General features: G+C 55.1%; 56 protein-coding genes (2 of these 56 only partly in view). 20 read left to right on the top strand and 36 right to left on the bottom strand.

Annotated features, from left to right (window positions below; all coding sequences use genetic code 11):
* On the bottom strand, positions 1-410 hold the 5' portion of the coding sequence (gene rnhA / locus DFR30_RS06010; RefSeq protein ID WP_132971799.1) for a ribonuclease HI. 70 nt of this gene lie to the left of the window's left edge; the window shows 410 of its 480 coding nt (coding positions 1-410); its start codon is at positions 408-410; its stop codon lies beyond the left edge, outside the window.
* A complete protein-coding gene (locus DFR30_RS06005; RefSeq protein ID WP_132971798.1) occupies positions 403-1,194 on the bottom strand; it encodes a class I SAM-dependent methyltransferase in 792 nt (263 codons plus the stop codon). Before DFR30_RS06005 ends, rnhA begins: the two co-directional genes overlap by 8 nt.
* Positions 1,195-1,333: 139 nt before the next feature.
* On the opposite strand from DFR30_RS06005, the gene DFR30_RS06000 reads away from it, so the two are divergent.
* Positions 1,334-2,941 (top strand): lytic transglycosylase, encoded by a 1,608-nt coding sequence (locus tag DFR30_RS06000; RefSeq protein ID WP_132971797.1) that lies wholly within the window; start codon positions 1,334-1,336, stop codon positions 2,939-2,941.
* Between the two features lie 30 nt (positions 2,942-2,971).
* On the opposite strand, the gene DFR30_RS05995 is transcribed toward DFR30_RS06000, so the two are convergent.
* The 10 genes from DFR30_RS05995 to DFR30_RS05950 form a co-directional block, all read right to left on the bottom strand.
* On the bottom strand, positions 2,972-3,268 hold the full coding sequence (locus tag DFR30_RS05995) for a DUF3024 domain-containing protein (RefSeq protein ID WP_132971796.1): 297 nt from the start codon (positions 3,266-3,268) through the stop codon (positions 2,972-2,974).
* The gene (locus DFR30_RS05990) at positions 3,265-3,795 is read right to left on the bottom strand and encodes a 2-thiouracil desulfurase family protein (protein ID WP_132971795.1); all 531 of its coding nucleotides are present in this window, start codon (positions 3,793-3,795) and stop codon (positions 3,265-3,267) included. The genes DFR30_RS05995 and DFR30_RS05990 overlap by 4 nt, the downstream gene beginning before the upstream one ends.
* A 12-nt stretch (positions 3,796-3,807) precedes the next feature.
* Positions 3,808-4,893, bottom strand: coding sequence for a ferrochelatase (gene hemH, locus DFR30_RS05985; RefSeq protein WP_132971794.1), 1,086 nt, complete (start codon positions 4,891-4,893; stop codon positions 3,808-3,810).
* Positions 4,894-4,949: 56 nt separating this feature from the next.
* Complete coding sequence (locus tag DFR30_RS05980; RefSeq protein WP_132971793.1) at positions 4,950-7,100, bottom strand: tRNA(Met) cytidine acetyltransferase TmcA; 2,151 nt, start codon at positions 7,098-7,100, stop codon at positions 4,950-4,952.
* A 50-nt stretch (positions 7,101-7,150) separates the two neighbouring features.
* Positions 7,151-8,602: a dihydrolipoyl dehydrogenase gene (gene lpdA, locus DFR30_RS05975; protein WP_132971792.1), complete on the bottom strand. Its 1,452-nt coding sequence runs from the start codon at positions 8,600-8,602 to the stop codon at positions 7,151-7,153.
* Between the two features lie 5 nt (positions 8,603-8,607).
* Positions 8,608-9,846 (bottom strand): 2-oxoglutarate dehydrogenase complex dihydrolipoyllysine-residue succinyltransferase, encoded by a 1,239-nt coding sequence (gene odhB / locus DFR30_RS05970; protein WP_132971791.1) that lies wholly within the window; start codon positions 9,844-9,846, stop codon positions 8,608-8,610.
* 11 nt (positions 9,847-9,857) lie between these two features.
* A complete protein-coding gene (locus DFR30_RS05965) occupies positions 9,858-12,728 on the bottom strand; it encodes a 2-oxoglutarate dehydrogenase E1 component (RefSeq protein WP_132971790.1) in 2,871 nt (956 codons plus the stop codon).
* A gap of 183 nt (positions 12,729-12,911) precedes the next feature.
* A complete protein-coding gene (gene metA, locus DFR30_RS05960) occupies positions 12,912-13,982 on the bottom strand; it encodes a homoserine O-succinyltransferase MetA (RefSeq protein ID WP_132971789.1) in 1,071 nt (356 codons plus the stop codon).
* A 6-nt stretch (positions 13,983-13,988) separates the two neighbouring features.
* Positions 13,989-14,837, bottom strand: a complete 849-nt coding sequence (locus tag DFR30_RS05955; protein WP_132971788.1) for an ATPase — start codon at positions 14,835-14,837, stop codon at positions 13,989-13,991.
* Positions 14,838-15,001: 164 nt separating this feature from the next.
* Positions 15,002-16,270 (bottom strand): hypothetical protein, encoded by a 1,269-nt coding sequence (locus DFR30_RS05950; RefSeq protein WP_132971787.1) that lies wholly within the window; start codon positions 16,268-16,270, stop codon positions 15,002-15,004.
* 82 nt (positions 16,271-16,352) lie between these two features.
* On the opposite strand from DFR30_RS05950, the gene DFR30_RS05945 reads away from it, so the two are divergent.
* Both DFR30_RS05945 and DFR30_RS05940 read left to right on the top strand, forming a co-directional pair.
* Positions 16,353-16,979 carry a TetR/AcrR family transcriptional regulator gene (locus DFR30_RS05945; protein WP_132971786.1) on the top strand — a complete coding sequence of 209 codons (627 nt, stop codon included), beginning with the start codon at positions 16,353-16,355 and terminating at the stop codon, positions 16,977-16,979.
* A 97-nt stretch (positions 16,980-17,076) separates the two neighbouring features.
* Positions 17,077-17,562: an FKBP-type peptidyl-prolyl cis-trans isomerase gene (locus tag DFR30_RS05940; protein ID WP_132971785.1), complete on the top strand. Its 486-nt coding sequence runs from the start codon at positions 17,077-17,079 to the stop codon at positions 17,560-17,562.
* A gap of 95 nt (positions 17,563-17,657) precedes the next feature.
* Here DFR30_RS05940 and DFR30_RS05935 read toward each other — a convergent pair whose 3' ends face one another.
* From DFR30_RS05935 to DFR30_RS05925, 3 genes are all read right to left on the bottom strand, one after another.
* Complete coding sequence (locus DFR30_RS05935) at positions 17,658-18,545, bottom strand: cation diffusion facilitator family transporter (RefSeq protein WP_132971784.1); 888 nt, start codon at positions 18,543-18,545, stop codon at positions 17,658-17,660.
* Positions 18,546-18,728: 183 nt separating this feature from the next.
* Positions 18,729-19,007, bottom strand: coding sequence for a GIY-YIG nuclease family protein (locus DFR30_RS05930; RefSeq protein ID WP_207891822.1), 279 nt, complete (start codon positions 19,005-19,007; stop codon positions 18,729-18,731).
* On the bottom strand, positions 19,004-19,537 hold the full coding sequence (locus DFR30_RS05925; RefSeq protein WP_165869109.1) for a SprT family zinc-dependent metalloprotease: 534 nt from the start codon (positions 19,535-19,537) through the stop codon (positions 19,004-19,006). Before DFR30_RS05925 ends, DFR30_RS05930 begins: the two co-directional genes overlap by 4 nt.
* 59 nt (positions 19,538-19,596) lie before the next feature.
* Between DFR30_RS05925 and greB the strand changes: the two genes are divergently transcribed.
* Positions 19,597-20,133 (top strand): transcription elongation factor GreB, encoded by a 537-nt coding sequence (gene greB, locus DFR30_RS05920; protein ID WP_132971782.1) that lies wholly within the window; start codon positions 19,597-19,599, stop codon positions 20,131-20,133.
* Between the two features lie 50 nt (positions 20,134-20,183).
* Here the strand turns inward: greB and DFR30_RS05915 are convergent, their stop codons facing one another.
* Both DFR30_RS05915 and efpL read right to left on the bottom strand, forming a co-directional pair.
* Positions 20,184-22,349 (bottom strand): YgiQ family radical SAM protein, encoded by a 2,166-nt coding sequence (locus DFR30_RS05915; protein WP_132971781.1) that lies wholly within the window; start codon positions 22,347-22,349, stop codon positions 20,184-20,186.
* Positions 22,350-22,358: 9 nt separating this feature from the next.
* A complete protein-coding gene (efpL, locus tag DFR30_RS05910) occupies positions 22,359-22,922 on the bottom strand; it encodes an elongation factor P-like protein EfpL (RefSeq protein WP_132971780.1) in 564 nt (187 codons plus the stop codon).
* Positions 22,923-23,093: 171 nt separating this feature from the next.
* Between efpL and rapA the strand changes: the two genes are divergently transcribed.
* The 3 genes from rapA to arfB all read left to right on the top strand — a co-directional run bounded on the left by rapA (position 23,094) and on the right by arfB (position 26,904).
* Complete coding sequence (rapA, locus tag DFR30_RS05905) at positions 23,094-25,985, top strand: RNA polymerase-associated protein RapA (RefSeq protein WP_132971779.1); 2,892 nt, start codon at positions 23,094-23,096, stop codon at positions 25,983-25,985.
* A 234-nt stretch (positions 25,986-26,219) separates the two neighbouring features.
* Entirely contained in the window at positions 26,220-26,423 is a 204-nt protein-coding gene (locus DFR30_RS05900; RefSeq protein ID WP_132971778.1) for a cold-shock protein, read from the top strand.
* A gap of 70 nt (positions 26,424-26,493) precedes the next feature.
* Positions 26,494-26,904 (top strand): alternative ribosome rescue aminoacyl-tRNA hydrolase ArfB, encoded by a 411-nt coding sequence (gene arfB / locus DFR30_RS05895; protein ID WP_132971777.1) that lies wholly within the window; start codon positions 26,494-26,496, stop codon positions 26,902-26,904.
* Here the strand turns inward: arfB and DFR30_RS05890 are convergent.
* Genes DFR30_RS05890 through DFR30_RS05880 form a run of 3 tightly spaced genes read right to left on the bottom strand, consistent with a single transcriptional unit; the run spans position 26,901 to position 29,284 of the window.
* Positions 26,901-27,314 carry a hypothetical protein gene (locus DFR30_RS05890; protein WP_132971776.1) on the bottom strand — a complete coding sequence of 138 codons (414 nt, stop codon included), beginning with the start codon at positions 27,312-27,314 and terminating at the stop codon, positions 26,901-26,903. The genes arfB and DFR30_RS05890 overlap by 4 nt on opposite strands.
* A 53-nt stretch (positions 27,315-27,367) precedes the next feature.
* Positions 27,368-28,843 carry a helicase HerA-like domain-containing protein gene (locus DFR30_RS05885; RefSeq protein WP_132971775.1) on the bottom strand — a complete coding sequence of 492 codons (1,476 nt, stop codon included), beginning with the start codon at positions 28,841-28,843 and terminating at the stop codon, positions 27,368-27,370.
* A gap of 27 nt (positions 28,844-28,870) precedes the next feature.
* Entirely contained in the window at positions 28,871-29,284 is a 414-nt protein-coding gene (locus tag DFR30_RS05880; protein WP_132971774.1) for a YidB family protein, read from the bottom strand.
* Positions 29,285-29,427: 143 nt separating this feature from the next.
* On the opposite strand from DFR30_RS05880, the gene DFR30_RS05875 reads away from it, so the two are divergent.
* Positions 29,428-29,835, top strand: coding sequence for a DUF4332 domain-containing protein (locus DFR30_RS05875; RefSeq protein WP_132971773.1), 408 nt, complete (start codon positions 29,428-29,430; stop codon positions 29,833-29,835).
* A gap of 73 nt (positions 29,836-29,908) precedes the next feature.
* Here the strand turns inward: DFR30_RS05875 and DFR30_RS05870 are convergent, their stop codons facing one another.
* The 5 genes from DFR30_RS05870 to DFR30_RS05850 form a co-directional block, all read right to left on the bottom strand.
* The gene (locus tag DFR30_RS05870; RefSeq protein WP_243640689.1) at positions 29,909-30,478 is read right to left on the bottom strand and encodes a DUF1415 domain-containing protein; all 570 of its coding nucleotides are present in this window, start codon (positions 30,476-30,478) and stop codon (positions 29,909-29,911) included.
* Between the two features lie 11 nt (positions 30,479-30,489).
* Entirely contained in the window at positions 30,490-32,103 is a 1,614-nt protein-coding gene (locus DFR30_RS05865; protein ID WP_132971771.1) for an ABC-F family ATPase, read from the bottom strand.
* Between the two features lie 116 nt (positions 32,104-32,219).
* On the bottom strand, positions 32,220-33,035 hold the full coding sequence (locus tag DFR30_RS05860) for a class I SAM-dependent methyltransferase (protein ID WP_132971770.1): 816 nt from the start codon (positions 33,033-33,035) through the stop codon (positions 32,220-32,222).
* A 71-nt stretch (positions 33,036-33,106) separates the two neighbouring features.
* Positions 33,107-34,945, bottom strand: a complete 1,839-nt coding sequence (recQ, locus tag DFR30_RS05855; protein ID WP_243640688.1) for a DNA helicase RecQ — start codon at positions 34,943-34,945, stop codon at positions 33,107-33,109.
* Between the two features lie 75 nt (positions 34,946-35,020).
* Positions 35,021-35,665, bottom strand: coding sequence for a peroxiredoxin (locus DFR30_RS05850; protein WP_132971769.1), 645 nt, complete (start codon positions 35,663-35,665; stop codon positions 35,021-35,023).
* Between the two features lie 200 nt (positions 35,666-35,865).
* Between DFR30_RS05850 and DFR30_RS05845 the strand changes: the two genes are divergently transcribed.
* Positions 35,866-36,630 carry an MgtC/SapB family protein gene (locus tag DFR30_RS05845; RefSeq protein ID WP_207891821.1) on the top strand — a complete coding sequence of 255 codons (765 nt, stop codon included), beginning with the start codon at positions 35,866-35,868 and terminating at the stop codon, positions 36,628-36,630.
* 8 nt (positions 36,631-36,638) lie between these two features.
* On the top strand, positions 36,639-37,025 hold the full coding sequence (locus DFR30_RS05840) for a glutaredoxin family protein (RefSeq protein ID WP_132971768.1): 387 nt from the start codon (positions 36,639-36,641) through the stop codon (positions 37,023-37,025).
* Here the strand turns inward: DFR30_RS05840 and DFR30_RS05835 are convergent, their stop codons facing one another.
* Both DFR30_RS05835 and ppnN read right to left on the bottom strand, forming a co-directional pair.
* On the bottom strand, positions 37,026-37,538 hold the full coding sequence (locus tag DFR30_RS05835) for a disulfide bond formation protein B (protein ID WP_132971767.1): 513 nt from the start codon (positions 37,536-37,538) through the stop codon (positions 37,026-37,028). It lies immediately after the preceding gene.
* Positions 37,539-37,547: 9 nt separating this feature from the next.
* Entirely contained in the window at positions 37,548-38,918 is a 1,371-nt protein-coding gene (gene ppnN / locus DFR30_RS05830; protein WP_132971766.1) for a nucleotide 5'-monophosphate nucleosidase PpnN, read from the bottom strand.
* 495 nt (positions 38,919-39,413) lie between these two features.
* Between ppnN and lon the strand changes: the two genes are divergently transcribed.
* Together lon and DFR30_RS05820 are read left to right on the top strand one after the other, a co-directional pair.
* On the top strand, positions 39,414-41,807 hold the full coding sequence (gene lon, locus DFR30_RS05825) for an endopeptidase La (protein ID WP_132971765.1): 2,394 nt from the start codon (positions 39,414-39,416) through the stop codon (positions 41,805-41,807).
* Positions 41,804-42,355 carry a pseudouridine synthase gene (locus DFR30_RS05820; RefSeq protein WP_207891820.1) on the top strand — a complete coding sequence of 184 codons (552 nt, stop codon included), beginning with the start codon at positions 41,804-41,806 and terminating at the stop codon, positions 42,353-42,355. The genes lon and DFR30_RS05820 overlap by 4 nt, the downstream gene beginning before the upstream one ends.
* A gap of 17 nt (positions 42,356-42,372) precedes the next feature.
* Here the strand turns inward: DFR30_RS05820 and DFR30_RS05815 are convergent, their stop codons facing one another.
* From DFR30_RS05815 to DFR30_RS05790, 6 genes are all read right to left on the bottom strand, one after another.
* Positions 42,373-43,275, bottom strand: a complete 903-nt coding sequence (locus DFR30_RS05815; protein ID WP_279386915.1) for an LbtU family siderophore porin — start codon at positions 43,273-43,275, stop codon at positions 42,373-42,375.
* 289 nt (positions 43,276-43,564) lie between these two features.
* The gene (locus tag DFR30_RS05810) at positions 43,565-45,442 is read right to left on the bottom strand and encodes a methyl-accepting chemotaxis protein (protein ID WP_132971762.1); all 1,878 of its coding nucleotides are present in this window, start codon (positions 45,440-45,442) and stop codon (positions 43,565-43,567) included.
* Between the two features lie 78 nt (positions 45,443-45,520).
* Positions 45,521-45,943 carry a rhodanese-like domain-containing protein gene (locus DFR30_RS05805; protein WP_132971761.1) on the bottom strand — a complete coding sequence of 141 codons (423 nt, stop codon included), beginning with the start codon at positions 45,941-45,943 and terminating at the stop codon, positions 45,521-45,523.
* A gap of 142 nt (positions 45,944-46,085) precedes the next feature.
* Positions 46,086-46,700: a TetR/AcrR family transcriptional regulator gene (locus DFR30_RS05800; protein WP_165869107.1), complete on the bottom strand. Its 615-nt coding sequence runs from the start codon at positions 46,698-46,700 to the stop codon at positions 46,086-46,088.
* 60 nt (positions 46,701-46,760) lie between these two features.
* Positions 46,761-46,991, bottom strand: coding sequence for a sulfurtransferase TusA family protein (locus DFR30_RS05795; protein ID WP_132971759.1), 231 nt, complete (start codon positions 46,989-46,991; stop codon positions 46,761-46,763).
* A 201-nt stretch (positions 46,992-47,192) separates the two neighbouring features.
* On the bottom strand, positions 47,193-48,050 hold the full coding sequence (locus DFR30_RS05790; RefSeq protein WP_132971758.1) for a class I SAM-dependent methyltransferase: 858 nt from the start codon (positions 48,048-48,050) through the stop codon (positions 47,193-47,195).
* 67 nt (positions 48,051-48,117) lie between these two features.
* On the opposite strand from DFR30_RS05790, the gene DFR30_RS05785 reads away from it, so the two are divergent.
* The 6 genes from DFR30_RS05785 to DFR30_RS05760 all read left to right on the top strand — a co-directional run bounded on the left by DFR30_RS05785 (position 48,118) and on the right by DFR30_RS05760 (position 53,711).
* A complete protein-coding gene (locus DFR30_RS05785) occupies positions 48,118-48,924 on the top strand; it encodes an inositol monophosphatase family protein (RefSeq protein WP_132971757.1) in 807 nt (268 codons plus the stop codon).
* Positions 48,925-49,012: 88 nt separating this feature from the next.
* A complete protein-coding gene (locus DFR30_RS05780; protein ID WP_132971756.1) occupies positions 49,013-49,633 on the top strand; it encodes a peptidase associated/transthyretin-like domain-containing protein in 621 nt (206 codons plus the stop codon).
* Positions 49,634-49,769: 136 nt separating this feature from the next.
* Positions 49,770-50,246 carry a DUF3015 family protein gene (locus DFR30_RS05775; protein WP_132971755.1) on the top strand — a complete coding sequence of 159 codons (477 nt, stop codon included), beginning with the start codon at positions 49,770-49,772 and terminating at the stop codon, positions 50,244-50,246.
* Positions 50,247-50,350: 104 nt separating this feature from the next.
* A complete protein-coding gene (locus DFR30_RS05770; protein WP_132971754.1) occupies positions 50,351-52,276 on the top strand; it encodes an Lnb N-terminal periplasmic domain-containing protein in 1,926 nt (641 codons plus the stop codon).
* Positions 52,264-53,118, top strand: a complete 855-nt coding sequence (locus DFR30_RS05765; protein ID WP_165869106.1) for an alpha/beta hydrolase — start codon at positions 52,264-52,266, stop codon at positions 53,116-53,118. Before DFR30_RS05770 ends, DFR30_RS05765 begins: the two co-directional genes overlap by 13 nt.
* Entirely contained in the window at positions 53,115-53,711 is a 597-nt protein-coding gene (locus tag DFR30_RS05760; protein ID WP_132971752.1) for a DUF938 domain-containing protein, read from the top strand. Before DFR30_RS05765 ends, DFR30_RS05760 begins: the two co-directional genes overlap by 4 nt.
* Before the next feature lie 53 nt (positions 53,712-53,764).
* Here DFR30_RS05760 and DFR30_RS14270 read toward each other — a convergent pair whose 3' ends face one another.
* The 3 genes from DFR30_RS14270 to DFR30_RS05750 form a co-directional block, all read right to left on the bottom strand.
* On the bottom strand, positions 53,765-53,920 hold the full coding sequence (locus DFR30_RS14270; RefSeq protein WP_165869105.1) for a hypothetical protein: 156 nt from the start codon (positions 53,918-53,920) through the stop codon (positions 53,765-53,767).
* A gap of 134 nt (positions 53,921-54,054) precedes the next feature.
* Complete coding sequence (locus tag DFR30_RS05755) at positions 54,055-54,537, bottom strand: Rrf2 family transcriptional regulator (protein WP_132971751.1); 483 nt, start codon at positions 54,535-54,537, stop codon at positions 54,055-54,057.
* 81 nt (positions 54,538-54,618) lie between these two features.
* The gene (locus DFR30_RS05750; protein WP_132971750.1) at positions 54,619-55,137 is read right to left on the bottom strand and encodes a DUF1249 domain-containing protein; all 519 of its coding nucleotides are present in this window, start codon (positions 55,135-55,137) and stop codon (positions 54,619-54,621) included.
* Between the two features lie 157 nt (positions 55,138-55,294).
* Between DFR30_RS05750 and DFR30_RS05745 the strand changes: the two genes are divergently transcribed.
* A complete protein-coding gene (locus DFR30_RS05745; protein WP_132971749.1) occupies positions 55,295-56,929 on the top strand; it encodes an alpha-D-glucose phosphate-specific phosphoglucomutase in 1,635 nt (544 codons plus the stop codon).
* 14 nt (positions 56,930-56,943) lie between these two features.
* On the top strand, positions 56,944-57,671 hold the 5' portion of the coding sequence (locus DFR30_RS05740; protein WP_132971748.1) for an FAD-linked oxidase C-terminal domain-containing protein. The gene runs 724 nt beyond the window's last position; only the first 728 of its 1,452 coding nucleotides appear in the window; its start codon is at positions 56,944-56,946; the stop codon falls past the right edge of the window.

The following is a 57,671-nucleotide window of genomic DNA, read 5'->3' as shown; positions in this document are numbered from 1 at the left end:
CTATGACCTTTCACCCAATGCCAGGATACATCGTGTTGCTGTGTTGCTTCATCCAGGCGTTTCCACAAATCTACGTTCTTGACCGGCTTGCGCGCGGCCGTTTTCCAGCCGCGCTTTTTCCAGTTGGGCATCCATTCCGTTATACCGCTACGTACATAGACAGAGTCGGTTGTAAGATTGACCGTGCAAGGTCGTGTAAGGCTTTCCAGTGCCTGAATGGCTGCCATCAGCTCCATGCGATTATTGGTCGTCTCAGGCTCGCCGCCGAACAGTTCTCTTTCGTGTCCATTGTAACGTAACAATGCCCCCCATCCTCCCGGCCCCGGATTTCCCTTGCAGGCACCATCGGTAAAAATCTCCACGTCACCCCGGGCACCTTGCCGGGCTGTTGCAACCTCCTTCTCAGCCATGTCCTGGCAAACCTCCATCTCGTGATTCAATCACCCCGCCGGCAAGAATGGCGCGGCGCGGTCGCCAGCGTGGCTTGATCGGTGTCAGGGTCGCAACCCGTTTCTTCGCCACCAGCAGGTAGGACGCTGCCAACAGTGGCCAGCGCTCCCGGTGCAGACGTTCAAGAACGCCCCAACGATCCCTGCCAAGCCCATAACTCCAGGGTGGGTGTGGAAAGAGATAACGCGTGTGAACCGTGTCGAAGCCCAGTAATGACAACCAGTCTTTCAGCCGGGCAAGACCGATAAAGCGTAATGCCCACGGGCCAGCACGCTGCTTGCGGCCCAGCATACGGCGCAGACCCCACCAACCATAAGGATTGAACCCCAGAACGATGAGATGGCCTTCAGCAACCAGGCAACGATCGATTTCACGTAACACCTGGTGGGGATCCTCTGCGATCTCGAGCGCGTGTGGCAGTACAAAAGCATCAATACAATCAGACTGGTACGGCAGTTGCTCACTCTCCGAAAGCAGGTCGGGACGAAGCGCGAGTCCACTGCTGCTGCGCGTCTGTACGATTCTATGGATTATGCGGCTTGCTTGCAGTGAGTCGATCTCACAGCTCGGGTCTATTACTACCAGGTGATAACCGAATACATCACTCAGTACGTCGCGCAAAGCAGCCTGCTCGGCCTCTGCCAGATGACGCCCAAGCGGTCGCCCACACCACTCCCGCAGCATATCAAGCCGGGCAATGCCGCTATGAAAGTCTCTGTTTCTGACCATTACCGGCATGATCATAACGCATACCGGGGGATCAGCTACAGTGCTTGACGCGCCCGCTCGAGGCTGTCAGCATATCGGCTAATTTTTACTGAAATTCTTTACCGATCACCCACTTGTCGCTCAATGACACCGGCTCTCCGCCGATAGAGATATTATGCTCAAGCGAATCCGACTGCTGCTCCCGACAACCGCCCTGCTACTGTGCGCCTGCGCGACACAGCCGCCTGTCGCAGAGGGAATTTCGTCAGCTCCTGACCCGGTTGAACAAACCCTTTCGCGCCCCGGAGCGGGCGCCACCCTGCTTGCCTCGGCCCAGCCCCTGAGCGGTATTCTGTCCGATACACCCGCCGCACTGGCCTCGACCGACCTGTGGGAGTCCATGCGCCGGGATTTCGGACTGCCGGCGAACAATAACGAACGTGTTCGTACACAACGCAACTGGTACGCAAGACATCCCGAGTACATGCGTCGTGTCAGCCAGCGCGCCAGCCGCTATGCAGCCTACATTTTGCAGCAGGTCCAGCAACGTAACCTGCCCGCCGAGATTGCCTTGCTGCCTATTGTCGAAAGCGCCTACGATCCTTTCGCCTATTCACACGGACGCGCCGCCGGACTGTGGCAGTTCATCCCCGCCACAGGGAAGCGCTTCAAACTGAAACAGGACTGGTGGTACGACGGCCGGCGCGATCTGATCGAATCCACGCGCGCCGCACTCGACTATCTCGAATACCTGAACAAACGCTTCGATGGTGACTGGATGCTGGCGCTGGCTGCCTACAACTCCGGTGAAGGCACCGTTGGCAAGGCAATTCGCCGCAACCGCAAGAAAGGCAAACCGATCAGCTTCTGGGATCTTAACCTGCCTCGTGAAACACGTGACTATGTGCCCAAGCTGGTCGCCCTGAAGCAACTCGTCAATTCACCGGAAAAATATAACGTATCGCTTGAGCCGGTGGACATACAACCGGCATTCGACGTTATCGATACTGGTGGCCAGATCGATCTGGCCATTGCTGCGGATCTTGCCGGTATTGACCTTGACGCACTGTATCGCTTCAACCCCGGCTTCAACCAGTGGGCAACACCGCCGAAAGGACCGCACCGGCTGCTGATTCCAAATAGTCAGGCCGAACAATTTCGTGAAGCCATCGCCGGACTACCGCCGAAGAAACGTATTCAGTGGGTCCGCCACAAAGTGGTGAGTGGCCAGACACTCGGACATATTGCCCGACGCTACCACACTACGGTGGATGCACTGAAGGCCGCCAACCAGATTCGCGGCCACTCAATTCGTGCGGGTAACCACCTGCTGGTACCGGTGTCGAGCAAGGGACAGGAGAACTACCGTCTCAGCGCAAAACAGCGCCTGAACCGTAAACAAAACACTGACCGGAAGGGTCAACGCAGTCAGCATATTGTCACCCGGGGCGACACCTTCTGGGACCTGTCGAGGCAGTACAAAATCAGCATGCGCAAGCTGGCTTCCTGGAATGGCATGGCACCCGGCGACCCGCTGCGAGTGGGTCAAAAGCTGGTGTTGTGGACAAAACAGCCATCCCGGAACAGTGCACACCCGGGCACCCGGCAACAAGCCATTCACTACACGGTACGCAAAGGCGATTCCCTGTCACGCATTTCCAGCCGCTTCAAGGTTCGTGTCAGCGACCTGCGCCGCTGGAACGGCCTTTCAAAGAAAGGTTATCTACAGCCTGGCCAGCATCTGAAACTCTACATTGACGTCACACGCCAGACCGGCACCTGAATACATTCAAGAGTCAGTGTGCAGATGCCACTAGCCACCCCAGTGAACATGCAGCGGTGCCTGGTCAAGTTGTTCAATCACCTGCTGAATGTCGTCACAAACCGGTAAATGAGGCCAGGCTATCCATTGCCCGTCATCACGCTGCCAGAAAATATGCCAACGCGTTTCATTCAACTGAATTTTAACCACCGCCTGCCCTTCACAGTGAAGCAACAGGCTGTCCTCGACAGGCTGGCAACTCAGCTCACCACCCGGGGTACTGTGTTGCAGACAAAAGGCATCCAGTTGTTTTCTGGCGCGCTGCAGTGCCAGTACACCCAGGCTCATTTCAGCTCCTCCCCTGCCGGCCGGTAAACTTTTACCTGCTGGATAAATGCCTCACGTGCAACCGGGTCATCGAGGAGTATTTCATCGATTAATGGCAGGTCCGGCAAGCACGCTTGAATCGTTGCGGCGAAAATGCCCGGCGCCTGTCCGGTCACGTAGCCCTCGCTATTAAACAGGTCGGCATCTGTCAGACCACAACTGGGCGAACGGCTTTTAAAAATATAGCCATTGGCATCAGCCAGCTGAACTGCCAACTGTTGTGCGCAGGCCTGCAGCGCCGCGGTTACATCCAGTGACGGATTGTCTGCACCGAGTGCGTGTACGCCGTCATGCAGTTTTACCAGCTGGATGGGGGGACGAGGCACACCCAGACCGATAGCGACTTCGGGACATACGGGAAACCAGTCAAAACAGGTTGAAAGCAGGTCGGTGACACAATCACTGCGCTTGTGACCACCATCGTAACGTACAGGCTCACCCAACAGGCAACTGCTTACGGCTACACGTGGTCGATTCGGTTGTTCCACGACAACCGCCTGTCAGGCTTGTGCCCCGTGTGCCTGCGCACGTGCCAGTCGCGCGGCAGGGTCATTACAGTCCTCGTCCCAGCCCGCCATGTTGCGCACCAATAACTGTGACAGCGCCTCGATGTGATCCTGACGCTCATTCAGCGCCGGGATATAGTGATACTCACTTCCGCCACTTTCAATGAACGTCTCACGGTTCTGCACGGAAATCTCTTCCAGCGTTTCCAGACAATCGGCACTGAACCCGGGGCATACTACATCGACCCGACCAACACCTGCCGCCCCCCAGTCACGCAGGGTCTGATCGACATATGGCTTCAACCATTCCTCGCGACCGAAGCGCGACTGGAAAGCCAGAAACCACTGATCATCCTCAAGCCCGAGTGTTTCTGCGAGTAGCCTTCCTGTTTTCTGAACCTCGCAAAAATAGGGGTCGCCAGCCAGCAGACAGCGTCGCGGTATACCGTGAAAGGACATCAGCAACTTGTCCGGCCTGCCGTGTACATCCCAGTGCTCACGGATACTGGCTGCCAGCGCATTGATATAGGCAGGATCGTCATGATAGTGCTGTATAAAACGCAAGCCGGGCACCAGGCGTCGCTGACCCAGCACCCGGGTCACTTCATCGAAGACCGACGCTGTGGTAGTTGCCGAATACTGGGGGTAAAGCGGCAACACCAGCAGACGGCGCGCACCTCGCTGCCGTAATGTTTCCAGTCCTTCCTGGATAGAGGGAGAGCCATAGCGCATGGCCAGTACCGTTTCGACTCGGCCTGGTACAATCCCGGCCAGTTTTTTGGCTACCCGTTCCGTCTGTTTCTGCGGGATGACCAGCAAGGGCGAACCTTCCGGGGTCCAGACAGAACGGTACAGTGCGGCCACCTTGCGTGGGCGAATACGTAAAATGACACCGTGCAAGATCAACCACCACAGTGGTCGCCATATCTCGACAACCCGGGGGTCCCAAAGAAATTCGGCAAGATAGCGGCGTACGGAAGGGGCATCCGGTTTGTCCGGTGTACCGAGGTTAACCAACAACACACCGGTGCAATCCTGCGCGTCGTGTCTGAAATCAGTTTCGTCGCTGTAACGGCTCATGTAGAACCACACTTCGATGGAGTCATCTTTGACATGGCGGCTATCCTAGCAGATCACTACAGCAGTTGCCGCACCAGTTCACGCAATCGTGCGAGTGCCTGGTCGTGTCCGCCAAGTCCCGCATCACGCGCGCAAGTACTCCAATCCCGTTTCTGCAGGAAGCGGGCAATCAGCAGGCCGGCATCGGTATCAACCAACGTATCAAGTGTGTTTTCCGACATCAAACGGTTACACAGCCAGCCCCACAGCGCGCCGATAGCGGACTCCGGGAAGCGCCGCTCAAAGGCAAAGCGTCTGACATCCTCAAGATCATCATCATCCAGTGTTTGCATACTGTCCGGCGCATTACGCATCAGCGCAATAACCATTCTCGCCTCCAGATCACGCAAGCTGTCAGACAACTGGTGCGGGAAATGCCGAAGGAAGCGTTGTCGCGCCCGCGCACACAAATCCCCACCCGTTCTGCTCAGGGGCTTGAGTACAATCACGGAATGGCTACCGCTACTGGCGCCGCGTCGTTCGCTTATACGCACCGGAGTCCAGTCAGCATTCTGCCAGAAACGCAGCAAGTCATCGTTTGCACCAAAACTGCTTCCCAGGTAGTCAATTCCTTCTGCCGCCGCAGTGTCACGGATGCAGGCGATCAATCGTGACCCCAGACCACGGCCTTGCACTGCCGGGTGAACTGCAATACGCATAACTCGCTGCGCGCGTAGCGCCGGCGCATCGACCAGGCCAAGGTGCACAGCTAGCGTTTCCGGCAGCAGGTGGCCATGTGGTCTGCGCACATCGGCGCTAATATCCTGTGCGTCTTCTGTACTGAAGCCGCCCTCTTCTGCAACCAGCGCCGCTGCTGCGATATGGCCCTGTATGCGCATTAACCAGACTGAAAGGTTCGGCCCGTCCAGCAACTGACGCAAGTCGAAGGGACGGGTTTTATAATGTGCCAGCACCAGCAAACCAAACAGTTCACGTAACAGTGTCTCGTCTTCGATCAACTGGTCGCGCTCCACGCACGATATTTGAACATCGTCCAGGCATGCACTTTCCAGCACAGCATCTGGCGCCGCATTCGCGTCAAGCATCAGCAGGCGGAAGACCAGCGGCTCCAGCGGGTCACCCTCTCCCCAGCGAACCGGTGTATTAAGCATGACGGTTTTCCAGCTGTTGGTACAGCGATCGAGCACGTTGTTGAAACGCACGGCAAAACCACGGCCAGTACCCTCATAGCCATGTACGGTTGTCGAAAATGCCATGCGTGGATAACGCTTCAACAGCTGTTCCAGCAAGGGCGCAGAAATGGCTGCAGCCTCGTCTACCAGTAACAGGTCGGCATCGCAGTCGCTGCGAACCAGGACATCTGGCGGCATGTAGCGTAACAACTGGCACTGCTCTGGGGTCAGCAGTGCAGAAGCACGTTCCATCACGGCCTCAACAGCCTGGCGGCGTGGCGCAGTCACCACGACACGGAGCTGACGCTCACTGATTAAACGGGCCGCAGCGATACCGAACGCAGCAGACTTGCCGCGCCCGCGGTCGGATTGCAGTACTACGGGGCGTCGCCGGTGTCCGCTGACAACGTGTATAACCGCTTCTACAGCGTATTGCTGGTCTTGTGTACGACAGGGTGAAAGATCAACCGTCTGTTGCTGTGCAGGCATTTCGTGAATTACAGGCCGGCGTTTTACTTCGCCTGACTCTATCCACAGACTACCCGCATCCTGCTGCAGTAGCCGGGTCAAACGCCGCAGGTAGCGGCCACTGATCTCAGAAACGGAAAACTGCGCCACCGCAATCCGTGTGTACTCCGGGTCAGACCAGGTTGACCAGTCGGCTGCCGACGGGGTAAGCAGAAACAGCAACCCCCCACCTCGCAATGTGCCACTCAGGGCGCCGAAGGCATCCGGATCGAAGCCCGACCAGGCATTGAAAACCAGTGCATCGCATTCCCGACCCAGCTGCTGGAAAGCTTCACGACCCTGGCTGACCTGTATATCCGCAGGTGCGCCATCCCCGTGCCAGTGAATATTGATACCCGGCTGCTGTTTGAGCAGTCGACCGGCCAATGCCGATACATCTGCCACATCGCCACTCAGCCACACCATGCGTCGGTGAAACTGATCACGTACTGATGCCCACAAGGCATCGACACATTCATCGATTCCGGCAGTGCTCTGTGGTGTAACGGGTTTCTGCTCGCAGGCCATGACGGGATTCTCCCAGAAACCCCGTACCCGCGCGAATCCCTGTGGCCTTATCAGCTTTTTTTCTGTTTCCTGCCCCGTACCGGGGCAATGTGGAGCGCACGCCCGTGCAATGCAAGCGCCGCCTCGTGGAATGACTCCGACAGTGTCGGGTGTGCAAACACCATTAATGCAATGTCTTCCGCACTACCACCCAATTGCATGGTTATGACCGCTTCGGCAACCAGCTCCGAAGCCTGTGCCCCGATGGCGTGCACCCCCAGCAGACGGTCGGTCTTTTCATCCGCCAGTAGCTTGATAAATCCTTCCGTATGACCCATTGCGCGTGCCCGTCCATTGGCGGCAAACGGGAACAATCCGCTGCGATAAGCCACACCCAGGGCACGAAGTGCCTGCTCGGTCTGCCCGACCCAGGCAATCTCCGGCAGGGTGTAGATCACCGAGGGAATGGTATTGTAGTCAATGTGCCCTACCTGGCCGGAAATCTGTTCGGCAACCATCAGGCCTTCTTCCGACCCCTTATGCGCCAGCATCGGGCCCCGCACTGCATCACCGATTGCCCACACACCCGGGAGATTGGTCGAACACCGTTCGTCTACATGGATAAAACCCCATTCATCGAACAACAGGCCGGATTCATCCGAAGCCAGGTTTTCTGTGTTGGGGTGACGCCCTACGGCAACGACGAGTCGATCGAACTGCATGGAATGTTCGCCATCCGCATCCTGATACTCCAGTTCCACTTTATCATTTTTCACTGCACAGGCTGTCACACGACTGCCCAGCCGTATATCCAGGCCCTGCCCGGTGAAACTGCGCAGCGCCTGTGTTGCCACCTGTTCGTCTGCAACAGGCAGGAAACTGTCCTGCGCCTCCAGCAATACAACCTGCTCACTACCAAGACGTTTCCATACACTGCCCAGCTCGAGCCCGATAACACCGGCGCCTATAATACCCAGTCTCGCCGGGACGTTATCGAATGCCAGTGCGTCGGAGGAGTCAACAATGTATTTTCCGTCATGCGTAATACCGGGTAACTGTACCGGTGAAGAACCAGGGGCCAGAATGATATGCCCGGCACGCAGCGATATTTCATCTTCACCCTGCCGAACCAGGACTTCACGGTCTGCACCAAGCTGTGCACGTCCCTGTATGTGTGTCACACCGTTGGCCCTGAATAACTGCGCAATGCCCTGGGTCAGTTCATGCACTACCTGCTGTTTACGCTGCATCATGACATCGAGGTCAAGACTGACACCCGTCACGTTGATGCCATGTGCATCCAGCCCCTGCCGGGCATGTGCATACTGCTCCGAGGACTCAAGCAGTGCCTTGGAGGGAATGCAACCGACATTGAGGCAGGTTCCACCCAGTGCAGGCTTTCCGTCCGTATCAGTCCAGTCATCGATACAGGCTGTTTTCAAGCCGAGTTGCGCGCAGCGAATCGCGGCCACGTAACCGGCCGGCCCCGCACCCACGACTATGACCTGGTATTCATTCGACATTCAGTTCACACACCCAGCATCAGCCGTGCCGGGTCCTCAAGCATATCCTTGATCGTCACCAGGAACTGAACGGCTTCACGCCCGTCAACCAGCCGGTGATCATAGGAGAGTGCAATATTCATCATTGGCCGGATAACGACCTCGCCATCCTCTGCCACGGGTCGATCCTGGATCTTGTGCAGTCCAAGTATGCCACTTTGGGGCGGGTTCAGAATGGGTGTTGATAACAATGATCCGAATACACCACCATTGGTCAGGGTAAAGGTTCCACCGGTAATATCTTCCAGCGACAGGGAGCCATCCCGTGCCTTGCCCGCATAGTCACGTATCTGTATCTCGACATCCGCCATGGCCATACGGTCGGCATCACGCAGTACGGGCACGACCAGGCCACGTGGCGATGATACTGCAACACCAATATCGAAAAATCCGTGATAGACGATATCTGTTCCGTCAATCGACGCATTGAGCTCGGGAAAACGACGCAGTCCCTCGATGGCCGCCTTGACAAAGAATGACATGAAACCGAGACGAACCCCGTAGCGTTTCTCAAAGGCATCCCGGTGGCGGGCACGCAGGTCCATGACCGGCTGCATGTTGACCTCGTTAAAGGTCGTCAGCATCGCTGCATTGTGTTGTGCTTCCAGAAGGCGTTCGGCGATACGCGCTCGCAGGCGCGTCATCGGTACGCGCTGCTCCGGACGGTCTGCGTTTATCGCAGCGGGTTCTTCACTGCGAGCAAGCGCAGGTGTCTGGTCTGCCGAAGCAACCTGAACAGAATTTTCAGCCGGAGTTTTCCGGTCTGGCTCAGGTGCCTGCTCCAGCGCCGCCAGCACGTCTTCCTTGAGAATGCGGTGACCGCTGCCGGTGGCAGGGATGGAGTGGATATCCAGCCCGTTCTCCTCAATCAGCTTTCTCGCCGCCGGTGTTGCGAATGGCATTTCGTCCTGTTCAGCTGTAGCAGTCACTCCGGCAGTTTCCGGCATATCCGCAACATCCTGTGCCGCTTCCTCACGCATGCGCCCGATTACCTGTCCGGAAGTGACTACCGCACCGGCATCTTCAAGGATTTCTTCAAGTACACCCTCTTTTGGCGCCGGGACTTCAAACACCACCTTGTCTGTTTCAATATCTACCAGCGACTCATCCCGCTTCACCGTATCGCCGGGTTTTTTGTTCCACGACAAAATGGTTCCATCCGCAACGGATTCGGGGAAAACAGGAACCTTGAGTTCAATCGACATCACGTATCCCTTCAGGTATCGGTTTGTTTAAGAACGGGATCAGATCCAAGCGCTTCTGATACAAGCTTGTGCTGCTGCTGCAAATGCAACCAGGCATATCCGACCGCAGGTGCGGCTGAAAATGGTCGCCCGATATAGCGTAATCGCGAGGGGTCCGGCAGCGTTGCATCCAGGTGATGTTTAATCGAGAACCATGCACCCTGATTTTGTGGCTCTTCCTGGCACCAGATAATTTCATTCGCATTCGGGTATCGCTCCAGCTGTTTATGCAATTGCGCCTTGGGGAACGGGTATAAACGCTCGACACGCAGTATGGCGATATCCTTGATTTTCTGCTCGCGGCGTTTTTCCAGCAGCTCGTAGTACACCTTGCCGCTGCACAACACGACACGCCTGACCGTACTATCGGACAACTCATCCACCTCGGGGATCACAGGCTGGAAGTCCCCTTCACTGAGATCTTCCAGGGTGCTGACCGCAAGACGGTGCCGCAACAGGCTTTTGGGCGACATGACTACAAGTGGCTTGCGGCATTCGAGCATAATCTGGCGGCGTAAAAGATGGAAAATCTGGGCCGGTGTGGTTGGTACGCAAACCTGCATGTTGTGCTCGGCACACAGCTGCAGGTAACGCTCCAGGCGTGCCGAAGAATGTTCCGGCCCCTGGCCTTCCAAACCGTGCGGTAACAGCATGACAAGGCCGCAAAGCCGGTTCCATTTTTGTTCACCGGCGCTGATGAACTGGTCGATGACAACCTGTGCATTGTTGGCAAAGTCACCGAACTGTGCTTCCCAGATCACCAGTGTATTCGGGTCAGTGGTTGCATAACCATACTCGAAAGCCAGCACAGCCTCTTCCGACAACAGTGAATTTATAACCAGAAAATTAGCCTGTCCTTCACGGATATTACGCAGTGGAATATAAGCCGAACCATCTTTCTGACAATACAATACTGCATGACGATGGAAAAACGTGCCGCGCCCGCTGTCCTGCCCGGACAGTCGCACCGGGTAACCTTCGTCCACCAGCGAGGCGTAGGCCAGCGTTTCCGCGAAGCCCCAGTCTATCGGCAAGGCACCGGCCGCCATTTTGCGCCGGTTACTGATAATCTTGCCCACGTTCGGGTTCAGCTCAAAACCATCCGGCATATGATCCAGGCTGCGCCACAACTGGCGCAATCGTTCAATGGAAACGGTGGTGTCCAGAAATGCAGTACAGGCCTGCGCCAGGTAAGGCTCCCAGTCTACCGCCCAGGGGTAACGGGCTTCTTCCCTGGTCATCAGTCCGTCTACGGCTGTCTCACCGCGGTCAAGACGATCACGACAGGCATCCATTATCTGTTTCGGAACAGTTTCGTGACACACGCCCTCTTTTACCAGGCGTTCCGCATAAAGTGCGCGCGGTGTTTTGTGATCGCGAATGGCCGCGTACATTACAGGCTGGGTCGCCGTCGGTTCATCGGCTTCGCTGTGGCCATGACGGCGGTAGCATACGAGGTCAATCACCACGTCCTTGTGGAAATTCATCCGGTAGTCCAGTGCCAGTTGTGTCACGCTAATAACGGCATCCGGGTCATCACCGTTAACGTGAAGAATAGGTGCATTGACCATCTTGGCAATATCCGTGCAGTACAGGGTTGAGCGCGCATCCTTCTGACTACTGGTGGTAAAACCGATCTGGTTATTGACAACGATGTGCACGGTTCCCTTGGTGGAATACCCGCGAGACTGTGACATGTTGATGGTTTCCATCACCACGCCCTGCCCGGCAAATGCTGCATCGCCATGAATCAGGATCGGGACAACACGACGGCCTTCATCATCGCCACTACGTTGCTGGCGTGCGCGCACTGAACCCTCTACCACTGGTCCGACAATTTCCAGGTGGGAAGGGTTGAAGGCGAGATTGACATGCACCCTGCCGTTTTCGGTTCGCAGATCTGACGAGAAACCCTGGTGATATTTTACATCGCCAGAACCGTTAAAATGTTTTCCGGCCTTGCCTTCGAACTCTTCAAACAGCTCGGCAGCTGTTTTGCCCACAATATTGATCAACACATTGAGGCGACCACGGTGTGCCATGCCGATACTGGCTTCCTTAACACCATGTGTGGCGCCACGCCGGATCAATTCATCGAGTAACGGAATCAGTGAATCGCCACCTTCCAGCGAAAAACGTTTCTGCCCGACATAGCGGGTATGCAGGTAACGCTCAAGCCCTTCTGCAGCCGTCAGGCGTTGCAGGATATGCAGTCGCGCCTCGGCCTCAAGCGACGCGCGCCCTCCCGCGCGCTCGATACGCTCCTGTATCCAGCGTTTTTCCTGCGTTTCGGTAATATGCATGTATTCGGCACCGATGCTGCCACAGTAGATTTCATGGAGCTTCGTGACGATATCGCGCAGGGTGGCACGCTCGCCAATGGCCAGGGAACCGGTATCGAACAGGGTATCGAGGTCAGCCTCGGCAAGGCCATGGAATTCAGGTGTCAGTTCTGCAAGATCCGGTTTCTCGCGCAAACCCAACGGGTCAATATCGGCAACCTGGTGCGCACGGAAGCGGAATGCGTTGATCAGCTGCAGGACGCGGATCTGCTTTTCTTCATGCACGGGGGCGCCCGGCTTGCAGGGCTCAGAACGGCGTACTGCAAACGGCTGCCGCGTCATGGCACGGAACGTTTCACGAATGGTCGAGTGTGACGGCTCGGCACCGTGACCGTTGACCCGTGGCAGCGTCTGGAAGAAGGTCCGCCACTGCTCAGGCACATTGGCCGGATCCGTCAAATAACGCTCGTAGAGATCTTCGAGGTACGCCGCATTGTGACCCGCGAGTTGCGAATCTTCCCAGAACTCCAGCAAGCCCTTGGGCCGGGTGATGTCATCCATTCTTGGTTGTCCCTGCCAGTTGAGCGACGGCTTTCCGACACTTGTTAACTATAGGCAAGAGTTACGCCAACTCCATGGGTTAGACCGGGTTTCTAACCAGAGTTTTAGACCGGGAACAGAATGAATGCAAGTAAAACGGGTGCACAGACATCGGGTATGCGACCAATGCCTGAAACCAGCTTCTCAGTCGCTGTACAACCCGAGCGGGTCCCCGGGATCGACACCCTCCATGAAGGGCATCCTGCGGTCACTGTGGGTCACCTGGTAGACCAGCCCTATCCAGTTACCGACCACGGCTTCCGCAGTATCGTGCCAGGTGTTATCCAGCAGGCTGACCAGTTGCGCCTCGGGGAAATCCGGCCTGTCCATATTTTCCCTGCGCACTGCGTCCAGCCGAAGCCGGTACTCGTTCAGTACAGCCTGTGCACGTGGACCGAGATAATTGGCCGGGAATGGGGGATAGCCATCGCGCTGACCACCTAACCACAGGAATACCTCTCGTTTGTATTCTTTCAGCAACGAGACGGTGTCGTACTCGGGATGCCCCTGGAAAAATACAACACGCAATCCATCCGCGCTGGTCGCAAGGTGTACGCCTACTTCACTCTCCACCAGTACATGCAGACCGGCGTCACGAAACTGTTCCGGTGTCACTGCATTCCAGCGAGAATGCGGGACATCGAAACGCGTGTTGACGTCATTGACCAGCGGGTGCAGCTTGTCTACCACGCGGTGCGGAAACACACCCCAGACCTTGTCATCCTGCGGGACGCGTACCTTGTTATGCCGGAACTGCAATACGGCATGGGTTGCCAGGCAGGAACACAATGTTGAAGTAACATGCTCAAACGACCAGTCCACAACCGCCTTCAACGGCTCCCAGAATGGCTGATCTCCCAGCCGGGGGCCGACCACATTGGCGCCGGTGATAATCAGTGCATCCAGCCCTTCATCCCGGATTTTTTCGAACGGCTCGTAATAGGCGTCGATGTATGCCTGCGCCTCTTTGCCGCGCTCCAGTTCCGGCAGGGTAAAGGGATGCACATAAAACTGGGCAATCGGGTTACTTTCACCGACCAGGCGAAAGAACTGTCGTTCGGTCGCCGCCAGTGCCGCATCGGGCATCATGTTCAGCAAACCGATGTGCAGTTCACGAATATCCTGCTGTGACGCACGGTTTGGTGCGAGCACGCGCGTTCCTTCCTGCTTGAGGCGCTTGAAGGTCGGCAATTCATTGTGGGCAACCAGTGGCATGATGCGTCAGTCCGTACGTTCGATAACGGTTTCCAGGAGGTTGAGGAAATCCTTCTCATCACGCACCTGCGCGACTTCCTGTGAAGTCACGGTATAACCGTGCGGTCTGGCAATCGCCTCATAACGGGGAATTCGCGAATGAAACAGGCGCGGGAAAACCCAGCGGGTAAAATCATCCGGATCCATCTCTGCTGCATACGCCAGCCCCTGTTCCGCCAGGTAGATATCCAGCTGCTCGCTGAGGAACCCGGGACGGTAATACAGTGGCTTTGGATCACTCTGCGCGCGCGCTATGAGCTTCGCCTCTTCTTCCTTGTCCGTTACCTGGATATAGAGAATCAGCGTGTGCTCAACCAACAGGTCGATCACTGAAGGCTCCTCCAGCTCACACAGGCTGCCGCCTACATCATTGACAAAATGCGGGTAGCCGTAAATCTGCTGGGCCTTGTGAATAAAAGCCGGCACATCACGCATGGCGGCAATCTCGGCATCGTGATACGCGGCCTGGCGACGCACGAACTCATCCAGTGGCACACCGCCCCGTTCGGGATCACCCAGCTTGCCGACAAAACTCAGCACTGGCCCCAGGTCATTGACCTTGATGTTGTTACGGATATAAATCCAGTCGCGACGCAACAGGTTTTTCAGGAAAGGCACCTGCATGGCCTGCTGCTTGATCAGGTCAAGAATCGCTTCGTCAAGATAGCGGGTACCAATACGGTAATCACCGGAATAATGGAACCAGTCGTGTCCGCACAGCAGCGACGACAGGTAGGTCTTGCCGACCCCCGACATCCCCAACAGGGTTACCTTCTTGTGCTTCCAGGCCCGAAACCCGTCGATATCGAATTTCACCGCTACCACTCCGAAACGTGAGAAAGCGTTTGATTATGCGGTATTTACACCAGGTCTGGAAGCCTGCGGGAGCGCGGATTGGCCAGTTTGTTTTTCAGCCGCGTTAATAACACGCCTCTACAGGTCGCCTGCCACGCAGGAATCCGCTCAATCTATACCGGTCATTAGCGGACGCTTCCCGCTTCCGCCGCCGCCATGCAGGTGGTGATTTTCAGGTGGTGTACTTCAGTATCGATACTCTCCCAACCCGTCGTCCGGTACCCGACATTGCCGAACTGGCCCGGCTGATTTTCCGGCGGGTCAACAACATCCATTCTGTCGCGCAAATATAACCACGGCTGAATGGAAAAATCCTCGGGAATATCCAGCCCAAGAGAAACAGAACCATAGTCACTGTGTACTGACAGGTGCGTACCGTTGATCGTATTGAAGCGGGATTCTTCAGCAGACATCTGCCCATCCACACGCAGGCTGGACGTGGTGTACGGCGAACGAATCACCTGTTCCGGTAGTGCCGGATCATTGCGCCAGTCGACCGTGGTCAGTGTTTCAACGTCACTGAAAAAGAGCCCCAGGTTAAACGGTATATTTACGATGGTATCCATGACAAAGCTGTCCGGCATCATTATGTAGTCGATATACAGTGTCGGGGTTTTCAGTTTCCACATGATGCGAACGCGGTTTTCCGTACGCCGTATCACGCGTAGCGGTCCGACCTTGACCCGGGTCAGGCGAGAACTGTAGTCCCTTGTCGTGCGTCTGAACGAAATGAAACCGAACATCTTCCCCTGGTGGCGGATCTTCATGGTATCAAGCAGGTTCGGCGTCCAGTCACCGGCTGGGGTTCTCCACTGGAAGCTGTCGATTATGAACGGGTGTTGAGGGGAAAAGCCGATTTTGTAAATACCGCTTTCGACACGGTCTGCTGCTGTCTCGTAAGTCATATGATTGTTACCCGATACACCCCTTACAGGGCTGGACAGCACAGCGTAGACCCAGCCTGACGGCCCGCCCATTGCATCGATGACCTCGATCTCGACCAGTGCCCCTTCGCCGCTGTTCGGTGTGTTTGCCGGGTACCTGGTGCCGCGATCAGCCAGCCTGAAAACGATTTCATCATTCGGCCCCAACACCGGTAGCTGGCGGCCTGGCTCAGGTTTGTCGTCCAGCAGATAGCGTCCGTCACCATCACGTTGGTCTATTTGCAATCGTATCGGGGATAGTTGTTTCTCACGATAACTCAGCAAACCGATCCGGTTTACCGGTGTGCCGAGCAAAGCCGGCAGTTTGTCGGCGGACATAACCGCCAGCGCATCAGCTGACCTGCAACCCGAAACCGATATCGCACCGGACTGCGCCATGGCAACCGTTCCTGTGGCCAGACCCGCTCCACCCAGACAACAGGCGAACAACCATATACAGTAGTGGCGCATCACAACGTCCCCCGATTCTTTTGATGTAGACGGTTACTACTTGCTTGCAAGTCTAGCGCCCGATGTAGAAAATGTCTACTTAATGAGTAAAAACTACCATCATGGAAATCTCCGCCAGGCACTGATCCAGGCGGCAGTACCGGTACTGAAGAAAAAAGGCCTTGTCGGTCTCAGTTTACGGGGACTGGCAACGGCGCTGGGCGTCAGTCATGGCGCACCCTATCGTCATTTCAGCAATAAGACTGCATTACTGGAAGCCATTGCCGCAACCGGGTTTGTGGCACTGCAGGATATTTGTCAGGAAGCAGAACGCAGGTTTCCGGAAGATCCGCGAAAACAGCTGTATGAAGCCGGTATGGGATACATTTTTTATGTTGCCCGGAACCCGGAAATTGCTGACCTCATGTTCAGACCTGGCCTGTCACCCGAGACCAGTGGCGCAGACATTCAGCAGGCAATCGACGCGGCAGTAGGCAGTCTGTCCTCTATTATCGAGAACGGAAAACGTGAAAAGCTGTACTCCGATCATGAAACCATGGACCTGGTGCTGACCAGCCTGGCGACAGTCCACGGCCTCGCAATGTTCATTGCCAGCGGCATGTTGATCGACCCGGCGGCGCCGAAGGACAGGATCGAGGCACTGGGGAAAAGGGTCTATGACATCCTGATGCACGGGATGGAAAACGCGGATTCGGACTGCGGTCCCTGAGCCTGGAATCTGGCCGGAAATTTCATTCCGGAGGACTTTCCTGTATGGTTGGTCGCTGTTTTTTTACTTGCAGACCCAGCGGGTCGAGGATTGCTTCATGCCGATTGAGCAAAACAAGGTCGTCACCTTGAATTACACCCTGAAAGATAAAGATGGCAACGTCATCGACGAGTCCAAAGACGGCACCTTTGCCTACTTGCACGGCGCCAATAACATTATACCCGGACTGGAAAATGCCCTGACCGGCAAGAACGCTGGCGACAAAATGGATGTTGCAGTGACCGCAGCAGAAGGCTACGGCGAACGCGATGCTGAAAAGACCCAGACTGTTCCGCGCAACATGTTCCCGGATGATGTCGAAATCGAAACCGGCATGCAGTTTCACGCCCAGGGCCCTGGCGGAGAGACACTGGTTGTAACCGTGGTCAAGGTCGAAGATGACACCGTCACGGTCGATGGCAACCACCCGCTGGCCGGTGTTGATCTTAACTTCGACGTTGAAGTCATGGATGTTCGTGATGCGTCAGAAGAAGAACTCCAGCACGGCCATGTACATGGCCCGGATGGACACGACCACGACTGATCACCCGTCAGCCGGGTTTACACCGGGGAACCCTGCACATACCGTTATGCCGGCCCAGGCCGGTATAACGGGGCAGGATATTGCCTGAACCTGTTTCAGCTTCCATCCCCGCAGTTCTCAATCTCGAACTCCAGCGTCGAGTGAGTAATATCAAACATATCACCCAGACGATCCTTTAATGCAGCCTTGATTCTGGCAGTATCTTCAAAGCGATCAATGACAATATGCGCCTCCAGCGCGCTACGGTGTTCATCAATTTGCCACAGGTGAATGTGGTGTACATTCCGCACCCCCTCCACCGCTTCCATCGCCGCCCTGACATCCGCAATCGACACACCTTCCGGTGTGCCTTCCATCAGCAGATGGATGGTTTGCGGTAGCATGCCGAACGCCTGGTACAGCACATAGGCCGCGATCACCAGCGTCAACAGCGTATCCGTCCAGTACCAGCCGTACAGCAGGATCAGAGTACCTGCGATTACCACGCCCACCGAGGCCAGCGCGTCCGAGACATTGTGCAGGAAGGCAGCGCGGATATTCATGCTGTTTTTTGACATGGTCCAGGTCAGTATTGCGGTAGCCACATCCACTACCAGCGCGACACCGGCAACAATTACGACAATCCAGCCCTCTATAACCTGTGGCTGAAAGATCCGCCACACCGCCTCGTAGAGCAGGTAAATCCCGATAATCACCAGCGACACCAGGTTTACCAGTGCCGCGATCACCTCGGCGCGCCGGTAACCGAATGTTCGCAAGTCATCAGCAGGCTGTCGCCCGATCCTGCGTGCCAGCCATGCAATCAGCAGCGAGCTTGCATCACTGAAGTTGTGCAAGGCATCGGCCACCAGTGACAGACTGCCGGACACTATTCCGCCCACCACCTGTGCCACCGTCAGCAGCATATTGGCAATAATGGCGAGCAGCAGTCGCCGGTCACCCATACTTTCAATATCGTGCTGGTGTACGTGATCGTGGCTCATGCCCGCGGCATGACCCGAAGTGAGATGTCCGGATGCAGGACAAGCGCGGTGCAATTCACCTTCATGGCAGGATAATAAACGTCGCTGCGATAAATTCCTATATGAATCGATGTGCTGGCAGGATATAAGCGCTTCACTAATCCGGAGGTTGTTTACTACCCCCCGGCGTTTATCGCGGAACGTTTACCGGGCCTGAATACCGCTTATTTTATTGTGCTCCGAACGAATGAGACGCACCTTGTCACTGCGCCTGAGTTTCTTGATCGCTGCTTCGCGCCGGCTGGCACTGCTGCGGTCGTGCCCCCCTTCCAGATACACCAGGTGTTGTGGCTCTCTGCCACGGAAGTAGCGTGCACCACGCTGGCTGGTATGCTGTTGAAAACGCCGCTCGGCGTTATTGCTGATCCCGGTGTACAACGAATTATCGCTGCACAAAATCATATAGACCTGCCAATTGCTCATGGTTCTTCTCTCACCAGTGCCTCGCCACACTGCCGACAGTGGTACCGTGCTTCGCCACGCTGTACACGATTATGACGACAACTGGTCAGCTGGTGTGTCTGGCAGGCACAGCGGTACGGGAAGCGACGTTGCCGACGGACCGGCAAACCGGTCAGGTCGTAGCGCGCCGTTACGTGAGGCTCAGCGCCGAGTGCACGCATCACTGAGCGCCATTCCGCACCATGTGCACGCACCCGGCGCAGACCCCAGAGCTGGTCAACCACAAAATGAGCCACTTCGTGCGGCACAGTCTCGTTAAGATTATCTTCAAAGTAACGCGCGAAGATCCAGGGGTTATAACGAATCGCAGCCTCGCCACGCAATACGCGGTATTGCCCTGCCGCACGACCGGATAAATCAAACTGCACTGGCGGCATGAAAAATTTCCGTTCAAACAGACTTGCCGCACGTACAATACAGTCCTGTGTGGCCTGACGTACCTGCGCCTGCTGTGGTGTATTGATCAACTCGAGAGACATGGCTGACATCATAACCAAAAACTGCCCTGACAGGGACCCGGGAATATTGCCACACCTGTATACTGTCATGCATGGGACGCTACCGACCACCACAACCCGAATCATCGCTGTATATCACCCGTACGGGCTATGACGGCCTGCAACAGGAACTCAGTGACATATGGAAACGTCGTGCTGAAGTCACCAAAGCCCTGTCTGCCGCCGCGGCCGAGGGCGACCGCTCCGAAAATGCCGAATACATTTACCGGAAAAAAGAACTGCGCGAAATAGATCGGCGAATCCGTTACCTGCAAAAGCGTCTTCCGGAACTGAACGTGGTTTCCGATCCCCCAAGTGACCAGACACGCATCTTTTTCGGTGCATGGGCGACACTGGAGAACGATGACGGTGAAGAAGTCACCTATCGTATTGTTGGCCCCGATGAATTCGACCCGCGCAAAGGCTGGATCAGTATGGACTCACCCATGGCGAGGGCGCTGATGAAAAAAGCCATAGATGATGAGGTTGAAGTACGTATCGGCGAGAGAGCATCAGATTACCGGGTACTGGATGTTCGCTACTCTGAACCAGGCAATGACCAGAGCACCGACAAAGACTCCCGAACCTGAAAGTATACAGCCAGGCCCCGGCTGGATACGAGAATGAATCAAGACCTGGACTAACGGACAGTTCTGCTCTTGTTCTTTCGACCCGTCCTGCCACGATTTCCGGACGCATCCGGCAACCCGGTGTGCTGGGTACGAAACGTTTTGCCCTTGACGGCTTTCCCGCGCCGGCCTTCCTGTGCCTCGCCGGTACCGCGTGGTTGCCAGGTGGGGATGAGATGATTTTTGCCGTTTCCGATCAGGTCAGCGCGACCCATACGCTTCAGGGCATCGCGCAGTAAAGGCCAGTTGTTGGCATCGTGATAACGCAGGAAAGCCTTGTGCAGGCGGCGCACGCGCAGGCCCTTGGGAATCGGCACGGTTTCACTGTTACGGCGTACACGGCGCAACGGGCTCTTGCCGGAGTGATACATGGCGGTAGCCGTAGCCATGGGGGATGGCAGGAACGTCTGCACCTGGTCGGCGCGAAAACCATTACGCTTCAGCCACAGGGCAAGATTCATCATATCTTCATCGGTAGTACCGGGGTGTGCCGCTATAAAATAGGGAATCAGGTACTGCTTTTTTCCCGCTTCCCGGGTGTACTTCTCGAACATTGCCTTGAAGACATCATAGGCACCCATGCCGGGCTTCATCATTTTCGACAACGGTGCGTCTTCGGTATGCTCGGGCGCGATCTTCAGGTAACCACCGACATGATGAGTGACCAGTTCCTTCACATACTCCGGGGACTTCACGGCCAGGTCGTAACGCAGCCCTGATGCGACCAGCACTTTCTTGATACCCGGCAATTCGCGCACCCGACGGTACAGCCGGACCAGTGGAGCATGGTCCGTTTCAAGATTGGAACAGATACCGGGATACACGCAGGAAGGCCTGCGACAGGCGGCCTCTATCTTCGGGCTCTTGCAAGCCAGCCGGTACATATTGGCAGTCGGACCACCGACATCCGAAATCACGCCCGTAAAACCGGGCACCGTGTCACGGATGGTCTCGATTTCCCGCACCACAGAGTCTTCTGAACGGTTCTGGATGATGCGCCCTTCGTGTTCGGTGATAGAACAGAAGGTGCAGCCGCCAAAACAACCGCGCATGATATTGACCGAAAAGCGGATCATCTCGTAGGCGGGAATACGTTCATCGTTGTACGACGCGTGAGGCTGTCGCGTGTAAGGCAACTCGAAAACCCGGTCGAGCTCCCGGGTCGTCAATGGAATGGGTGGCGGATTCAGCCATACATCACGCTTGCCGTGGCGCTGAACGATGACACGCGCATTTCCCGGGTTGGTTTCGAGGTGCATAACGCGCGAGGCATGCGCGTACATGACCGGGTCCTTTTTTACAGCTTCACAGGAAGGCATGCGAATATAGCTATGCTCACGATCAACCTTCACCCGGCGCAGGACAGGAACACTGATCTCTCCATCGACCGGCGCAGCAATGTCACAGGGTTTGCTTTCTTCCCGCGAGGCGTACGGATCGGGGTGTGGCTCAACCCTGCCGGGCGAATCGATCTCCTGTGAGTCAATCTCCGTCCAGCCTTCGGGGATGCCGTTGGTTACAAACCCCGTGCCGCGAATATCATGTAACTGATCGACCGGTTCACCCGCTGCCAGCCGGTGAGCAATCTCCACCACCTGACGTTCACCATTGCCGTACACCAGAAGATCGGCCCTGGCATCCAGCAGGATTGAACGGCGCACCTTGTCCGACCAGTAATCGTAATGCGCGATGCGTCGCAGGCTGGCTTCGATGCCACCGATAATCAGCGGCACATCGGAAAACGCCTCGCGGCAGCGCTGCGCATACACCAACACAGAGCGGTCCGGCCGGCTACCGCCCTTTCCGCCCGGCGTATAGGCATCGTCGGAACGCACCTTGCGGTCCGAGGTGTAACGGTTGACCATGGAATCCATGTTACCGGCGGTGACCCCCCAGAAAAGATTGGGGCGCCCCAGTCGCGCAAAGTCGTCGCTGCTGGTCCAGTCCGGCTGGGCAATGATGCCAACACGGAAACCCTGTGCCTCCAGTACCCGGCCGATTACCGCCATTCCGAAGCTGGGATGGTCGACATAGGCATCACCCGTCACAAGAATGATATCGCAGGAGTCCCAGCCGAGATCATCCATCTCCTCGCGCGTACACGGCAGCAATGGCGCCGTGCCGAAGCGCTTTGCCCAGTAGGGCCGGTATGAAAACAGGGCTTTAGGTGGTTGCATAATGTGTTGTTACGCGCGTGAGATGAATTCGCGCGTCTCGCTGTTCACTTTGATGACTTCACCCGGCGTCAGGTATTCCGGCACCTGTACAATCAGCCCGGTGGCAAGCGTCGCAGGTTTGGTGCGTGCGGAAGAAGACGCCGCTTTCATGCCCGGCGCACAGTCGGTAATTTCCAGTGCCACCGTGGCGGGCAGCTCGATAGCCAGCACAGCACCATCGGCAACCAGCGCAGTAATGCCCTCCAGCCCATCACTCAGGAAATCCAGCTCGTCCTCAAGCGCCTCGTCCGACAGGGTATACTGCTCGTAACTCTTGATATCCATGAAGGTGCAGCCATCACCGTCGCGGTACAGCATTTGCACTGCGCTTCGTGTCATATCCACCGGCTCGACCATCTCGTCACCCTTGAAGCTGCGCTCGAACTTCTGCCGCGATACCAGGTCCTGGCCACGCACCTTGTACAGCGTGCTGCCGCTACGCGATGACGGAGACTGTACCTGTACGTGTTTCACAAGGATGTTCTTCCCGTCAAGCTGGAACACCATGCCCTTCCTGATTTCATTGGCTTTCATCGGGTATTTCTCTGCTATTTCTTCAAGATGGGTGCATTCTAACCCGGATGCAGCGCGAGTGGGGGCCAACTGACAGTAAAGGGGGTTCCTGGCGAATGCTGCATACCCGGGTTATGAATTCTCACGGATATCCTCTACCATAGCGCCGCTCGTATATTTGAAGGATAGTCCGTGCAGGAATTTATACCCGGGCAACGCTGGATCAGCGTCGCCGAAACACAAATGGGCCTGGGAACCGTTTTATCGGTAGAGCACCGCACCGTCACCGTGCTGTTCATGGCTACCGGTGAAACCCGTACCTACGCCCGGGAAACTGCACCACTTACCCGCGTTCAGTTCGTCCCCGGCGACACTGTCATTGACGCTGACGGCAATGCTCTGGTCGTGGAAAGCATCGATGAACAAGACGGACTGTTCACCTATATCGGTCATGATGAAAACGGGCAGCCGGCGCGGATCTCCGAGTCTCAGCTGAACAATTTCATGCAACTCAACCGACCGACCGAGCGACTGTTCAATGGCCAGATCGATAAAAACAAATGGTTCGAACTGCGCCACGAAACCTTGCAGCACCTCAACCGGCTGACACATTCGGACCTGCGTGGACTGACCGGTTGCCGCACCAGCCTGATCCCTCACCAGTTGTATATTGCTCACGAAGTCTCAGGCCGCTATGCGCCACGCGTGCTGCTGGCCGATGAAGTGGGGCTGGGCAAGACGATTGAAGCAGGCCTGATCCTGCACCGCCAGCTACTTACCGAACGCGCACGGCGTGCACTCATCATCGTACCGGAAAGCCTGGTACACCAGTGGCTGGTGGAAATGTTAAGGCGTTTCAACCTGTTCTTCAGCGTATTTGATGCTGAGCGCTGCGAAGCTGTTGCCGAAGAAAATGACGCTGGCAACCCGTTCCACAGCGAACAACTGGTACTGTGCAGCCTGGAATTTCTGCGTGATAACCCGCAGTACGCCGAACAGGCCGTAGACGGCGAGTGGGACCTGCTGATTGTCGATGAAGCACACCACCTGCTCTGGTCGCCGGAGGTTTCCAGTCCTGAGTACCAACTGGTCGAGCAGCTTTCACGCAACACCCGTGGCGTGCTGTTGCTGACGGCCACGCCGGAACAACTTGGCAAGGCCGGTCACTTCGCGCGGTTGCGTCTGCTGGACCCGGACCGCTTCGCTGACTATGAAGCTTTCCTTGCTGAAGAAGCCGCCTATGAACCCGTTGCCCAGGCGGTAGAGAGCCTGCTCGAAGGTTCGACAATAGATGCCACTGCTCGCCAGACACTGGAAGCCCAGCTCGATGATGCCGACAGTCGCGCCCTGCTTGACCAGCTGACGTCCTTGCCTCCCGGTGTGCCCGAGCAGACTGAAATCCGGAATACGCTTGTCGAACAATTACTCGATCGCCACGGGACCGGGCGCGTCCTGTTTCGCAATACGCGTGCCGCAGTAAAAGGTTTTCCGGGACGAGAAGTGCATGCACATGCCCTGCCCTTGCCGGAACACTATATAGCCAGCCTGGCGCACGCCGAAATTCTGGAAGGCGAGGAAACCGGTCTGCTGCTCACGCCGGAACGCCTCTACCGGGCCACCTCCACCACCGACGCTGCAGCCTGGACGACATTTGACCCGCGCGTTCCCTGGCTGGTGGAACAGCTTGCTGCCATCCGGCCTGACAAAGTGCTGGTCATCACTGCCAGCGCCGAATCGGCACTGGAATTGGCCGACTATCTGAAACAGCGCAGCGGTATTCACGCCGCCGTGTTCCATGAGGGCCTGTCACTGATCGAACGTGATCGTGCAGCTGCCTTCTTTGCCGACCCTGTTGAAGGCACGCAAGTACTGGTGTGCTCGGAAATCGGCAGCGAGGGGCGCAACTTCCAGTTTGCGCACCACCTGGTGCTGTTCGACCTGCCACTCAACCCGGATCTTCTGGAACAGCGCATTGGCAGGCTGGATCGTATCGGTCAACAAGAGACTATCCGGATACAGGTACCCTACCTGCAGCAAAGTGCTCAGGCTGCACTGTTCCGGTGGATACATGAGGGGCTGGGCGCTTTCGAGCACACCTGTCCGGCCGGCCACGCGGTTTATACTCAGCTGCAGGAATCGCTGCTCGAGCACCTGAAACACCCTGACCGCGATATGACACCGCTCGTGGATGACACACGCACCCTGCATGAACAACTCAATGCCGAGCTGGCACGCGGGCGTGACCGCCTGCTGGAGCTCAACTCCTGCCGACCGGACATTGCCAACCACTTGCGTGAACGCGCACTTGCCGAAGACCGCCACAATCGGTTGCCAGCCTACATGGAACGCCTTTTCAACTGTCACGATGTCAACAGCGAGCTGCACCGCGAAGGCTGTTATTACATCAGCCCAGGCGAGCACATGCTCACCCGTTTCCCCGGCCTGCCGGATGACGGCATGACGATTACCTATGAACGGGATATTGCGCTGGCCAACGAGGATGTCCAGTTCCTGAGCTGGGACCACCCGCTGGTCAGCAGCGCCCTGGACATGGTGCAATCCAGCGAGCTGGGCAACACGGCACTATCTGCGGTGGCTTACCAGGGCGCACAACCCGGCACACTGATGCTGGAGGCCCTGTTTGTGCTGGAACCCGCTGCCGTCGAATCCCTGCAAACCGGCCGCTACCTGCCCCCTACCACAGTTCGTGTGGTACTGGACGAACGTGGCAAACGGCACGAGGAGCAGCTGGGTATCGACGATGTGTACAACCTTCGCAAGACCGTCAATGCTGAAACTGCCAACAGGATTGCCAAAGCCAAGGAGGCTGACCTGCGCCGCATGGTCGCGCAATGCGAGCAACTCGCCCATCAACAGGCACCGGAAATTCTTGAGCAGGCACATCAGCAGGCAACGCACACACTGGGGGCGGAAATTGACCGATTGAAAGCATTACAACATCAAAATCCCAACGTGCGCGACGAAGAGATTCACTACTTCGAGCAACAGCTGAACGAGATCAACCGGGTGATCGAAACCGCCCACCTGCGACTCGACGCATTGCGCGTTATTGTTTCCACCTGAATCTTAATAAGAATTTCCTAAAATATTGGGCCGCAAGGTGTATTTTTGTGAAAATGGTGTATAGTTATTGCCGTAATCCGGATATCGGGGGCTGCTGATCCGTCCCGAGACGGATTGCATTGAAAATCAAGTTGCACGTTCAAGGTCCATCAGAAGCTCCATTTAGGTAACTCCTGTACACCACACCATGATCGGCAATTGACTACACCTAATCTATACAAGAGGTAAATAGCAATGGTTACAGGTACCGTTAAATGGTTTAACGAATCCAAAGGTTTTGGCTTTATCGCACCGTCCGATGGCGGCGATGATGTGTTTGTACACTTCTCCGCAATCGAAGGCTCCGGCTTCAAGACGCTGAACGAAGGCCAGACGGTTGAGTTTGAAGTCGAGCAGGGCCCGAAGGGTCTGCAGGCTGCCAAGGTAATGCCGCAGTAAGCTGAAAAGTTTTCAGCTTATACCGGAAACCCCGCCTCGGCGGGGTTTTCTGTTTTCAGGGTAAGAGAAAATGTTACACGTATCGCGAAATATTATTATTCCTGATCACGACATCGAGATCAGTGCCATTCGTGCGCAGGGCGCTGGTGGCCAGAACGTCAACAAGGTATCCAGCGCGGTGCACCTGCGTTTCAATGTGAATACCGCCTCACTACCTGAGGATGTTCGCCAACGATTGCTGGCGCAGCGTGACAGCCGTCTCAGCAAGGACGGCATACTGGTGATCAAGGCGCAGCAACATCGCAGTCAGGAAAAGAACCGGCAGGACGCCCTGCAACGCCTTGCCGACTGGATCCGCGAAGCAACACGTGTACAAAAAACCCGCAAGCCCACCAGACCCAGCCGCAGCTCACAACGCAAGCGGCTGGACAGCAAGCGCAAGCACAGTCAGAACAAGGCGCTTCGTGGAAAGGTTTACTAGTCTTCGGGCACACCCTGCCAGAGCATTTCATAACCCAGTTCATACGTTTCGTCACAGAACTCGGCCAGCGCGGAGAATTTTTCCTTGAACACCTTGTCGGCATGGCTCTTCTCATGCTGCTCGAACGATTGCCAGTAGGTCACGATTGCCAGCTCACCCTGCTTGATCTTGGCGGCAACCTGGTCACTTTCCGGCGGCTCACCAACACTGCCCTCCTCGGAAACAAAGCCGGAGTACTTGAATACCTGGCCGGCTATAAAACCACCCTTGTCATCCCCGTAGGTATTTTTTACCACGTTACACATCTCGCCAAGCGCAAGCTCGACATCTGACGGGGTCACACCTTCCTTGAGATCTACTACATTGAACATCATGACGCAGCCGAACGGAATCTGAATAGGTTCAAACATTTTTTTCTCCTGATTACTTTAATGACAACTCATGGCCGGACTGTGTAAACCGGTCAGCCTTTTAACAGTGAACCGAGTATCCCGCGTACGATACGTCGGCCAAATGAACTACCGATTGTTCTGGCGACACTTTTTGCCATGGTCTCCATTATGCCCTGACGCTTTCTTCCCGAGGACCCTGAGCGGGACTTCCTTGCGGCGGCCTTCTGTTTCGGCACAGCCTCGCGTTCGGCCGCATCGGCGGCTTTTTCCGCGCGTTGCATCAGTAATTCGTAGGCTGACTTGCGGTCGACAGATGTGTCATACCGCTCACCAAGTTCACTTTGCTCGATAATCTCGCGACGCCTGGCGGCGGTTACCGGCTTCATCGCTGAAGACGGTGGCCGGATACGGGTGATCTGTACGACACCCGGCGCACCTTTTAGTGTCAGCGTCGATACGAGTGCCTCGCCAACCCCGAGGTTCTTGATGGCTTCCGCCGCTTTGAATTTCGGATTTGCCCGAAAAGTTTCTGCCGCTGCGCGCACCGCCTTCTGGTCTCTTGGCGTAAAGGCGCGCAAGGCGTGTTGCACCCGGTTACCCAGCTGCCCCAGGACTTTGTCGGGAATATCCAGAGGGCTCTGGGTGATGAAATAAATCCCCACGCCTTTTGAACGAATCAGCCGTACAACCTGCTCAACCTTGTCGACCAGCGATTTTGGCGCGCCGTCAAACAGCAGATGAGCTTCATCAAAAAAGAACACCAGCCGGGGCTTGTCCACGTCTCCGATTTCCGGCATTTCCTCAAACAGCTCCGACATCAGCCACAGCAGAAAGGTCGCATACAAACGGGGCTGCTGCATAAGTTTGTCTGCAGCCAGCAGATTGACGTAACCACGCCCATCATCAGTAGTACGCATAAAATCGCGGATATCCAGGGCCGGTTCACCGAGGAACTGCTTCCCACCCTGTTGTTGCAGCACCAGCAGGCGACGCTGAATTGCCCCGATCGATGCCTTGGTGATATTGCCGTACTCGCTCGAAAGACGCCTGGCATTTTCACCGACAAAATTCAGCATTGCCCGTAAATCCTTGAGATCAAGCAGTAGCATGCCCTCGTCGTCGGCAATCTGGAAGGTCGCATACAACACGCCCTCCTGGGTGTCGTTCAGATCAAGCATGCGGGCCAGCAACAAGGGGCCGATTTCCGAAACCGTCGACCGCAAGCGGTGCCCTTTCTTGCCGAACAGGTCCCAGAATGTGACCGGGCAGGCGCTGGGGGCATAGTCTTCAAGCCCGATTTCCTCGGCACGCTTTACAAACGGTTTTATCATTTCACCTGGCATGCACAGCCCGGACAGGTCGCCCTTTGCATCGGCGATAAACACCGGCACACCCCGTTCGGAAAAACCTTCTGCCATGACGCGTAGCGTTACCGTTTTACCGGTGCCCGTTGCACCGGCAATCAGGCCATGCCGGTTTGCCATCTTCATATTCAGACAAACAGGTTTGTCACCCTTGCCCAGGTAGAGCAACTGGTCAGTATTCATTTTATTTCCCGTTGTTACCTGGCAGGATCAGAAGAACTTCTTTGCCATGTCCATGGCGCCGCCAAGGCCGCCAACAGAATCCAGCAGTGAGCCGCCACTGCTTGCCTTGTCGACCATTTGAGGCAAAGCATCAGACAACCCCCCCAGCAGCGTTTGTTCATCGGTCCCGAGTTCACTTGCCGCCGCAGCCACCTTGTCACCGCCCAGTACCTCCTTGATCTGATTTGGCGAAATACCCTCATTGGCTCCGTCGCCGAGCCAGGAAGAAGCCATCGAGGCCAGTCCACCGGTCTGCAGACCTGACAGCAGACCTGCAATATCAAAGTCATTCCCGTTACCAACCAGCTTCTTCAATACAGCGGAAACCGCGTCATTTCCTGCACCGGCCTGGTTACCCAGCTTGCTTTTCAGTATGTCGGTTCCAATCTGAAGTATGTCCATTCGTCTATGCCCCTTGATTCAGGTTCCATTCACTATAAACTCTATGCATAGTCTGGTTTCAAACCGGAACCAGTGTAATACATTTCCGGATGAATGGAGAAGGCATCCGGAAATGCTGATTCAATAACCAGGAGACTGTCTGCATGTCATACAAGATACAGGAAATTGAGGGTATTGGGCCCGCCTACAGCGAAAAACTGTCTGCCGCAAACATCACCACCACAGAAGAATTACTGAAGCTGTGTTGTGACAAGAATGGCAGAAAGACAACCGCAGAAACTACAGGATTGCCCGAGAAACAACTGTTGAAATGGGCCAACATGGCTGACCTGATGCGTATTTCCGGAGTGGGTGGCGAATACTCTGAACTACTCGAAGCCGCCGGCGTCGATACAGTCAAGGAGCTACGCAATCGCAATGCGGAAAACCTGGCAGCCAAAATGGCAGAAATCAACGAAACCAAAAAACTGACGCGCACTGTCCCGTCAGAGAAAACAGTAGCCGGCTGGATCGAACAGGCTAAAGCCCTGGATCCGATGATTTCCCACTAGGCATCCGCAATGCACTGAAGTGGCCCTCTTGCAGGGCCACGCGCTTTACTGCAGGGTAATAACGAGCGGCCGGTTAGTCCGTAGCCCCCTGATTTTTTCGCGCTTTCTCAAGCAGTTCGCGCAATTTGTTCAATCCCAGCTCACGTGCATATGACACGTTCCGCTCCGGGATTCCCTCAGGGTCAGAGTGTCCGGCAATCGCTTTTTCCAGGCTGTCTTCACGTAACAGGTGCAACAGCGGATACGGAGAGCGGTTAGTGTAGTTGGCGGGGTCATCTTCCGCTGAGTCCGCAAAGCAATAGTCCGGGTGGAATGTTGCAAGCTGATAAACGCCTTCATACCCCTGCGCAACCAGCAGGTCTTCCGCCAGGGCGGCAAATTCAAGGTAGTCCTCGAACACTTCGAAGCCGACGGGATATATCAGCAAGGTTGTTTCAATTGCACCGTCTGCATCCAGCAGCAGGCATTCATCGATCAGCACTTCCAGCGCAGCGGCCAGCCTTGATTGCGGGCTGACCGTGTAGCGAATACTCCCGCGCTCCACTTCACGCCCGGCAAACGGACAAAAGCCGTGAGCGACAATAATATCCTCGACCCAGCGACGCGTGTGAAGAATACAGGCTTCTTCGTCCGCATCGATCACAGTCAGTTCGATCAGGCGCTGGCAGCCTTGTCAGACTGCTCCTGACTGCGCAGGTAGTCTTCGTAGGTACCCTGGTAATCAACCAGACCCTGCGGCGTCAGTTCGATAATGCGCGTTGCCAGTGATGACACGAATTCACGATCGTGGCTGACGAAGACCAGGGTACCGGGGTAGTGTTCCAGTGCAGTATTTAGCGACTCGATGGATTCCATGTCGAGGTGATTGGTCGGCTCGTCCATCATCATGATATTCGGCTTCTGCTGCATCAGTTTTCCGAACAGCATACGACCCTGCTCACCACCGGAAATCACCTTGACGGATTTCTTGATCTCGTCCTGCGAGAACAGCATACGTCCGAGTATGCCACGCACAGCCTGCTCGTCATCGCCCGCCTGTTTCCACTGGTCCATCCAGTCGAACAGGTTCGTGTCTTCGGCAAAGTCGTCCGCATGATCCTGCGCGAAGTAACCCAGCTCGGCATTCTCGGAAAGTTTCATCTCGCCATTGTCAGGTTCAAGATCGCCGGCCAGACAACGCAACAAGGTAGTCTTGCCGATACCGTTTGGACCGATAATAGCGATACGCTCGCCGACTTCGACCAGCAGGTTGAGCTCGCTAAACAGTGGCTTCTCTTCTTCCCAGCCGCGCGACAACCCTTCAACTTCCAGCGCCAGACGGTACAGCTTCTTGTCCTGCTCAAAACGGATATAGGGATTTACCCGACTCGAGGGTTTAATGTCATCAAGTTTGATTTTGTCCATCTGACGCGCTCTCGATGTCGCCTGCTTGGCCTTGGACGCATTGGCGGAGAAGCGACTGACGAATGCCTGTAATTCGGCGATTTTGGCCTTCTTGCGCGCATTGTCTGCCTGCTGTTGCTCACGTACCTGTGTCGCAGCCGTCATGTATTCGTCGTAGTTGCCCGGGTAAACGCGTAACTCACCGTAGTCAAGATCGGCCATGTGTGTGCATACGCTGTTGAGGAAATGGCGGTCATGCGAAATGATGACCATTGTGCTGCTGCGCTCGTTAAGCACGTCTTCCAGCCAGCGAATGGTATTGATATCGAGGTTGTTGGTCGGTTCGTCGAGCAGCATGATATCCGGATCGGCAAACAGTGCCTGTGCCAGCAATACGCGCAGTTTCCAGCCTGGTGCCACAGTGCTCATCAGGCCATTGTGCTGCTCAATCGGAATTTCCAGCCCGAGCAACAATTCACCGGCACGCGCCTCGGCGCTGTAACCATCCATTTCAGCGAACTGAACCTCGAGGTCTGCGACTTTCATACCGTCTTCCTCGCTCATCTCCGGCAGCGAGTAAATACGGTCGCGCTCCTGCTTGACGGCCCACAGATCAGCATGCCCCATGATGACCGTATCGATGACGGTATATTCTTCAAACGCGAACTGATCCTGGCGCAGCTTGCCGACCCGGATATTGGGTTCGACCATCACCGTACCGGCGGTGGCTTCGAGGTCACCACCGAGTATTTTCATCAGGGTGGACTTGCCGCAACCGTTGGCGCCGATGAGACCGTAGCGGTTGCCGTTGCCGAACTTGACGGAGATATTTTCAAACAGGGGCTTGGCCCCGAACTGCATGGTGATATTGGCTGTAGAAATCAAGATAATGTACCGAAGGTGCTGTTTTTGAAAGGCATGAAGCCGAAGCCGCCTATTATCGCACAAATCCGGCCCGCTGGCCCGCCCGCGCTCAATCCCGGGCCCCGCGTACGCCCGGCCTACTCCACCCGGCTGGCGGAAATCACCATCCAGCGCATCGGCACACGACAATCCCGCTCACCGAATGTCTTGCCAAGGCCCGAAGCCACGCCATCCACCACATCATCTACGGCGGTGTCGCCACGCTGTTCGATCTCAATGCGCAGCGGGGAACCGGTCACTATACCCAGTGCAGCGTGCCGGGGCCTGGAGAAAACACATTCGCCATCAAGGGTGGTGAATTCAATATCATCAAAACCGGCGTCTTCCATATCCTGCTGTATTTCCACCGGGTCGTAGTAGCTGAACGGCACATGCAGAAATGCCGGCGCATCACCATCAAAATAATTTGCAAGAATCTCGTTGGTCGTACGTGGCAACGGGTTGTGGGCAAGCGACCCCCAGACACTGAACTGCAGGCGCCCACCGGGGGTGAGCACACGGTGTGCTTCGCTAAAGGCCTGTATCTTGTCCGGGCAAAACATGATGCCAAACTGGCAAACCACCACGTCGAATTGTGCCTTCCCAAAGGGTAATTGCATGGCATCAGCGGGCTGAAAGCTGATGTTTTCGGCCGCTGAAAACTTCTGCTCGGCATGCCTGAGCATATCGGGGTTCAGATCACTGGCCACCAGTTGAACTTCGTCCGGCAGGAAGTCACGCAGCAGTCGTGTAGCGATACCAGTACCTGCCGCAATCTCCAGCACCTTCTGTGCCGGGTAACCTGAGACGCGTCCGGCAAGATCTTCGGCGCAGCAGTGGAAGAACATCGGCCCCAGATAGCGATCGTAGTTTTCCGGAATATTTCCCGTGAAGGCACTATTGATATTAACCATGGTAAAAGCCTTTTGTTTACGTATCACCGGCGTCCGCCCGCGCGAGCTTCATGCGGAAAATAACACCACTCTCATGAAAGGTTCGACGATGATGACAGGCTGAACTCTGTAATCGCATCGAGAAAATCCCTGCCATACTTTTCCAGCTTGGCCTGCCCGACACCGGAAATCGCGAGTAGCTGATCATTATCCAGCGGCTGTTGTGCGGCCATTTGTATGAGCGTGGCATCACCAAACACAATGTAGGGTGGAACACCCTGCTCGTCTGCCAGACGCTTTCGCAATTCGCGCAGATGCTCGAACAGTGCCTCGTCATACGGACCGGCATCGCGCGCTGCCGCCGGTTTTTTCTTCGCCTTCGCCTTGACGCGTGGCAGGGCCAGTTCCAGGTTCTCTTCACCACGTAACAATGGTCGTGCAGCATCAGTTAATTTCAGTACCGAGTAGGCCGCGATATCCTGTAGCAGGTAGCCATGGTGAATCAGCTGACGAATGATGGACATCCACACCTGTTCACTGTGGTGTGCGCCAATACCCCATGTCGAAAGTTGACTATGACCCAGACTGCGAATCCGTTCGGTATCAGCACCCCGAAGGACATCCACCACGTGCTTTACACCAAAGCGCTGCCCAACACGGTAGACGCAGGATAATGCCTTGCGGGCATCATCAGTGGCATCAAACCGTTCAGGCGGACTGAGGCAAACATCACAGTTACCGCAGCCTTGCTGCTGGCGCTCGCCGAAATACCCGAGCAGTACCCGCCGCCGACAGGTCAGACTTTCCGCAAAACCTGTCATGGCATTGAGTTTATGCAGTTCGATACGCCGCTGTTCCGGATTGGCATTTCCTTCCACCAGGCGCCGCGCAGTCACCACATCCTGCGCGCCGTACAGGAGTAGTGCCTCGGATGGCAGGCCATCACGGCCGGCTCGGCCGGTTTCCTGGTAATAACCTTCAATATGCTTTGGCATGTCGTAGTGCACGACAAAGCGCACGTTCGGCTTGTCGATGCCCATACCAAATGCCACAGTCGCAACCACGACCTGGAGGTCATCACGCAAAAAACGCTCCTGCACTTCGGCACGGTGCTGTGCCGGCAGGCCCGCATGGTAGGCATCCGCATTAATACCGGCTCCGAAGAGTTTTTCTGCAACGTCTTCCACACGCTTGCGTGACAGGGCATAGACAATACCCGATTCATCACGCCGCTCCTCAAGAAACCGCATCATCTGGTCAAAGGGTTTATGCTTGTCGAGTACGGTATAGCGAATATTTGGCCGGTCAAAACTGGCGACGTAACGCTGCGCACGCCCAAGTCTTAGCTGCTGGACAATATCCTCGCGCGTCTGGGGGTCAGCGGTCGCTGTCAATGCCACCAGTGGAATCCCCGGGAACCGGTGACGCAACTGGCCCAGTTGCACATACTCGGGCCGGAAATCGTGCCCCCACTGGGAAACACAGTGTGCCTCGTCGACAGCAAACAGGGCGATATCGACATCTTCCAGGCGTTTCAGGAAATCTCCGGATAGCAGGCGCTCCGGCGCGATATAGAGAAGGTCGAGCGTACCGGCGTGCAGTTTTGCCAGGACCTGCCTGGCATCTTCCGAGCCTAGTGAAGAATTATAGAAGGCGGCTTCGACGCCGTTGGCCCGCAACGCATCGACCTGGTCCTTCATGAGTGAAATTAGCGGCGAAACCACAATACCCACGCCACTGCGGTGTAATGCCGGCAGTTGGTAGCATAATGACTTGCCCCCACCGGTAGGCATCAGTACGAAAGCATCTTCACCACGGATCAATGCGTCGATGATTTCCTGCTGGTCGGCACGAAAACTGTTGTACCCGAAAACCCGCTGCAAGGTTTCCTGTGGCATCGCCACGCTGTACCCCCCGATTATTTCAGCCATCCCGGCCTCCCTGCCACTGGCTTATAACAGCTGCGCAGTATAGAGGTTTCTGGAGAAATCGGGAAACGCGCGGGGTCAGGTGTCCCTGACAGGTTGCTGCACAATACGGATATAGGGCTTCACCAGCATGGTCCAACCCTCTGGAAACAGGCGCCGCGCATGGGCATCGCTGAGTGTTGGCGCAATAATCACATCATCGCCGGGCCGCCAGTTGACCGGTGTTGCCACATCGAAATCTCCGGTCAGTTGCAGGGAGTCAATAAGCCGCAGTATTTCGTCGAAGTTACGCCCTGTGTTGACAGGATAGGTCAGTGATGCCTTGATGCATTTGTCAGGGCCGATAATAAAAACACTGCGCACCGTCAGCAGGCTGTCCGCATTGGGGTGAATCATGTCGTACAGCCGGGCGATTTCGGCCTTTGGATCAGCTATCAAGGGATAATTGAGCGGGAAGCCATGTGTATCCTCGATATCCCGTGCCCAGCGGTCATGCGATTCCAGTGAATCCACGCTGAGACTGATGACCTTGACGTGACGACGGTCAAACTCCGTGCGAATACTTGCGACATAACCCAGCTCGGTGGTACAGACAGGAGTGAAGTCCGCCGGGTGAGACATGAGCATGGCCCAGTCCTCCCCGATCCAGTCGTGAAAATGGATCGTCCCCTGTGTCGTAGCCGCAGTGAAATCCGGTGCAATATCCCCCAGTCTTATTGACAAGCCTGCCTCCTCCCGACGGTTGTGCTATTCATCAATCTTCCCTTTCATTAATGATCAGACATACCAATGCAGACGCCTGTCAATGGCCATGCATTCCATATCCCGCAATCTGACACAGGCTCTTGCCCCTAAGACTAGAACAAAATTCTGCTGTGTCCACCGGATAAATGTCCAATCTATCGGTGTATTGACCAAAACCTATGCCGCGCGGCACCCTTTGCTCTGGTATCATTCCCATTCGCACAGACACAACACGACTCGCAACACCTGAAATCATGGATTATGACTACCTGTTGATTGCTTCTCGCCTGCTGCTGGCATTCCTGGCTGGCGGCATAATCGGGCTGGAACGCGCCCTACACGGTCGCGAGGCCGGTTTTCGTACCCACGCACTGGTATGCGTCTCATCCAGCCTGCTCATGGTACTGATGGTCTACCAGTGGACGCTGGTGCCAGAGCAGTACATGGATACCATACGCGCCGACCCCACCCGCCTGGCACAGGGCATCATGACCGGCATCGGTTTCCTGGGCGCCGGGGTGATTATCAAGGAAGGTCTGTCGGTACGTGGCCTGACCACGGCGGCATCGATCTGGATGACCGCCTCGATCGGCATCGTTATCGGCATGGGTTTCTACTACCCGGCTTTTTTTGCCGCCGGCCTTACCATCATCACCCTTTCGGTTTTCCGCTGGATAGAAAACAAGCTGCCGGCACAAACCTATGCCCGCTTCCGCGTACGCTTCATCAGGGATAAAAAGACCTATGACGAAACCCTGCTGCGTGAACTGATTGCAGAACACCAGATCAAATCCTTCGATTCCAGCTACACACTGGACGGTGGCGGCAAATTTTTTGAATACGAAATGACAGTGCGCTCCCGCGACACCAAGAATTTCTTCAACCTTGCGGAAACCCTGACCAATATGGAACAGGTTAGCGAATTCAGCATTATCCCGACCTGAGTCCAGCCATGAGAATACTTATCCGGATGTTTTTTAAACTGGTGCGCGCCATAGTTGGCCCGTTTTTACTGCTATGGGAAAAAATCACCGCGCCAAAAGGCAAGCTGCGCACGGAGGCCGAGCAGCAACGCGTTGATGAAGCCACCCGTCACCTGGCGATCTACCAGTTTCGCACCTGTCCATTCTGTATCAAGACCCGGCAGGCCATGAGGCGACTTTCACTGAATATCGAGCTGCGTGATGCACAGAAAAATCCCCTGTACCGCCAGGAATTGCTGGAAGGTGGCGGTGAGGTCAAGGTTCCCTGCCTGAGAATATCCCGTGAAGACGGCCAGGTTTTATGGCTGTATGAGTCTGACCGGATTATCGAATGGCTGGACCAGCACTTCGGCTGATCAGTTCGAACGGGTCGTCAGCGTAGCCAGTGTCATCACACTTCCCAGTACAAGTAATCCAACGGAAAATACCACCAGCGCCTCGGCCATGGTGATACCAAACAACAGCTCAGGGGTGTAACCACACGGTTCCATGACCTGGAATACGGAAGGGAACCACTTATCCAGTGCAAACCAGGCTGGCAGGCCCGATTCCATGGCACAACTACCCTCGATGGTGCCGCGTTCGGTGCCCAGCAACTTCAGGGAACGCTCCAGCATGCCGCCAGCCACCACCACGACCAGAAGATGCGCCAGCACCAGCATCCACCGCTGACGGCGCACCAGCAAGCCCAGCGCCCCGGCAACAACAAGCCCCAGCAGCCAGACGCGCACATGAATGCACAGGACACAGGGCCAGTACTCCAGCTTGTACTGGTAGAACAGTGCCACACCTTCCATCGCAAGGGCCAGCAGCGCAAGCGCAACCCAGTAAGGTGCACTACGGGCTATGCGGTACAGTCTGTCACGCATCGGTAACGCCTACTTGATAATCCGGTAACAGGGAACGTATTTCTTGCCGGGCAGCTTCATGCGGTGCTGGGCGACAAACGAGCTCAGCAATTCGTCCATAGGCTCCAGTATCTCCGTATCGCCACGAATCTCGAAATGACCATGTTCCTCGATGGAACGTATACCCTCGTCCTTGACATTACCGGCCACCACACCGGAAAACACCCGTCGCAGGTTGGCCGCCAGCTCGTGCGGCTGCTGGTTCTTGTGTAATGCCAGTGAGCGCATGTTCTCGTGTGTAGGCTCAAACGGCTGCTGGAACTCGGCATCGATCTTCAGCATCCAGTTGTAATAATAGGCGTCACCGTGCAACTTGCGGAACTCACGTACCTGGCGAATGCCTTCGGCCATTTCACGCGCCACACGCTCCGGATCATCAATAATAATCTTGTAGCGCTGTTGTGCCTCGATACCCAGCGTGTCGAGAATAAACTGATTGATACGCCGGAAATACTCTTCTGCGTGTTTGGGGCCGGTAAAGATCAGTGGAAATGGCATTTCTGCATTTTCCGGATGCAGCAGTATGCCGAGCAGATAGAGGATCTCTTCTGCGGTTCCTGCGCCACCGGGAAACACTACAATACCGTGCCCGGTGCGCACAAAAGCTTCCAGACGCTTCTCGATGTCCGGCATGATAACCAGGTTGTTAACGATAGGGTTCGGCGACTCCGCTGCAATAATTCCCGGCTCGGTAATGCCGAGGTAGACACCGGGACTGACGCGCTGCTTTGCATGACCGATGTTCGCACCCTTCATGGGACCTTTCATGGCACCCGGACCGCAACCGGTACAGATATCCAGACCTCGCAGGCCCATCTGGTAACCGATTTCCTTTGAATAGTCATACTCTTCGCGGCTGATGGAGTGTCCTCCCCAGCACACCACAAGATTGGGCTCGGCGCGTGGCACAAGGACACGCGCATTACGTAATATATGAAACACCGCGCTGGTCACACCATCCGGTGTGTCGAGATTGATTTTCGGATTGTCATCAATCTCGTCGCTGACGTAGATCACATCGCGAAGCACCGCAAACAGGTGCTCATTGATACCTTTTATCATCACACCGTCAACAAAGGCATGCGCCGGGGCACCTGTGACCTCCAGCTTGATACCGCGCTCCTGCTGGATGATACGAATGGCAAAATCCGGGTAACGCTCCAGTAATTCCTTGCCGTCATCCAGTGAGCTGCCACAGTTGAGCACGGCCAGCGAACAATTCCTGAACAGGCCGTACAGGCCACCCTGGCTGGTATCGAGCAGGCGGTTGACTTCAGATTTGGACAATACGTCCAGGCGTCCTTCCGGACTGATGCGGGCATCGACGACTTCGTAATCCATCAGCTTCTTTTTATCCTTTTAAACGAGGCATGCAGTATAGCGGCAATTCCTGGCGGGAATGTTGCCCCGCTGGCCGGACCACGGTTTTTTGCACCATGAAACTGCCTCGAAAAAAGCGCTTCCAGGCTTCGATATTTTCTGTCTCACCCCTTGACATCCGTGCCTGAACCATTCCAGCCAACACCGCTTATACACAGGTGTCATCAAACAGTAAGATAATCATTGCACGAACCTGCTTCCGGTTGATTCATAGTCGACAAACATCCCACAACTTTATGATTAATATAAATTATTATAAATTGGTTAAAAAATGCACGATTTAACATCGAAAGCGTATTTTCAGGCATTCGCTAGCCTTTGGCCGACTTAATCCACAAAGTTATCCACAGAAACTGTGGATAACCTGCAAGACAAAAATCCTTTTTATCTCCGCTTGATTTATCCTTGCGCACACACCATCTCTATAACCCGACACAGCCAATAAGAAAACTGACTATGGACAATCAGGAAAGCAACGATTACATCGATGAAAATGATGCAGGCGCCAGCGAGCTGATCCGCGCGCAGGATGCCCTGCCCACTACCATCCCTGTACTGCCACAGACCGAACGCCCGTTCTTTCCCGGCCAGGTAATCCCCCTGCTGATCGACCCTGACACCTGGGAAGCCACTGTTCGACTGGCACAGGAAAATTCTAACGGGGTGATCGGACTACTGCTGGCCAATACCGAGCGAGCTGAACAGGCCACGATAAAAGACTTCTACAAAATGGGTACGGTCGCACGTATACACCGTATCGGCCGTGTCGACGGACGCCTGCAGGTATTACTGGAGGGTGTGCAGCGTTTCCGTGTTACCGAATGGATCGGCAAGGAAATTCCTTTTACGGCGCAGGTTCGTTATTTCCCTGAACCGGCTTATGACGAAGACCCGGAAACCAAGGCCTACGCCATCGCCATCATCAACACCATCAAGGAACTGGTGCCACTGAACCCGCTGTATGGCGAGGAGTTCAAGCTGTTCCTGGATAATTTTCACCCAAATGACCCTTCACACCTGGCCGACTTTGCGGCCAGCCTGACAACCTCGGCCAGGCATGAGCAGCAGGAAGTGCTCGAGGCCGTCGATTTACTTGAACGACTGCAACGCGTTCATGCTCTGCTGATCAAGGAACTGGAAGTCGCAAAGACCCAGGCGCAGATCCGCAAGCAGGTCGAAGAAGACATGCAAGAGCACCAGCGCGAGCATATCCTGCGCGAACAAATGAAAGTGATCCAGAAAGAACTGGGTATATCCAAGGATGACCGCACGGCAGAAGTGGATAAATTCAGGGAAAGGCTGGCAGCACTGACACTGTCTGAAGCCGCAGAAAAACGCATCAAGGAAGAAATGGACAAGTTTGCGGTGCTGGAAACCGGCTCACCGGAGTACGCCACCACCCGGAACTACCTTGACTGGCTGACCAGCCTGCCCTGGGGCGTGCATACAAAAGACCAGCTGGATCTCACCGAGGCACGGCGCATCCTCGACGAGGACCACGATGGTCTGGAAGATATAAAGCAGCGTATTATGGAGTTTATCGGTGTCGGCATTATGAAGGGTGAGGTATCCGGCTCGATCATCCTGTTCGTCGGTCCACCCGGTGTCGGTAAAACTTCGCTGGGGCGCTCCATTGCCCGTGCGCTGGGGCGCAGGTTCTTCCGCTTCTCGCTGGGCGGCATGCGGGACGAGGCCGAGATCAAGGGTCACCGCCGCACCTATATAGGCGCCATGCCGGGCAAATTTATCCAGGCCATCAAGGACACGCAGTCCGCCAACCCGGTCATCATGCTGGACGAGATCGACAAGGTCGGTGCATCCTACCAGGGCGACCCCGCCTCTGCGCTGCTGGAAGTCCTCGACCCCGAGCAAAACAGCGATTTCCTGGATCATTACCTGGACGTCTCGTTTGACCTGTCCAAAACGCTGTTCATCTGTACTGCCAACCAGCTCGATACCATCCCCGGCCCGCTACTGGATCGCATGGAAATTATCCAGCTGTCCGGTTATCTCGCCAGCGAGAAAATGGATATTGCGCGCCACCACCTGCTGCCACGCCAGCTCGAACGCAATGGCCTGAAATCACGCGGGCAGCTTCGTATCGACAAGGCCGCACTGCGCAAGATTGTTGAAGACTATGCCCGTGAAGCCGGTGTTCGACGACTGGAAAAATACCTGGGCAAGATCGCCCGCAAGGCAGTCGTCAAGATACTCGAAGGTGAAAAAACACCCATTCATGTCCGCGCAAAAGACGTGGAAGATTACCTTGGCAAACCGATCTTCAGCCGTGAGAAACCCATGTCCGGCGTCGGCATCATTACCGGGCTGGCCTGGACTGCCATGGGCGGTGCCACGCTGAGTATCGAGGCGACACGCATTCACAGCTTTACGCGTGGTTTCAAACTGACCGGTCAACTGGGTGATGTGATGCGTGAGTCAGCAGAAATCGCCTATAGCCATATCCTCGCCAACGCCGAGCGATGGGGGGCATCAGCGGACTTTTTCGAAAAGTCGCTGATCCACCTGCACGTACCCGCTGGCGCCACCCCGAAGGACGGCCCCAGCGCCGGTATCACCATGGCATGTGCATTGTTGTCACTGGCAATGAACCGCCGCCCGCGCCGCAACCTGGCCATGACCGGCGAGCTGACACTGACGGGACAGGTATTGCCGGTGGGCGGCATACGTGAAAAAGTTATTGCTGCAAGGCGGGTGAATATCCGTGAACTGATATTGCCAGCCGCCAATCGCGGTGATTTCGAGGAAATCCCCGAACATATCCGCGAAGGAATCAAGGTCAATTTTGCCGAAAAGTTTGATGATGTGGTAGCGATCGTATTCAACAGGTGATCGTACTGTTCAACAAACCGTTCCAGGTGCTCTCGCAGTTCACCACAGAGGGCGGTGAGATGAATACCTCTCGGGGGCCCAGGGCTACACTGGCAGACTATATCGACATACCGGGTATCTACTGCGCCGGCCGTCTTGACTACGATAGTGAAGGGCTTCTGGTACTGACTGATGACGGCAAACTGCAGCAACGTATCGCCAACCCGAAGTACGGCAAGACCAAGGAATACTGGGTGCAGGTAGAAGGTGATCCAACTGATGACGACCTGCAGCCGTTACGTGAAGGCGTCACACTGAAAGACGGCCCTGCCCTGCCGGCACAGGTGGAATTGATGGATCCGCCTGACCTCTGGCCACGTAATCCGCCAATCCGGGAGCGCAAAGCCATCCCGACCCGCTGGATAAAACTTGTGCTGGGAGAAGGTCGCAACCGGCAGGTACGCCGCATGACGGCACACATCGGTTTTCCGACCTTGCGACTGGTGCGCTACCGGGTCGGAGAATGGACACTCGACGGAATCCCAAACGGTGAATTCAGCACCAGGTAACCACTACAATGCAAAATCTAGAATGCAATGGAAAGTTGTAGTGCGAACTGGTCATCATGGCTGAGCGTATTGCCAGCGTCATCGTTTGCGAAATTATGTTTGAAGCGACTATGCAGATAGTCAAGCGTCAGACTACCATATCGACCGGCCCTGAAACTGACGGAGGCGCCATAACGCAGTTCCGGTGCATCTTCGAGTTCATCACTCCCCTCCAGACGTAACGCCCAGTCAAAATTGGGGTTAAGAAAATTGGTAACCTCAAGGTTCCAGGCCAGCGGCTGATTCCTGTCAGCCTGGAGTTCACGGAACGAGCGTAAGGCACCGAGAAACTCGGCCGTCACCTCAAAATGGTCAGAGGTCCAGAGCATGTAACCACTCAGGCCGGATACCCTTCGCGTATAGCGGTGGCGCGTATCGCTCAATAGGTCACTGGCAGCATCGGCCAGATCGGACTGGTAACTGACGCCAAACGATACTGACTCGCCAAGCCAGGTCTCCATACCCAGCGCCCAGTCCAGCCTTGAACCTTTGCCATTGATTCCCTGACCCTGCCCTTGATAGGCCGCTACGGACAGTTCTGCACGGTCCTGGAAATCATAGGTCAGGGTTGTGGCTATATCACGCGTTTCGCCGAATTCCAGCAGTGGCCCGCTGGCGAAATGACTGAAGTACACACCAAAAGGCAGGTATTGATGCCCGTAGGTCAGTTCCCAGGCATTGCGTTCCAGAGAGAGGACAGCCTCGTCAACTTCCAGCCGGTCGGTATCCGTATCATAGTCCAGAACGAACTCACCCTTTGCAAAGGACCAGGGTGTGACACTCGCGTTCACCTGGATATTAGCCGACGTTTCATTGCTGGACCGGTTTGACTGGCGATTGCTAAAACCGAACTTGTCGGAATCCCACTCGAATTCCGCCAGTATGTAAACACACGTCCGGCCAGATTCCTGTTATATGGATTGTTCACCATGACCCGGACCTTCTGACACAAGGCCAGAAATAATCGGGTATCCTGGTAGGGGGAAAGTGTATAAAACAGACATTGCCCCGGGCTTTCCTGAACATTACCGATCGGTAATGTTCAGGAAAGCCCGTCTGGAAACCAGCTATCAAATCAAGACAGGAGAGAAAAAGGAATTGCGAACGGCACATTTATCATGCGCTGATCTACTCTGATATAACTCAGCCGCTGAAACGACTCACTGAATCTCAAAGTTTGAAGTGAGAAACCATTTGCTGTAGCTGCGAGGCCAGGCGTGCCAGTTCATCGCTGGCACTGGCTGTCTGTGTGGCTCCATCGGCTGTCGTGTTAGCAATCTGGTGTATATTGGTGACATTCCTGTCCACCTCGACAGCAACGGCACTTTGCTCCTCGGCAGCGGCTGCAATCTGTGTGTTCATGTTATTGATAACATCCACGGCCCTGGTGATCCGTTCCAGCGCACTACCTGCCTCGCTGGCCATTTCCACACTTTCGTTGGCCAGGTCACGGCCTTTCGACATGACTTCGACAGCATCGACCGCACCCGTCTGCAGCTGTTCTATCATGGCCTGGATTTCCTGGGTCGATTCCTGGGTCCGGTTCGCCAGCGAACGGACCTCGTCTGCGACCACGGCAAAACCGCGCCCCTGCTCACCGGCGCGCGCTGCTTCGATTGCGGCATTCAGCGCCAGCAGATTTGTCTGTTCAGCGATACCGCGTATGACATCCAGGATCCGACTGATATGCTCACTGTCACTTTCAAGCTTGCGTATAACCACTGAAGCATTATCTACTTCCCCGGACAGTAACTTGATCGCAGCCGTGGTCTTTGAGACAACCTGTTTACCCTGCAAGGCTTCTTCATCAGCCGCGCGGGCCTCATCTGCCGCGTTGGTGGCACTTTGCGCGACCTCCTGAACTGCAGCTGTCATCTCACTCATGGCATTGGCGGCATGTTCTGTCTCTGATCGTTGCTGTTTCACGGCATCGCCGGTTTCTGATGTGATAGCTGACAGTTCTTCTGCGGCACTGGCAAGCTGCGTGGAACTGCTGAAGATTTCACTCACATCCTTGCGCAGATTATTCACCAGCTCTATCAGTGCCTCACCCAGTACATGGCACTCCTTCAACCCCTTGCTATCTACCTGGACTGTCAGGTCACCCGTTGAGCACCGCTGCATGTTGTCGACCAGACCACGGATCGGTAAAAACAGGTGGCGTCTCAGTAAATACAGGGCAACACCCAGCCCCACCACAATCAAGGTTGCAAATGACAGGATGACCGTCCATCCAGTCTGGTTAACATCGGCATAAAGCTGTTCCAGGTTCTCGAGCAGGGAAATTTCCAGTAACGGCGCTCCATCGTCTGCCGGGAGCAGATAATCCACCTGTATGTAACCTGCCTTCTCATCGTCCCACGCATCACTTTTATAACGCGTTTCACCGCCATATACTGCAATGCTGAGCGGTGCCAGTATCATATCCTCGATTGCCTGCAGGTTATGCGATGGGTCAACGATCACTTCCAGATATCCCATCAGGCGCAAACCACCAACCGGAACAAGGACTGAGTAGGCCGGTCCGGCAGGCGAACTCCAGAGTATCGGCAACGCCTTCAGGCGCTCTGCGCCACTGCGACTGGCAGCCTTGTCAAGCAGGGCTGGCGTCATGCCGCTGGAAACAAGTTTCGGGCTGCCGCCGGTACTGGCAACAACCGGGTTAAAACTTGTGTCATACACACGCAACTGCAACAAATCTACAAGGTTTGCTGTGACGTAGCGCTGCCTGAACTGTCCATTTAGCATCTCGATGAGAGACGCCCGGGTTGCAGCATCATCCGGATTTTTTGCAAGACGCCTGAATGATGAGCGGAATGTCTTGTCTTTCTGGCTGTCGCGACCGAGCTCAACCGCCAGTTCCTCCAGATCAAACAGACTTTGACGCGCAGAAATTTCCAGTACCCGGGAAAGTGTTCGGGATTCGGAGGTGATAGCAGCGTCCCTGTACTGAGGAATCGACAATGCAGAGAGCAACATGGTGCTTGCACCCAGAAACAGCAGGATGCCAATCGTTAAACCCTTGATAGAAAGCTTCTCAATGCTCATCACTTCATCCCTGCTTCACGATACGACAATATTTTTACAGGAAGACAGGTACCAGGATATCCGTCCCCCTGGCGTTCTTCATTTGGCTACGGGATAACCCTTTTCCATCCACTCAGCCCAGCCACCACGGAACCAGTAAACATTCTTGTAACCCAGGGCAACTGCCATTTTTGCAGACTTGACACTACGACCACACTTCTCACCATTACAGTAAAAAAGGATTGCGCTATCCCTGGAGGGGATGTGGGAAGCAAGAGAAGCTTCAGTCGTTTCAGTATCCGGCAGCCCGATAGAACCTTCGATAAACCCCTTTTCTCGGTCACTGGATTTACGTGCGTCGATGATAACCACATCAGGGTTACTGGAAACCAGTTCAATGACATCCTCTGCGATTACACGTGTCGTTCCATCAATGCTTTCCGGAACTGACTCTGCCAGCAGCGGCGAAGCCAGTGAAATCAGCCAGCCACCTATAAGAAAAACTGCAATTTTTCTGAACATTGTTGTACCCCATCGCCATAACAGGTTGTTTAACACGACCCAACATAAACCATAGTATTATTAATGATTTAATCAGGTGTGAATCTGTTTGGTAATTACGGCTTCCATGCACCAAACTTGAGCAACAGCAGGGGTACTTTATTTATTCAGACCATTCCCGGTAGCCGATCGCCCGAAAGAATAGTGTCACCAGATAGTCCGTAAGTTCATTGAGGTCCAGTTCCTGGTAACGCGGCGTGTGAAAGATACACTTGGCATACAGTGCCTCACGCAACATGCCCTGGAACATCAGTGCCGCAATACGGCCGTCAGTATGCTGCACTTTTCCGGTTGGCTGTAATTCACGGATGGTAACTTCAATATAGTCAGTAAACGGCCTCCAGCGATGCTCGAAAAACTGCCGGGTAGCCACACTGCCTTCCAGTGCACTTTGTAATTCCATGCGCAAATAGTCAGGGTCACGTGACACACTTTCGACATAGCGTCGAGTTATCATACGCAACACTTCACTGAAACTGCCGTCGCTTTGCACCACGGCTTCGACATAGCTTTCACGCTTGCAGGCAGTCTGGTTCAGCACCTCCTCGTACAGCGACTCCTTGGACGGGAAATGGCGATACAGAATGGCAGGGCTGACACCGACCCGGCGCGCTATCTCATCCACCGACACACCGTGGTAGCCCTTGTCGGAAAACAATACCTTTGCAACCGCCAGTATGGCCGCCTTGCGTTCAGAGGCCTTGAGTCGTTTGGTCAAGCTACTTCCTTCGGTTGAATAACGGAACCTCACCAGGCAGCATGAGGTTCCGCTCTATCACTACCCTTTGCGGATGTTAAAGGAGTACTCTCCACCATCCTGAACGGTATCCATCAGTTCGTTCCCGGTCTGTTTACAGAACGCCTCAAAATCCTTCACGGAACCTGGATCTGTGGCAACAATACGCAATACCTGGCCAGATGCCAGTGTCTGAATGCTCTTCTTTGCCCTCAGGATCGGTAAAGGGCAATTCAGTCCACGTGCGTCGAGTTCAAGGTCAAAAGCAGTCATAACGTACACCTCATTTAGTTAGTGAACGTTCACTTTTTATTACATACCAGACAGTTTGTCAACCCATCGAGACTAAACGGCCTTTTTTTACCGGGAATACTGTCTGACAAATTGTGACCCGCCCGCCTGAAATACGCATTTAACCCCGCGGTGCCCGCTCTATGATCAGCAGGCTGACGGCGTACTTTTTCCCCATACGCGTTATTTTTCTGCGCTGATCATTGCGATCCAGCCGGGATCGGCTTCGCCGTGTTCGGCGGGCACAAAATCACCGTCCGGTTCGTCATCCTCGTCCCAACCCTGCAGATAAATGGTGACATTGGAGAAACCGGCATCGAGCAGGATTTCTTTCAGTTCAGGCAGGCCGTACAGACGCCATTCATAATGGAACGCCTTCTCCATTTTTGAACCATCCTTGAATGTAAAATGAATATTGCACACCATGTGTCCGGTCACCGGATCATAACTTTCCTGCTCCCAGATATAATTGAACCCATCGTGTTTGGTTTTTTCCTCGAGCTCCTGGTAGGCCTCGTAACCGCCGAATGCATCCATAAACAATACGCCGTCATCCACCAGGCTGTTTCGCACAGACGTGAAATAGTCGACCAGGACCTTGCGCTCTTCAAAGATCTGCCAACTGAAATTCATCGCCAGCACGATATCAACCGGGTCTGTCTTCACCGAACGTACATCACTCTGCAACAGCGTAACGCGGGCACGCTGTTCGGGCTCCAGACCGGCAATGTGGTTGTTACGACTCCACTCCAGCACCTCAGGATCAAAGTCCACGCCAACCGCCTGATTGTCGGGACGGCCCCGGACCCATTCACTGCACATTTTCGCCGTGCCGCAGAAATCCTCGCGCAGCAGTTTTGCAGTACGCCCGCGAATGCGGGTAAAGTTGGTGTCGATAAACTCGTATTCAAAATCCGTGGCCTGTACTGACTTCTCATAGAGGACATATTTGTCCTCGGTTTCGGCCTTGCGCGGCTTGCTGCTCTTCTGCGCTTTTGCTGATTTACCGCTCTTTTTGTGCCGGGTTTTCTTTATGCCCATGAGTATCCTTTGTGCGACAATATCTACAGACTACAGATCATAGCAACTCGATGCCCTCAGGTAATCCATGAATTCACCAGACCTGTCACGCCTGACCACTATTATCCGGGAAATATCCGACCGGGAACTTCCCCCACGCTTCTGTTGCCATTCTGGCTCACGCAAGCCGGATGGCAGCCTTGTGACCGAGGCCGATGTGGTTATGCAGGATGCCCTGGCGCAGGCGTTGAACGCCGAATGGCCTGAATTTGATTTACTGGGTGAAGAAATGCCCGAGCCTGAGCAACAGCGCGCGTTACAACACAGTGACAGTGGCGTCTGGTGCATCGATCCACTCGATGGTACCAGTAATTTTTCAGCCGGCGTACCCTACTACGCCGTTTCCGTTGCGCTTATCCACAACGGCCGGGTAGAAGCAGGTGTCGTCTACGACCCCAGCCGCAAGGAGTGTTTTTCTGCTGTGCGCGGTGAAGGCGCATGGATGAACGATCAACGGCTGAAGCCACAGCGGCTGGCAAGCCCGCTGTCCGAAGGCATGGCGCTCATAGACCTGAAGCGCCTGGCACCTGAACTGGCGAGCCGGCTGGCAGCCAGCCCGCCCTATAAATCACAACGCAGCTTCGGTGCAGTAGCGCTTGACTGGTGCTGGCTGGCCGCAGGCCGCTGCCACGTTTACCTGCACGGCCAACAGAAACTATGGGATTATGCGGCAGGCCTTCTGATTCTTGAGGAAGCAGGTGGCTCGGCACTTACGCTTGAGGGCGAACCGGTGTTCAGTGCAACACTCACGCCACGCTCCGCGGCAGCGGCCCTGGATCCCGATATTTTCAGGCAGTGGATAGAATGGCTGGGTGTTACTTCTCAGCGCAATTGAGCAACACCATTGCCTGTTATAGAATGCTTCGAGTAAAAATAATCAGGTTCATGCATTCTCAAAAACCATAACAACAAGGACACACCTAATGCCAAAGATCATCTTTATCCTGTGCTTTTCTGTTCTGATAACAGGTTGTGCCACACTTTTCTCACCATCCAGTGATACGGTCAGTTTCGAATCTGAGCAATCAGGCATTGAGGCCTTCGTCGAAGGCAAGAAAGTCGGCGAAGTTCCTTTCTCGATAGACCTGGATCGCGAAGTGTTTAAACACAAGTTCATCACCTTCAAAAAGCCTGGCTACAAGACCATGCAAATGCGGGTAAAGAAGTCTCTCAATAAAACCTCCCTTTTCAACCTGACCTCATGGCCATCCTGGTTGACCGATGCAATGTCCGGTAACATGATGGAGTACTCACCCGGCCATTATATTATCGAGCTCGAACCCAAAGAGCCTGCAACCCAGAGCCAGCAAGACGCCATCCTGAAGCGGTTTGTGTGGTCGCAGTTCATAAATATCAGGCGTGATGTCGCCCGTGGCCATGGAGATTACCGGGATACACTGGATAAACTGGCCCAGGAAAATTTCCAGCGTCTGCCCGCATGGTCAAACCAGGCATTGGCACTGGCAGTCACGAGCAGCCAGAACCCGGCCCAGCTTTACCGGCGAGTAACAGAGTGGCTTCGAAATCCACAGCCATCGCTATAGACAATCGCAATCAACCAATATAAATTCCACCTATGCCTTGGGGGACATACAGGCCACGTAACCCGGAGCATAAAATAATTACAGCACCACCCGTTTTAGCACTAAAATCCAACCAGAGACAAGGAGTATGCACAGGATGAAGAAAACAATACTGGCAATGACAATTTTGGCGGGTTCCAGCACAGCATTTGCTGCAAATGACAACGGTTCGGGTTGTGGCGTTGGCGCCATGATCTTCGAGGGACAAAGCGGTGTTGCACCTCACGTACTGGCGGCAACTACCAATGGCACTTTCGGAAACCAGACCTTTGGTATGACATCTGGCACACTGGGTTGTGAAGTAGATCAGCCGATATCTGTTGCTGCAGCTGATTTCCTTGACAACAACATGGATAAGGTTGCACGTGATATGGCAACTGGTACAGGTGAAGCACTCGACACTCTGGCCAACCTGATGGGTATTTCTGCTGAGGACAGCAGTCACTTCAAGACTGTCTCTCATGCACAATTCGCTACTATCTTCAGCAGCGACAGCGTGCACAGCAGTGACGTCATCAGTGCCCTGAACCAGGTTATGAAACAGGATGAAATGCTGGCAAAATACGCCAGTTAACCTCTACCGCCTGCTGTTATAGTAGACGGCAGGCGGTTTTACACCAATGATATACTCTTGCAGCTGCGCTGTTACTGCAGTTGGACGGGCACAGCCCCCCACCTTTGTCTGACCTTTCACAGATGACCAATAACCTGCCCATATACCATGCGGCACTTGCAGTGCTGCTTGCCATGCTACTCTCCTTTGGCACTGTCATCGCAGCCACACCGACGCCAGCAGAAAGCGCTGTGGCCAGGGCCGGGCAGCAAAAGCTTTCACAGGACGACTATTGGCTTAAACTGGTTCATTACAAGAAAAAGCATCCTGGTTACCAGAGCCAGGCCGACGACACAGAGTTCTTTAATGCCCTGAATGGCAAAACTTCCCCCGAAGCCGAGCTGACTGCAACCCTGCAGGCTTTTTATCAGCCGGGCGACAGTGATGATCACCCCCAGTGCCGTTTTCCTGCCCGCCTGTACTGGCTTGACCGGAAACTCGACCTCACTGCACTCGGCCTTCCTGCTGTACACTGCAATACCCTGTCGAAATGGCGCCAAACACTGAGCGCAGAACATGCAACACTCGTGTTCCCTGCGGCTTACCTCAACAGCCCTTCCTCCATGTTCGGGCACACCCTGCTGCGACTGACACCTTCCGATTACCGGAAATCGACCCCGCTGGCCGCCTATGCACTTAACTATGCAGCCAATGCTGACGAAAATGATGGCGGACTCGCATACAGCTTCAAGGGATTGTTCGGGGGTTACCCCGGCCTTTTTTCCATCGTCCCCTACTACGAGAAAATAAAACAGTACAGCGACATTGAAAGCCGGGATATCTGGGAATACGACCTGAATCTGGACCAGGCTGAAATTGACCAACTAATGCGACATGCCTGGGAAGTCAGACACATAAACTTTGACTATTATTTCCTTACCGAAAACTGTTCATATCATGTTCTGTCGCTGCTGGAAGTGGCACGGCAGGGAAGCCAGCTCACAGGTGATTTCTCTGTCAAGGCCATACCATCCGATACGGTACGTGCAGTTGTAGATGCCGGCATGGCTGACAGGGCAGTCTACAGACCCGCAACGACAACCCTGATACGACAACACCTCGACTCGCTTGACCCGTCTGCAAAAGAGTTGGTTGAACATCTTTCTACCGACACAGATCCCGCCAGCGAAAAACGACTTGGAACAGTCGATAACAAGGTTACACGCTCACGCATCCTCGAACTGGCCTATGACTATAACCGCTACCAGCTGCTGCACCGAAACGGGTCCGCCACCAGTGCTTCACAAAGCTATCGTTTACTGGCAGAACGAAGTCGTTTGCCAGCTGGTAATGTATGGCCACCGGTACAACAGCCTGCATACCAACCTGAACAGGGGCACCGGACTACACGACTGGCTGTCGGTGGTGGATCACGGAATGGCGACAGTTTCCTGAGCCTGCGATTCAGACCGGCATATCATGACATTCTTGACCCTCTGGCCGGCTACTCACGTGGCTCCCAGATAAACTTTCTGGATTTCAGGGCACGCTACACCCCGACTGACAATAGCCTGCAACTGGATCGCTTCACCATTATCGACATTCTGTCTCTGTCACCCCGCGACAACTTCTTCAAGCCGGTATCGTGGGGCATTGACACCGGCATTGAGCGTATGATGACCAATAGCGGGCGTGCGACCGGCATACAGGTCGGCGGAAGTAGTGGCCTCAGCTATCGCATGGGAGACCAACACCTGTTTTACCTGCTCCTCAGGGGGCGCCTCAAAGTGGCAAAGGCATTTCAGGACAATTATTCCCTGGGCGGCGGCCTGTCCACCGGCTCGTTGTTTTTCTTTAAACACTCTACAGCCGAACTATCGCTGACAGGCGTCCGGTTTGCAGCAGGGGAATCAGACACAACACTGGCAGCCCGTTGGCGCCAAAGCTTCCCGATTGGAGCACAGCGCGCCTTCCGCTACCGGCTCGAACATCGCCATGAACGCGGTAACCGTATCAACGAATTCGAGGCCATGCTGAATTGGTATTTCTGAAATCCGTAGCAAGTGTATTTCTGGCCGTTGTGCTGATCTTTACCAGCGCCTGCACCAACGTCATTTTCCAGCCCAGCCATGAACAATTTATCGACCCGGGGCAAATCGGAGTACCCGTCGATGAGCTGTTCATAAAAAGTGGTGATGCCGTACTGCATGGCTGGCACCTGCCAGCCAGTGCACCCATCCGGGGTACAGTGCTTTTTTTACACGGCAACGGTCAAAATGTCAGCGCCCACCTGGGAGCCACCTACTGGCTACCCAAACATGGATTTGAAGTCTATATGTTCGACTATCGTGGCTACGGGCAGTCCACAGGAACGCCTGATATTGACGGTGTACAGAAGGACGCCGGCAATATGCTTGCATGGACCGCCAGAGAAAGCTGTTTGCACGGACACAAGCTCACCGTGCTGGGCCATAGCTTCGGTGCCAGTCTCGCCATCTATGCCACTGCCAGCTACCCGCAAAAACAGAGGCTCAACGGTCTGATAAGCGTCAGTGCTTTCAGCGACTACCGGGAAATCAGTCGGGATGCACTATCACGCCACTGGTTCACTCGCCTGTTCAAGTGGCCATTATCCCTTACTATCAGCAACCGTTATCGCCCGGCTGCATTCATAAGCGAAATCTCTCCACTACCCGTCTATATCCTCCACAGTCCAGACGATACTATTGTCCCCGCTTATCATGTCGACAAACTTTTCGCCGCCGCCCTGCCACCCAAATATCGCGTGGATCTCGTTGGTGATCACAATGATGCCTTTAACCCGGAAAGCAATCGGCGCAAACTGCTGGACATTCTCCACACCCTGGGTAAAAGAACCGGAGCCTGTACATGAAGCCCTATTCCGAATCCTGTGACCAGAACCGGGAATCCATCCTCGAGGTATTGAAGCAGGAAATATACGGGCGTAGGCACCTGCTTGAAATCGGCAGTGGCACAGGCCAGCACGCTGTCTATCTTGCAGGTGAGTTCCCGGACCTGGTCTGGCAAACCAGTGAAGTGCCAGCCATGCACGAAGGTATTCACGCATGGCTGGCCGAAGATACTGCGCCACCCAATATCCTGGCACCTGTCTGTCTCGACGTCTGCAAGGACGCCTGGCCAGAGACAAAGTACGATGCCGTATTCAGCGCCAACACCGCGCACATCATTTCCTGGCCGCAGGTACAGTGCCTGTTCTCCGGCGCGGGGGAAGTACTGGAGCAAGGCGGCGTGTTCTGTCTCTATGGTCCGTTCAACTACAACGGACGCTATACCAGTGAAAGTAATGCGCGCTTTGATCAATGGCTGAAACAGCGTGACCCGCTGAGTGCCGTAAGGGATTTCGAGGCGTTAAACGAACTGGCCGGAACGGCCGGACTGGAACTGAAAAGGGATTATGAAATGCCAGCCAATAACCGGATCCTGACGTGGCTGAAGGCGGATTGACTCAAGAAATGAAACCCGCCATTACTAACGTCGCAATGACGGGTTTCCGGGTTTTATTCCAGATGGCCTGACAGCCAGGGTTTGAGCATCAAGGCCACACCAAAAGCCACCACATAGTCCATCGACTGACCGGCACTGGCCAGGGACTCGAGAGAGGGTCCGGCAATGACGGTAACGGCGGCAATCACTAATAAAATATACTGCAACATGGTCTTTCTCCTGATCCTTTGGGTACAACGCTATTTGACGATTGCAGTATGGAAGGACAAAAGAGAAATTTCTGTGAACGGATCATGCTGTGAACAGGACACACATCACAATTCCGGGCATACGGGTATATTCTTCAGGCTGCCGGGACTGGCGGCTCGACTTTTCGTTCATCCTCGCCACTCGCTTCCTCAGCCTGACGGCGAATGACTTCCTGTACAGAAGGCCGGCTGAGAAAGCTCTCCAACGTGATACTGTCCAGGAATGTATAAATCTTTTTCGACAGGCCGCACCAAAGCTCGTGTGTCAGACAGGTCTGTTCTTCGTCGCAATGACTCTCGCCGCCACAGGTCGCATCGACCTTTTCATCAACTGCCGCGATGATTTCAGCAATTGTGATCTCGTTTGCCGGGCGAGCCAGACGGTAACCGCCCCCCGGGCCTCGTACGCCACACACCAGACTCTGTTTGCGCAACTTGGCAAACAACTGTTCCAGGTACGACAGTGAAATGCTCTGGCAATGGGAAATATCGGCCAATGTAACCGGCCCTTCCGGGTCATGAATCGCGATATCCATCATTGCAGTGACGGCATAACGGCCCTTGGTGGAAAGTCTCATGGGTAATCCTGCGACAGGCGCTGCTGATAACAGCTGCCAACATAAATAAACCCAGCAATTTAGTCAAGTATTACTTGGTAATCAGGACTCGAGGCTTTCAATCTGGTCTGTTTCAAGGGTTTGCAGCGCCTGCTCGAATTGCTCGCGGGCCGGAGAAAAGCTGTGCCCGTGACGCAGGCAAAACCCCAGCCATTTTTGCAGAAAGCGATTGACCCGCCAACGTGCCTCGATGGGGTAGTCGTGGTGAAAGCGGTCAAAACCGGGAGCATTCGGGCTGCGGCCCTTGCCGCGTGAAATAACCTCGGCCACCTGGGCGTCATGGTACAGGCGCACTACGATATCCGGGGCAAGTGTACTGCTCTCATCACCTTCGAAGCGATAACTGAGATGTAGTGTGGTGGTGTATTTACAGCGTTCGCGGACAGTCAGGTACAGGTCCAGCGCCCCGTTTACCCTTGACACTACGCGGTCCTGTACCAGGTCAACATCGGGGATCAACTGACGTAACTGAATATAATTCAGCTCATACAGTTCCATAAGCGCGGGCAGATCGCGTGCACGCACACCGGGATGGACAACCTGTTTACCTGAATAGCGCATAGCCGCATGTTAGCATAGTAGAATGATCCTTCGATCATTGACTTGTTGATGTTTATCCATGGGATACATCGGCGCCATCAGGGTTTTCTTGACGCGCACAGATTGTTGACAGATACACGAAAACACGCTACCGCTTACCGACAAGGTTAATAATTACGTGAACACTATCGTTAAAAACACAACGCCCTTCCCCGACCAGAAACCCGGCACCTCCGGCCTGCGCAAAAAGGTCAACGTATTTCAACAGGCCGGGTATCTCGAAAACTTTGTCCAGTCGATCTTCGACAGCCTCGATGATTTTTCCGGCAAGACACTGGTACTGGGTGGTGATGGACGTTTTTATAACCGGCACGCCGCACAGGTTATCCTGCGCATGGCAGCCGCCAACGGTTTTGGCAAGGTGCTGGTCGGACGCGGCGGCCTGCTGTCTACCCCGGCGGCGTCCTGTGTGATACGCAAGCACCAGGCCTTTGGCGGCATCATTCTTTCCGCCAGCCACAACCCGGCCGGGCCCGACGGGGACTTCGGCATCAAGTACAACACCGGTAATGGCGGCCCCGCGCCGGAGAAGATCACCGATGCCATCTACGCCAAAAGCCTGTCCATCTCCCGCTACCGGACGCTGGATACCCAGGACATCGACCTGGACCTGATCGGCGAAACCCGCCTCGGTGACATGCGTGTCGAAATTATCGACCCGGTTGCCGACTACACAGAACTGATGCAGGAACTGTTCGACTTCGATCGCATTCATGCCCTGATCAACTCCGGCCTGTTCAACATGTGCTTTGACGCCATGCACGCTATTACCGGACCTTACGCGGTTGAAATTTTCGAGCAACGCCTGGGGGTGACACCCGATGCATTGATTAACGCAGAACCGAAAGAAGATTTTGGCGGCGGACACCCTGACCCTAACCTGGTGTATGCAAAACAACTGGTGGACATCATGTTTGCCAGCAATGGACCGGACTTTGGAGCGGCATCTGACGGTGACGGTGACCGCAACATGATTCTCGGACACCAGTGCTTCATCACCCCCAGCGACAGCCTGGCCGTCCTGGCTGCCAATGCGCACCTGACACCTGGCTATAAACAGGGGCTTGCCGGTATTGCCCGTTCGATGCCGACTTCGCAGGCCGCGGACCGTGTCGCAGAACGGCTCGGCATCGAGATGTTTGAAACCCCGACCGGCTGGAAGTTCTTCGGTAATCTGCTGGATGCCGGACGTGCCACCCTGTGCGGTGAAGAAAGTTTTGGCTCCGGTTCCAGTCACATACGTGAAAAGGATGGCCTGTGGGCGGTGCTGTTCTGGCTCAACCTGCTCGCGGTACACAAGCTGTCGGTGCGTGACATCATTACCCGGCACTGGGCCAGCTTCGGTCGAAACTATTACTCTCGCCATGACTACGAAGGCGTTAATGCCGATGGCGCGGGCGAGTTGATGGAAAAGCTGCGTAACCTCACTGGCAACCTCAAGGGTAAACGCTATGGCGATTACGAAGTCGCATTCAGCGACGACTTTTCCTATACCGACCCCATCGATCATTCTGTCAGCGAACACCAGGGTATCCGTATCGGTTTTACCGATGGTTCGCGTATGGTATTCCGCCTGTCCGGCACCGGTACTGAAGGTGCAACACTGCGTGTCTACCTGGAACGATACGAAGGCGATACCGCCAAACAATTGCTGGACGCACAGGACGCCCTCGCCGACCTGATACGGATCGCCGATGACATTGCACAAGTCCGCCATTACACCGGGCGTGATGCGCCAACGGTCATTACCTGATACGGATTTATTCCATGGATCGCAATACATTCATCGCCGGACTATCTGACCTGCCGGCCCGCTGCATCCTGAAGGATGAAGCCGAACTGCGCCCCTACGAATGTGACGGACTGTCCGCCTACCGGCGTCTGCCGTGGCTGGTGTTACTCCCGGAAACAATCGAGCAGGTGCAATTCATTCTGGCTTATTGTCATACACATAATGTCCCGGTCGTGGCACGCGGCGCCGGTACCGGCCTGAGTGGTGGTGCACTGCCACTGGACAACGGTGTACTGCTGGGCCTGGCAAAGTTCAGCCGGATTATCGATATCGACCTGCCCAACCGGCTGGCACGTGTTCAACCCGGCGTACGCAACCTGGCGATCACACAGGCCGTTGCAGAACACGGGCTGTATTACGCGCCAGACCCGTCGTCACAGATCGCCTGTTCCATCGGCGGTAACGTCGCCGAGAATGCCGGCGGTGTGCACTGCCTCAAATACGGCCTGACCGTGCATAACATTGCCGAACTGAAGCTGATCACTATCGAAGGCGAATTACTCACCATCGGCAGCCCTTCGCTGGACAGCGCCGGCTACGACCTGCTCGCCCTGCTGACCGGCTCAGAAGGACTGCTTGGTGTCATCGTTGAAGTTACTGTGCGATTACTGCCCGCACCGGAACAGGCACAGGTTGTACTGGCAGCTTTCGATTCAGTCGCGGCCGCTGGTCAGGCAGTGGCCGATATTATTTCACAGGGCAT

Source organism: Thiogranum longum (assembly GCF_004339085.1).
GTDB lineage: Bacteria > Pseudomonadota > Gammaproteobacteria > DSM-19610 > DSM-19610 > Thiogranum > Thiogranum longum.
Note: the sequence above shows the minus strand (reverse complement) of the source record. Positions and strands in the feature narration are given on the sequence as shown.

Excerpts from the sequence above, each read along its gene's own strand:
- DFR30_RS06005 (WP_132971798.1), bottom strand. The coding sequence starts at position 1,194 with ATGATCATGCCGGTAATGGTCAGAAACAGAGACTTTCATAGCGGCATT.
- DFR30_RS06000 (WP_132971797.1), top strand. The coding sequence starts at position 1,334 with ATGCTCAAGCGAATCCGACTGCTGCTCCCGACAACCGCCCTGCTACTG.
- DFR30_RS05995 (WP_132971796.1), bottom strand. The coding sequence starts at position 3,268 with ATGAGCCTGGGTGTACTGGCACTGCAGCGCGCCAGAAAACAACTGGAT.
- hemH (WP_132971794.1), bottom strand. The coding sequence starts at position 4,893 with ATGAGCCGTTACAGCGACGAAACTGATTTCAGACACGACGCGCAGGAT.
- DFR30_RS05980 (WP_132971793.1), bottom strand. The coding sequence starts at position 7,100 with ATGGCCTGCGAGCAGAAACCCGTTACACCACAGAGCACTGCCGGAATC.
- lpdA (WP_132971792.1), bottom strand. The coding sequence starts at position 8,602 with ATGTCGAATGAATACCAGGTCATAGTCGTGGGTGCGGGGCCGGCCGGT.
- odhB (WP_132971791.1), bottom strand. The coding sequence starts at position 9,846 with ATGTCGATTGAACTCAAGGTTCCTGTTTTCCCCGAATCCGTTGCGGAT.
- DFR30_RS05965 (WP_132971790.1), bottom strand. The coding sequence starts at position 12,728 with ATGGATGACATCACCCGGCCCAAGGGCTTGCTGGAGTTCTGGGAAGAT.
- metA (WP_132971789.1), bottom strand. The coding sequence starts at position 13,982 with ATGCCACTGGTTGCCCACAATGAATTGCCGACCTTCAAGCGCCTCAAG.
- DFR30_RS05950 (WP_132971787.1), bottom strand. The coding sequence starts at position 16,270 with ATGCGCCACTACTGTATATGGTTGTTCGCCTGTTGTCTGGGTGGAGCG.
- DFR30_RS05945 (WP_132971786.1), top strand. The coding sequence starts at position 16,353 with ATGAGTAAAAACTACCATCATGGAAATCTCCGCCAGGCACTGATCCAG.
- DFR30_RS05940 (WP_132971785.1), top strand. The coding sequence starts at position 17,077 with ATGCCGATTGAGCAAAACAAGGTCGTCACCTTGAATTACACCCTGAAA.
- DFR30_RS05935 (WP_132971784.1), bottom strand. The coding sequence starts at position 18,545 with ATGAGCCACGATCACGTACACCAGCACGATATTGAAAGTATGGGTGAC.
- DFR30_RS05930 (WP_207891822.1), bottom strand. The coding sequence starts at position 19,007 with ATGAGCAATTGGCAGGTCTATATGATTTTGTGCAGCGATAATTCGTTG.
- DFR30_RS05925 (WP_165869109.1), bottom strand. The coding sequence starts at position 19,537 with ATGATGTCAGCCATGTCTCTCGAGTTGATCAATACACCACAGCAGGCG.
- greB (WP_132971782.1), top strand. The coding sequence starts at position 19,597 with ATGGGACGCTACCGACCACCACAACCCGAATCATCGCTGTATATCACC.
- DFR30_RS05915 (WP_132971781.1), bottom strand. The coding sequence starts at position 22,349 with ATGCAACCACCTAAAGCCCTGTTTTCATACCGGCCCTACTGGGCAAAG.
- efpL (WP_132971780.1), bottom strand. The coding sequence starts at position 22,922 with ATGAAAGCCAATGAAATCAGGAAGGGCATGGTGTTCCAGCTTGACGGG.
- DFR30_RS05900 (WP_132971778.1), top strand. The coding sequence starts at position 26,220 with ATGGTTACAGGTACCGTTAAATGGTTTAACGAATCCAAAGGTTTTGGC.
- arfB (WP_132971777.1), top strand. The coding sequence starts at position 26,494 with ATGTTACACGTATCGCGAAATATTATTATTCCTGATCACGACATCGAG.
- DFR30_RS05890 (WP_132971776.1), bottom strand. The coding sequence starts at position 27,314 with ATGTTTGAACCTATTCAGATTCCGTTCGGCTGCGTCATGATGTTCAAT.
- DFR30_RS05885 (WP_132971775.1), bottom strand. The coding sequence starts at position 28,843 with ATGAATACTGACCAGTTGCTCTACCTGGGCAAGGGTGACAAACCTGTT.
- DFR30_RS05880 (WP_132971774.1), bottom strand. The coding sequence starts at position 29,284 with ATGGACATACTTCAGATTGGAACCGACATACTGAAAAGCAAGCTGGGT.
- DFR30_RS05875 (WP_132971773.1), top strand. The coding sequence starts at position 29,428 with ATGTCATACAAGATACAGGAAATTGAGGGTATTGGGCCCGCCTACAGC.
- DFR30_RS05860 (WP_132971770.1), bottom strand. The coding sequence starts at position 33,035 with ATGGTTAATATCAATAGTGCCTTCACGGGAAATATTCCGGAAAACTAC.
- recQ (WP_243640688.1), bottom strand. The coding sequence starts at position 34,945 with ATGGCTGAAATAATCGGGGGGTACAGCGTGGCGATGCCACAGGAAACC.
- DFR30_RS05845 (WP_207891821.1), top strand. The coding sequence starts at position 35,866 with ATGCCGCGCGGCACCCTTTGCTCTGGTATCATTCCCATTCGCACAGAC.
- DFR30_RS05840 (WP_132971768.1), top strand. The coding sequence starts at position 36,639 with ATGAGAATACTTATCCGGATGTTTTTTAAACTGGTGCGCGCCATAGTT.
- DFR30_RS05835 (WP_132971767.1), bottom strand. The coding sequence starts at position 37,538 with ATGCGTGACAGACTGTACCGCATAGCCCGTAGTGCACCTTACTGGGTT.
- ppnN (WP_132971766.1), bottom strand. The coding sequence starts at position 38,918 with ATGGATTACGAAGTCGTCGATGCCCGCATCAGTCCGGAAGGACGCCTG.
- lon (WP_132971765.1), top strand. The coding sequence starts at position 39,414 with ATGGACAATCAGGAAAGCAACGATTACATCGATGAAAATGATGCAGGC.
- DFR30_RS05810 (WP_132971762.1), bottom strand. The coding sequence starts at position 45,442 with ATGAGCATTGAGAAGCTTTCTATCAAGGGTTTAACGATTGGCATCCTG.
- DFR30_RS05805 (WP_132971761.1), bottom strand. The coding sequence starts at position 45,943 with ATGTTCAGAAAAATTGCAGTTTTTCTTATAGGTGGCTGGCTGATTTCA.
- DFR30_RS05795 (WP_132971759.1), bottom strand. The coding sequence starts at position 46,991 with ATGACTGCTTTTGACCTTGAACTCGACGCACGTGGACTGAATTGCCCT.
- DFR30_RS05790 (WP_132971758.1), bottom strand. The coding sequence starts at position 48,050 with ATGGGCATAAAGAAAACCCGGCACAAAAAGAGCGGTAAATCAGCAAAA.
- DFR30_RS05785 (WP_132971757.1), top strand. The coding sequence starts at position 48,118 with ATGAATTCACCAGACCTGTCACGCCTGACCACTATTATCCGGGAAATA.
- DFR30_RS05780 (WP_132971756.1), top strand. The coding sequence starts at position 49,013 with ATGCCAAAGATCATCTTTATCCTGTGCTTTTCTGTTCTGATAACAGGT.
- DFR30_RS05775 (WP_132971755.1), top strand. The coding sequence starts at position 49,770 with ATGAAGAAAACAATACTGGCAATGACAATTTTGGCGGGTTCCAGCACA.
- DFR30_RS05760 (WP_132971752.1), top strand. The coding sequence starts at position 53,115 with ATGAAGCCCTATTCCGAATCCTGTGACCAGAACCGGGAATCCATCCTC.
- DFR30_RS14270 (WP_165869105.1), bottom strand. The coding sequence starts at position 53,920 with ATGTTGCAGTATATTTTATTAGTGATTGCCGCCGTTACCGTCATTGCC.
- DFR30_RS05755 (WP_132971751.1), bottom strand. The coding sequence starts at position 54,537 with ATGAGACTTTCCACCAAGGGCCGTTATGCCGTCACTGCAATGATGGAT.
- DFR30_RS05750 (WP_132971750.1), bottom strand. The coding sequence starts at position 55,137 with ATGCGCTATTCAGGTAAACAGGTTGTCCATCCCGGTGTGCGTGCACGC.